53 protein-coding genes and 1 tRNA gene (1 of these 54 cut by a window edge) are annotated in these 55646 nt (G+C 64.7%); 37 read left to right on the top strand and 17 right to left on the bottom strand.

All coding sequences use genetic code 11. The features are described from left to right. Positions 1–48 carry the 3' portion of an amidase gene (locus JQ580_RS25470; protein WP_212282942.1) on the top strand. It extends 1197 nt beyond the left edge of the window, so 48 of the gene's 1245 nt are visible here — the last part of the coding sequence; its start codon lies off the left edge, out of view; it ends in the stop codon at positions 46–48. Here JQ580_RS25470 and JQ580_RS25465 read toward each other — a convergent pair. The 4 genes from JQ580_RS25465 to JQ580_RS25450 form a co-directional block, all read right to left on the bottom strand. Continuing rightward, on the bottom strand, positions 40–1206 hold the full coding sequence (locus tag JQ580_RS25465) for a patatin-like phospholipase family protein (RefSeq protein WP_212282941.1): 1167 nt from the start codon (positions 1204–1206) through the stop codon (positions 40–42). The genes JQ580_RS25470 and JQ580_RS25465 overlap by 9 nt on opposite strands. 171 nt (positions 1207–1377) lie before the next feature. Further along, positions 1378–1974: a glycerol-3-phosphate 1-O-acyltransferase PlsY gene (gene plsY / locus JQ580_RS25460; RefSeq protein ID WP_094977534.1), complete on the bottom strand. Its 597-nt coding sequence runs from the start codon at positions 1972–1974 to the stop codon at positions 1378–1380. Positions 1975–2021: 47 nt separating this feature from the next. Continuing rightward, entirely contained in the window at positions 2022–3323 is a 1302-nt protein-coding gene (locus JQ580_RS25455; RefSeq protein WP_212283009.1) for a dihydroorotase, read from the bottom strand. Between the two features lie 5 nt (positions 3324–3328). Next, a complete protein-coding gene (locus JQ580_RS25450) occupies positions 3329–4276 on the bottom strand; it encodes an aspartate carbamoyltransferase catalytic subunit (RefSeq protein WP_212282940.1) in 948 nt (315 codons plus the stop codon). Positions 4277–4438: 162 nt separating this feature from the next. Between JQ580_RS25450 and JQ580_RS25445 the strand changes: the two genes are divergently transcribed. The 4 genes from JQ580_RS25445 (at position 4439) to JQ580_RS25430 (ending at position 9196) form a co-directional block, all read left to right on the top strand. After that, complete coding sequence (locus JQ580_RS25445) at positions 4439–5842, top strand: NADase-type glycan-binding domain-containing protein (protein WP_212282939.1); 1404 nt, start codon at positions 4439–4441, stop codon at positions 5840–5842. A 20-nt stretch (positions 5843–5862) separates the two neighbouring features. Beyond that, complete coding sequence (locus JQ580_RS25440) at positions 5863–6624, top strand: M15 family metallopeptidase (RefSeq protein WP_212283008.1); 762 nt, start codon at positions 5863–5865, stop codon at positions 6622–6624. 20 nt (positions 6625–6644) lie between these two features. Further along, positions 6645–8288 carry an isovaleryl-CoA dehydrogenase gene (locus tag JQ580_RS25435; RefSeq protein ID WP_212282938.1) on the top strand — a complete coding sequence of 548 codons (1644 nt, stop codon included), beginning with the start codon at positions 6645–6647 and terminating at the stop codon, positions 8286–8288. Positions 8289–8431: 143 nt separating this feature from the next. Further along, the gene (locus tag JQ580_RS25430; protein WP_212282937.1) at positions 8432–9196 is read left to right on the top strand and encodes a CPBP family intramembrane glutamic endopeptidase; all 765 of its coding nucleotides are present in this window, start codon (positions 8432–8434) and stop codon (positions 9194–9196) included. A gap of 62 nt (positions 9197–9258) precedes the next feature. Here the strand turns inward: JQ580_RS25430 and JQ580_RS25425 are convergent, their stop codons facing one another. Beyond that, positions 9259–10185 (bottom strand): AEC family transporter, encoded by a 927-nt coding sequence (locus tag JQ580_RS25425; RefSeq protein ID WP_212282936.1) that lies wholly within the window; start codon positions 10183–10185, stop codon positions 9259–9261. A 3-nt stretch (positions 10186–10188) separates the two neighbouring features. Next, positions 10189–10674, bottom strand: coding sequence for a Holliday junction resolvase RuvX (gene ruvX, locus JQ580_RS25420; protein WP_212282935.1), 486 nt, complete (start codon positions 10672–10674; stop codon positions 10189–10191). A 45-nt stretch (positions 10675–10719) separates the two neighbouring features. On the opposite strand from ruvX, the gene JQ580_RS25415 reads away from it, so the two are divergent. Both JQ580_RS25415 and JQ580_RS25410 read left to right on the top strand, forming a co-directional pair. After that, positions 10720–10917: a hypothetical protein gene (locus JQ580_RS25415; protein ID WP_212282934.1), complete on the top strand. Its 198-nt coding sequence runs from the start codon at positions 10720–10722 to the stop codon at positions 10915–10917. Positions 10918–11340: 423 nt separating this feature from the next. Beyond that, positions 11341–13455 (top strand): DNA/RNA non-specific endonuclease, encoded by a 2115-nt coding sequence (locus JQ580_RS25410; protein ID WP_212282933.1) that lies wholly within the window; start codon positions 11341–11343, stop codon positions 13453–13455. Positions 13456–13485: 30 nt separating this feature from the next. Here the strand turns inward: JQ580_RS25410 and JQ580_RS25405 are convergent, their stop codons facing one another. Beyond that, positions 13486–14376, bottom strand: a complete 891-nt coding sequence (locus tag JQ580_RS25405) for a LysR family transcriptional regulator (RefSeq protein ID WP_212282932.1) — start codon at positions 14374–14376, stop codon at positions 13486–13488. Between the two features lie 97 nt (positions 14377–14473). Between JQ580_RS25405 and JQ580_RS25400 the strand changes: the two genes are divergently transcribed. From JQ580_RS25400 to JQ580_RS25360, 9 genes are all read left to right on the top strand, one after another. Continuing rightward, complete coding sequence (locus JQ580_RS25400) at positions 14474–15457, top strand: NAD(P)H-dependent flavin oxidoreductase (RefSeq protein WP_212282931.1); 984 nt, start codon at positions 14474–14476, stop codon at positions 15455–15457. 12 nt (positions 15458–15469) lie between these two features. Continuing rightward, a complete protein-coding gene (locus JQ580_RS25395) occupies positions 15470–16546 on the top strand; it encodes an NAD(P)H-dependent flavin oxidoreductase (RefSeq protein ID WP_212282930.1) in 1077 nt (358 codons plus the stop codon). Positions 16547–16623: 77 nt separating this feature from the next. After that, the gene (gatC, locus tag JQ580_RS25390) at positions 16624–16911 is read left to right on the top strand and encodes an Asp-tRNA(Asn)/Glu-tRNA(Gln) amidotransferase subunit GatC (RefSeq protein ID WP_212282929.1); all 288 of its coding nucleotides are present in this window, start codon (positions 16624–16626) and stop codon (positions 16909–16911) included. Between the two features lie 17 nt (positions 16912–16928). Then, positions 16929–17144, top strand: a complete 216-nt coding sequence (locus JQ580_RS25385) for a hypothetical protein (RefSeq protein ID WP_014494728.1) — start codon at positions 16929–16931, stop codon at positions 17142–17144. Next, on the top strand, positions 17141–18616 hold the full coding sequence (gene gatA, locus JQ580_RS25380) for an Asp-tRNA(Asn)/Glu-tRNA(Gln) amidotransferase subunit GatA (protein ID WP_212282928.1): 1476 nt from the start codon (positions 17141–17143) through the stop codon (positions 18614–18616). Before JQ580_RS25385 ends, gatA begins: the two co-directional genes overlap by 4 nt. Next, entirely contained in the window at positions 18607–18909 is a 303-nt protein-coding gene (locus JQ580_RS25375) for a hypothetical protein (protein ID WP_212282927.1), read from the top strand. The genes gatA and JQ580_RS25375 overlap by 10 nt, the downstream gene beginning before the upstream one ends. Then, positions 18906–20384 (top strand): Asp-tRNA(Asn)/Glu-tRNA(Gln) amidotransferase subunit GatB, encoded by a 1479-nt coding sequence (gene gatB, locus JQ580_RS25370; protein ID WP_212282926.1) that lies wholly within the window; start codon positions 18906–18908, stop codon positions 20382–20384. The genes JQ580_RS25375 and gatB overlap by 4 nt, the downstream gene beginning before the upstream one ends. Positions 20385–20486: 102 nt before the next feature. Next, positions 20487–20888, top strand: a complete 402-nt coding sequence (locus JQ580_RS25365) for a hypothetical protein (RefSeq protein ID WP_212282925.1) — start codon at positions 20487–20489, stop codon at positions 20886–20888. Positions 20889–21962: 1074 nt separating this feature from the next. Beyond that, positions 21963–22229, top strand: a complete 267-nt coding sequence (locus tag JQ580_RS25360) for a hypothetical protein (protein WP_212282924.1) — start codon at positions 21963–21965, stop codon at positions 22227–22229. Positions 22230–22642: 413 nt separating this feature from the next. Here the strand turns inward: JQ580_RS25360 and JQ580_RS25355 are convergent. Next, positions 22643–22735, bottom strand: a tRNA-Ser gene (locus JQ580_RS25355). An 802-nt stretch (positions 22736–23537) separates the two neighbouring features. Between JQ580_RS25355 and JQ580_RS25350 the strand changes: the two genes are divergently transcribed. Next, positions 23538–25112, top strand: a complete 1575-nt coding sequence (locus tag JQ580_RS25350; protein ID WP_212282923.1) for a porin — start codon at positions 23538–23540, stop codon at positions 25110–25112. Between the two features lie 505 nt (positions 25113–25617). On the opposite strand, the gene JQ580_RS25345 is transcribed toward JQ580_RS25350, so the two are convergent. Continuing rightward, positions 25618–28038, bottom strand: a complete 2421-nt coding sequence (locus tag JQ580_RS25345) for a lytic transglycosylase domain-containing protein (RefSeq protein ID WP_212283007.1) — start codon at positions 28036–28038, stop codon at positions 25618–25620. A gap of 295 nt (positions 28039–28333) precedes the next feature. Between JQ580_RS25345 and dapA the strand changes: the two genes are divergently transcribed. The 4 genes from dapA to JQ580_RS25325 are packed head-to-tail and all read left to right on the top strand — an operon-like array spanning position 28334 to position 30811. Beyond that, positions 28334–29224 carry a 4-hydroxy-tetrahydrodipicolinate synthase gene (gene dapA / locus JQ580_RS25340; RefSeq protein ID WP_212282922.1) on the top strand — a complete coding sequence of 297 codons (891 nt, stop codon included), beginning with the start codon at positions 28334–28336 and terminating at the stop codon, positions 29222–29224. Between the two features lie 54 nt (positions 29225–29278). After that, positions 29279–29692 (top strand): large conductance mechanosensitive channel protein MscL, encoded by a 414-nt coding sequence (gene mscL / locus JQ580_RS25335; protein ID WP_212283006.1) that lies wholly within the window; start codon positions 29279–29281, stop codon positions 29690–29692. Positions 29693–29751: 59 nt separating this feature from the next. Continuing rightward, the gene (gene smpB, locus JQ580_RS25330) at positions 29752–30225 is read left to right on the top strand and encodes an SsrA-binding protein SmpB (RefSeq protein WP_094891864.1); all 474 of its coding nucleotides are present in this window, start codon (positions 29752–29754) and stop codon (positions 30223–30225) included. Between the two features lie 4 nt (positions 30226–30229). After that, the gene (locus tag JQ580_RS25325) at positions 30230–30811 is read left to right on the top strand and encodes a peroxiredoxin (RefSeq protein ID WP_212282921.1); all 582 of its coding nucleotides are present in this window, start codon (positions 30230–30232) and stop codon (positions 30809–30811) included. Here the strand turns inward: JQ580_RS25325 and JQ580_RS25320 are convergent. Both JQ580_RS25320 and JQ580_RS25315 read right to left on the bottom strand, forming a co-directional pair. Further along, positions 30808–31482, bottom strand: a complete 675-nt coding sequence (locus JQ580_RS25320) for a uracil-DNA glycosylase (protein WP_212282920.1) — start codon at positions 31480–31482, stop codon at positions 30808–30810. The genes JQ580_RS25325 and JQ580_RS25320 overlap by 4 nt on opposite strands. After that, the gene (locus tag JQ580_RS25315) at positions 31463–32110 is read right to left on the bottom strand and encodes a LabA-like NYN domain-containing protein (protein WP_094977558.1); all 648 of its coding nucleotides are present in this window, start codon (positions 32108–32110) and stop codon (positions 31463–31465) included. The genes JQ580_RS25320 and JQ580_RS25315 overlap by 20 nt, the downstream gene beginning before the upstream one ends. Positions 32111–32439: 329 nt before the next feature. Between JQ580_RS25315 and rpoZ the strand changes: the two genes are divergently transcribed. From rpoZ to JQ580_RS25250, 13 genes are all read left to right on the top strand, one after another. Continuing rightward, positions 32440–32832, top strand: coding sequence for a DNA-directed RNA polymerase subunit omega (gene rpoZ / locus JQ580_RS25310; RefSeq protein WP_008133017.1), 393 nt, complete (start codon positions 32440–32442; stop codon positions 32830–32832). Between the two features lie 205 nt (positions 32833–33037). After that, positions 33038–35323 carry a RelA/SpoT family protein gene (locus tag JQ580_RS25305; RefSeq protein WP_212282919.1) on the top strand — a complete coding sequence of 762 codons (2286 nt, stop codon included), beginning with the start codon at positions 33038–33040 and terminating at the stop codon, positions 35321–35323. Between the two features lie 109 nt (positions 35324–35432). Beyond that, positions 35433–36185 (top strand): pyridoxine 5'-phosphate synthase, encoded by a 753-nt coding sequence (locus tag JQ580_RS25300; protein WP_212282918.1) that lies wholly within the window; start codon positions 35433–35435, stop codon positions 36183–36185. Then, the gene (gene acpS / locus JQ580_RS25295) at positions 36182–36601 is read left to right on the top strand and encodes a holo-ACP synthase (protein WP_212282917.1); all 420 of its coding nucleotides are present in this window, start codon (positions 36182–36184) and stop codon (positions 36599–36601) included. The genes JQ580_RS25300 and acpS overlap by 4 nt, the downstream gene beginning before the upstream one ends. Before the next feature lie 250 nt (positions 36602–36851). Then, positions 36852–37616, top strand: a complete 765-nt coding sequence (gene lepB / locus JQ580_RS25290) for a signal peptidase I (protein WP_212282916.1) — start codon at positions 36852–36854, stop codon at positions 37614–37616. Continuing rightward, on the top strand, positions 37613–38446 hold the full coding sequence (rnc, locus tag JQ580_RS25285) for a ribonuclease III (RefSeq protein WP_212282915.1): 834 nt from the start codon (positions 37613–37615) through the stop codon (positions 38444–38446). The genes lepB and rnc overlap by 4 nt, the downstream gene beginning before the upstream one ends. Then, complete coding sequence (era, locus tag JQ580_RS25280) at positions 38436–39362, top strand: GTPase Era (protein ID WP_212282914.1); 927 nt, start codon at positions 38436–38438, stop codon at positions 39360–39362. The genes rnc and era overlap by 11 nt, the downstream gene beginning before the upstream one ends. A gap of 21 nt (positions 39363–39383) precedes the next feature. Further along, positions 39384–39764: a hypothetical protein gene (locus tag JQ580_RS25275; RefSeq protein WP_212282913.1), complete on the top strand. Its 381-nt coding sequence runs from the start codon at positions 39384–39386 to the stop codon at positions 39762–39764. Positions 39765–39904: 140 nt separating this feature from the next. Then, a complete protein-coding gene (recO, locus tag JQ580_RS25270) occupies positions 39905–40657 on the top strand; it encodes a DNA repair protein RecO (protein ID WP_212282912.1) in 753 nt (250 codons plus the stop codon). 100 nt (positions 40658–40757) lie between these two features. Next, positions 40758–41045 (top strand): hypothetical protein, encoded by a 288-nt coding sequence (locus JQ580_RS25265; protein WP_212282911.1) that lies wholly within the window; start codon positions 40758–40760, stop codon positions 41043–41045. Positions 41046–41105: 60 nt separating this feature from the next. Further along, complete coding sequence (parC, locus tag JQ580_RS25260) at positions 41106–43364, top strand: DNA topoisomerase IV subunit A (protein ID WP_212282910.1); 2259 nt, start codon at positions 41106–41108, stop codon at positions 43362–43364. 321 nt (positions 43365–43685) lie between these two features. Then, positions 43686–45236 (top strand): ABC transporter substrate-binding protein, encoded by a 1551-nt coding sequence (locus JQ580_RS25255; protein WP_212282909.1) that lies wholly within the window; start codon positions 43686–43688, stop codon positions 45234–45236. A gap of 4 nt (positions 45237–45240) precedes the next feature. Beyond that, positions 45241–46785 (top strand): GMC family oxidoreductase, encoded by a 1545-nt coding sequence (locus tag JQ580_RS25250; RefSeq protein ID WP_212282908.1) that lies wholly within the window; start codon positions 45241–45243, stop codon positions 46783–46785. Between the two features lie 766 nt (positions 46786–47551). Here the strand turns inward: JQ580_RS25250 and JQ580_RS25245 are convergent. Next, positions 47552–47917: a hypothetical protein gene (locus JQ580_RS25245; RefSeq protein WP_212282907.1), complete on the bottom strand. Its 366-nt coding sequence runs from the start codon at positions 47915–47917 to the stop codon at positions 47552–47554. Between the two features lie 58 nt (positions 47918–47975). Here JQ580_RS25245 and JQ580_RS25240 point away from each other — a divergent pair, with 58 nt between their 5' ends. Next, positions 47976–48215 carry a helix-turn-helix transcriptional regulator gene (locus tag JQ580_RS25240; RefSeq protein ID WP_311982484.1) on the top strand — a complete coding sequence of 80 codons (240 nt, stop codon included), beginning with the start codon at positions 47976–47978 and terminating at the stop codon, positions 48213–48215. Between the two features lie 809 nt (positions 48216–49024). Here the strand turns inward: JQ580_RS25240 and JQ580_RS25235 are convergent. After that, positions 49025–49477: a hypothetical protein gene (locus JQ580_RS25235; RefSeq protein ID WP_212282906.1), complete on the bottom strand. Its 453-nt coding sequence runs from the start codon at positions 49475–49477 to the stop codon at positions 49025–49027. Between JQ580_RS25235 and JQ580_RS25230 the strand changes: the two genes are divergently transcribed. Next, positions 49476–50666 carry an HWE histidine kinase domain-containing protein gene (locus tag JQ580_RS25230; RefSeq protein ID WP_212282905.1) on the top strand — a complete coding sequence of 397 codons (1191 nt, stop codon included), beginning with the start codon at positions 49476–49478 and terminating at the stop codon, positions 50664–50666. The genes JQ580_RS25235 and JQ580_RS25230 overlap by 2 nt on opposite strands. 130 nt (positions 50667–50796) lie before the next feature. On the opposite strand, the gene chrA is transcribed toward JQ580_RS25230, so the two are convergent. After that, positions 50797–52182 carry a chromate efflux transporter gene (chrA, locus tag JQ580_RS25225; RefSeq protein ID WP_212282904.1) on the bottom strand — a complete coding sequence of 462 codons (1386 nt, stop codon included), beginning with the start codon at positions 52180–52182 and terminating at the stop codon, positions 50797–50799. After that, a complete protein-coding gene (locus JQ580_RS25220; RefSeq protein WP_212282903.1) occupies positions 52182–53000 on the bottom strand; it encodes a chromate resistance protein ChrB domain-containing protein in 819 nt (272 codons plus the stop codon). The genes chrA and JQ580_RS25220 overlap by 1 nt, the downstream gene beginning before the upstream one ends. A 192-nt stretch (positions 53001–53192) precedes the next feature. Between JQ580_RS25220 and dmeF the strand changes: the two genes are divergently transcribed. Continuing rightward, positions 53193–54170, top strand: a complete 978-nt coding sequence (dmeF, locus tag JQ580_RS25215) for a CDF family Co(II)/Ni(II) efflux transporter DmeF (protein ID WP_212282902.1) — start codon at positions 53193–53195, stop codon at positions 54168–54170. A 31-nt stretch (positions 54171–54201) separates the two neighbouring features. Here dmeF and JQ580_RS25210 read toward each other — a convergent pair whose 3' ends face one another. Continuing rightward, a complete protein-coding gene (locus JQ580_RS25210) occupies positions 54202–54393 on the bottom strand; it encodes a hypothetical protein (protein ID WP_212282901.1) in 192 nt (63 codons plus the stop codon). A gap of 31 nt (positions 54394–54424) precedes the next feature. Continuing rightward, positions 54425–55582 carry an MFS transporter gene (locus JQ580_RS25205; RefSeq protein ID WP_212282900.1) on the bottom strand — a complete coding sequence of 386 codons (1158 nt, stop codon included), beginning with the start codon at positions 55580–55582 and terminating at the stop codon, positions 54425–54427. Positions 55583–55646: the final 64 nt, after the last annotated feature.

Raw genomic sequence — 55646 nt, 5'->3', positions numbered from 1 at the left:
CTCGCGACGGCGTGGTTCCTGGAAAAAGCGCTGGCGAATTCAGGCTAGCGCGGGTTCGCATGCGACAGCTGTAGGCGCGGCAAGCGTCGCGTCTGCTTTTGCATCTTGCCCGAGCCAGCGCTCGGCGGCTGCGCGACCGCTCCGGTGCAGCAGGCGGATGAAGCCGCGGCCGAGATCGGTCGATGAACGTTGCGCCAGGCCGTCAACGGAATCTTCCGCCGCGATCCTGGTGAGGCGCAGCGAGGGCGCGGCATGCGCCTGCGCCCATTCGATCGCGGCGATCTCGGCATTGAGGGCGGCGTTGGCCGCGATCTGGTCGAGCCTGCGGTCGATCGCGGCGAGCGTGATCGGTACGTAGCTGTCACGCGCCGGCGTGACCTGGACGAGCAGCACGTCGGCCGTCGAACTCTCCTGCGCCAGCCGCAGCAGGGGCGGATTGCCGCCGAAGCCGCCGTCCCAATAGGCTTCGCCCTCGATCTCGACGGCGCAGTGCACCAGCGGCGGACAGGTCGAGGCCAGCGCGACGTCGGCGGTGATGGCGTCGTTGCGGAAGATCTGCTGCTGGCCGTCGCGGATCCGTGTCGCCGCGATCAGCAGCTTCGGGCAACGCGCGTTGCGTACGACGGAAAAGTCGATGTCGCGCGACAGCGCCAGCCGCAGCGGATCGAGATCGATCGGATCGAATCGGCCGGAGCGCAAGGTCGGACCGAATGCGACCGAGCTTCCCGCCGGCGAAAAGCCACCGATCAGCATCAGCGAGCGGAACGAGGCCTCGTGCATCAGGCGGAGCCAGAATCGGCTCAGCCGGAGCCGCGCAGCTTCGCGGCCGCCTTCGGCAAGGCCGGAGGCGAGCAGCAGCGCATTGATGGCGCCGGCACTGGCGCCGCTGATGGTGTCGATCTCGATCGGCTCTTCCAGCAGCCGCTCCAGCACGCCCCAGGTGAAGGCGGCAAAGGTGCCGCCACCCTGCAGCGCCAGTGACAGGCGACGCGGCGGCCACGCATTGGAACGAGCCCGCTCAACCGGAGCAGCCGCCGTGACGGCCTCGACCGGCGCAGGTGCGGCGGGCGCGGGCGGCGAAACGGTCGTGGGCACTGGAGGCGGTGCGGCGGCATCGGACCAGATGCAAGTCGTCGACAGCAGTCGGCTCGCCGCAGTGCCCTGCAAGCCGGCGTGGTCATCGGTGCCGTCAATCTTTTCGCCCATTCAGAGCAACCGCGTCACGTCATTTCCACTGTCAGGATGACAGGCATGGAACCTGTTCGCTACTCCGGCCGCGAGGAGGCCGGCAGTTGCGAACAGGATTTGACATATAATGCGGAGAGCAGCCTCGGTATCCGTAGATGCCCTGGCTTCGGAGACTTTGCGTCGACGCGGCTACGCTTTCTCGCCGATCCGACTCTCCTTGCCGGTCTGCAAGCGCTTGATGTTCTCGCGGTGCGCATAGAAGGTCAGCAGCGTCAGCAGCGCCGTCAGCGCGGCCAATGCGAGATGCCCGAACCACCACAGGAACATCGGCGTGACGAACGCTGCCACCAGCGCGGAGAGCGAGGAGTAGCGGGTGGTGAAGGCGGTCGCCAGCCAGATCAGGCAGAACACCACCATGCCGGGCCAGAACAGGCCGAGCAGGATGCCGATATAGACGGCGACGCCTTTGCCGCCTTTGAATTTGAGCCAGACCGGGAAGAGGTGGCCGAGGAAGGCGCCGAGGCCGGCGACCATGGCGGCATTGGGTCCTGCAATGTAGCCGGCGATCACCACGGCCGCGGTGCCCTTGAGCGCGTCGAGCAACAGCGTGCCCGCGGCAAGGGCCTTGCTCCCCGTGCGCAGCACGTTGGTGGCGCCGATGCTGCCGGAGCCGATCGAACGGATATCCTGGGTGCCGGCAAGCCTGGTCAGAACCAGCCCGAAGGGGATCGAGCCGAGGAGGTAGCCGATGACGAACGCCACCGGCAAAAATGCTTCAAGCCCCATGGCTGCCTCTCTAAAGTCCCGACTTCCAAACCGAACGATTGCGCACGTCAGACATGCTCATACACCGTTCGACCGCCGACAATGGTGCGCACCACGCGGCCTGTAAAGCGGGCCTCGTCGAACGGGGTGTTCTTGCAGGGCGATTTGAGGTCGGCAGGATCGCACACCCAGGGCACATCGGGATCGATCACGATGACGTCGGCCGGACTGCCTGCGCGCAGGGTTCCGCCGGGAAGGCCGAGCAACTCGGCCGGGCGGGTGGACATCGCGCGGATCAGCGTCTTCAGGTCCAGCTCGCCATTGTGCACGAGGCGAAGGCCGGCGGGCAGCATGGTTTCCAGACCGACGGCGCCGGGAGCGGCTTCCGCGAACGGCAGGCGCTTGACCTCGACGTCCTGCGGATTGTGGTCGGACATGATGACGTCGAGCAGCCCGGAGGCGATTGCGGCAACCAGCGCACGGCGGTCGTCCTCGGTGCGCAGCGGCGGTGACAGTTTCAGGAAGGAACGATAGGGGCCGATGTCGTTCTCGTTCAGCGCCAGATGGTTGATCGAGACCGAGGCGCTGACGGCGAGGCCGGCCTCGCGGGCGCGCTGGAGGACCTCGAGCGAGTCGACGCAGGTCAGCGAAGCCGCGTGATAGCGGCCGCCGGTGAGCGCGACGAGGCGCATGTCGCGCTCCAGCATCACCGCCTCGGCGGCGTTCGGGATGCCCATGAGGCCGAGCCGCGATGCGAACTCGCCCTCGTTCATGACGCCTTCGCCGACGAGATCGGGGTCCTCGGTGTAGTGCACGATCAGCGCGTCGAAGTCGCGGGCGTAGGTCAGCGCACGGCGCATCACCTGCGCATTGGTGACGCTTCTGACGCCGTCGCTGAAGGCCACAGCACCGGCCGCCTTGAGCAGACCGAACTCGGTCATCTCGTCGCCATGCATGCCCTTGGTGAGGGCTGCCATCGGCTGGATGTTGACGATCGCGGTGTCGCGGGCGCGGCGCATCACGAAGTCGACGGTCGCCGAATTGTCGATCACCGGGGAGGTGTCGGGCTGGCAGATGATGGTGGTGATGCCGCCGGTCGCGGCTGCCTGGCTCGCGGTGGCGAAGGTCTCGCGATGGCTGAAGCCGGGCTCGCCGACGAAGGCGCGCATGTCGATCAGGCCGGGCGCGACGACCTTGCCGGCGCAGTTGACGATGTCGGTGCCTTCGGGGACGCCGGCAGCTCCAATGCCGCGGCGGGTCTCGCGGATGGCGCCGTCGGCGATCAGGACGTCGCCGATGCCGTCGAAATCTCTGGAGGGATCGACGACGCGGGCATTGGCGAGCAGGATGGGGCGGCGATCGGTCAACATCGGCATCACGCGTTCGGCAGGTTACGGGCGAGCGCTTCCAGCACCGCCATGCGCACGGCGACGCCCATCTCCACCTGTTCGCGGATCAGGGACTGGGCGCCGTCGGCCACGATCGAGTCGATCTCGACGCCGCGGTTCATGGGTCCGGGATGCATCACGAGTGCGTCGGGCTTGGCGTAGGCGAGCTTCTTCTGGTCGAGCCCGAAATAGTGGAAATATTCCGAGGTCGACGGCACGAAGGAGCCGTTCATGCGCTCGCGCTGCAGCCGCAGCATCATGACGATGTCGGCGCCGTTCAGCCCCTCGCGCATGTCGCGCGCAACCTCGACGCCCATTCGCTCAATGCCCGGCGGGAGCAGCGTGGTGGGGCCGACCACGCGGACGCGGGCGCCCATCGTGTTGAGCAGGATGATGTTGGAGCGGGCGACACGCGAATGCAGCACGTCGCCGCAGATCGCGACCACGAGGCCTTCGATCCGGCCCTTGTTGCGGCGGATCGTCAGCGCGTCGAGCAGGGCTTGCGTGGGGTGCTCATGGGCGCCGTCGCCGGCATTGATCACGGAACCGTCAACCTTGCGCGCCAGCAGTTCCACCGCGCCGGAGGCGTGGTGACGCATCACCAGGATGTCCGGGTGCATGGCGTTCAGCGTCATCGCGGTGTCGATCAGCGTCTCGCCCTTCTTGATGGACGAGGACGCGACCGACATGTTCATGACGTCGGCGCCGAGTCGCTTTCCCGCGAGCTCGAACGAGGACTGGGTCCGGGTCGAGGCCTCGAAGAAGAGGTTTATCTGCGTCCGTCCCCGCAGGACGGTTCGCTTCTTGTCAACCTGGCGGTTGAGCTCGACATATTCTTCGGACAGGTCGAGCAGGCCGGTGATGTCGGCCGCGGAAAGGCCCTCGATGCCCAGCAAATGCCGGTGGCCGAGGACGAAGGTCGATTTCGATGTCATTAAAGCGAGAGCTATAGGCGCGGATGGCTGGGGGGGCAAGGGCCAATGCCGGGGCGGAGAGTTATCCACGACGCTTTGCGGTTGGGAGGGCACCTGCGGCCTGTGTTCGGGGCTGCCGCTTTGCGCTAAACTCCTGCCATTCGTTGCGTCACGAGCCGGATCATGGCGAGCATGCGGTATTTTAGTCGACTGGCGCGCAATGTTGCTGCGCTGGCAGCTGCTTGCCTTGCCAGCCTTGCGACGCCGGCGCTGGCCGAGAAGCGCGTTGCGCTCGTCGTCGGAAATGACCTCTACCCGAATCTACCGGCTGACCGGCAATTGAAGAAGGCGGCCAATGACGCAACCACCATCGCGGACGCGCTGAGATCACTCGGGTTTGAGATCGTGCTTGGGACTAATCTCGGCCGCCAAGGGATGATCGACCGGCTCGCGGACTTCACGGCGCGGCTCGAGCCGGGCGACACTGCAGCCGTGTTCTATGCGGGGCATGGCGTGGCGATCGCAGGCGTGAACTATCTCGTGCCGAGCGACGTCCCCGCCGTCGTCGAGGGCGCCGAAGCGCGGGTCCGCGGTGCCTCGATCGCCGAGCCCGATGTGATCGCCGAACTGCAGGCGAAGTCGGTGCGCGTGGCTTTCGTCGTCATCGACGCCTGCCGTGACAATCCGTTCCCGCGCGCCGCCGGCCGCTCGATCGGGAACACGCGGGGACTTGCCGACGCGAAGCCGGCGCGCGGGATCTTCACGCTCTATTCGGCGGGGATCGGCCAGACCGCGCTCGACCAGCTCGGCAGCAACGACACGGCGCACAATTCGGTCTTCACGCGGATCTTCGTCGAGCAGCTGAAGCGGCCCGAGCTGCATCTCGGCGACCTCGCGGTCGAGGTGCGCGAGCGCGTCGCGGCGCTGGCGCTGACGGCTAGCGATGGTGGCGGACAACCAGCGCCGCACGAGCAGACGCCGGCCTATTACGACCAGACCCTCGGCGGACGCATCTATCTCTGGGCGCCGCTGTCGTCGGAGCGACCGGTGGCGGGCATGCCGCTGAAGCCGCCGGCAAAGCCTGCGGTCGCGGAGCGCGCGACCATGCGTCCAGCGCGTCCGTCCGTTGCGGGGGAAAGTTGCGCCCGCAGCGGCTTTGAGACTTATTGCGTCAGCTCAATGCTGAAGCCGCAGTTCGGCAATTCATACGGTGCGGCGAACCTGTTTGACGCTTCGACAGGGACGGCCTGGGTCGAGGGCGCCGCAGGCAACGGCGTTGGCGAATGGATCACGGTCGAATTCGAAACCCTGCGGCGCGTCAAGTCGATCCATGTCCAGAACGGCTACCAGAAGAGCCCCGACATCTTTGCCAAGAACAACAGGGTTCGTCAGATCCGCGTGCTGTTTTCCGGCGGCGAGTCGCAGATATTCATCCTCGACGACAAGCTGTCGGCGCAGCTGCTGACATTGCGGCCGCAGGTCTTGGCCTATTGGATGCAATTCATCATCGACGACGTCTGGGCCGGCAACAAATATACCGATACAGCGATCACGAAGCTGCTGGTCAACTCGGATCCCGTGCAATGATCGCAAGAACAGGGATCGCGATGCGCTCCGCGCTTGTTGTGCTGCTCGCAATATCGGTTCTCGTCCCGGCGCCGGCGCCGGCGTCGGCGCAGGGCCTGCCTGGCGACTTCGTCTATCTGCGCGACGTCGATCCCACCATCGTTCAGGACATCCGCTACGCCACCGCGAACAATTTCGTCGGCCGTCCGCTCGCTGGCTACAATGCCGGTGAATGCGTGGTGAAGCGCGAGGTCGGGCTGCGGCTGAAGGCGGTTCAAGCGGAACTGTCGGCGCAAAATCTCTCACTGAAGATGTTCGACTGCTACCGGCCGGCGCGGGCCTCGCTCGATATGGTCAAGTGGTCGCAGAACGGTCATGAAACAGCGGCCGAGCGGCGCTACAATCCGAAGATTCCCAAGACCGAGCTGTTCCGCCTTGGCTACATCGCGAGCCGTTCGCAGCACTCGACGGGCGCCGCGCTCGATCTCACTTTAGTCGATCTCAAAGCCGACAATTCGGGCAAGTACGACCCGTCAAAGAGCTATGCCGATTGCACCGCGCCGGTCGAAGCGCGGGCACCCGAAGGCAGTGTGGACATGGGGACCGGCTACGACTGTACTGATACGAAGGGCCATACTGCGGCACCGGCGGTCACGCCGGAGCAGCGCGCCTGGCGCAAGCGGCTGGTGGCTGCGATGGCCAGGCAAGGCTTTGTGAACTATGCGAAGGAGTGGTGGCATTTTTCCCTGCCGGGGGCCGGTGACGCGGCCTATGATTTTCCGATCCAGCCGCGGCGGAACTGATTCCGCCCCGAGGAAACCCGATGAGCCAGCCGAGCTTTGCGACCCACGAGGTCTTCAACCAGTCGCCGCCGTTCGAGGACGTCGATCTGTTCACTGTCGATCGACCGCTGGTCGATGCGGTGAAGGCCAACGGTGGTGCGGCGGCGGAACGCGAGCTGTCCGAGTTCGGCAAGCAATGGGGCTCGGCCGCGATGGCCGATCGCGGGCGCGTCGCGAACGAGAATACGCCGAAGCTGCGGAGCTTCGACGCAAAAGGCAATCGCCGCGACCAGGTCGAGTTTCATCCGGCCTATCACGAGCTGATGGCGCACAGCGCCCATGCCGGCGTGCACAATTCGACGTGGACTGCGGACGGCAAACCGGCGGGCGATGCCGCCGAAGTGATCCGAGCGGCAAAATTCTACATGGCGGCCCAGGTCGAGACCGGTCATCTCTGTCCGATCACGATGACGCGCGCCTCGGTCGGTGCGCTGGCGATGCAGCCGGATCTGCTCGGCAAGGTGATGCCGGTTCTGTCGACAAGGAGCTACGACCCGAGCTTTGGTCCGTGGTGGCAGAAGCGCGGCATGACGCTCGGCATGGGCATGACCGAGAAGCAGGGCGGCACCGACGTGCGGGCCAACATGACGCGTGCCGTACGTGACGGCGAAGCCTATCGCATCACCGGCCACAAATGGTTCATGTCGGCGCCGATGTGCGATGCGTTCCTGGTGCTGGCGCAGGCCGAGCAGGGCCTGTCGTGTTTCTTCATGCCGCGCTTCGCGCCGGATGGTTCCGTGAATGCGATCCAGTTCCAGCGGTTGAAGGACAAGCTCGGCAATCGCTCCAACGCCTCGTCGGAGGTCGAATTCACAGGTGCGTACGCCGAACGGGTCGGCGAGGAAGGCAAGGGCATCCGCACCATTATCCAGATGGTGCAGCTGACACGGCAGGATTGCGCGATCGCCTCGGTCGGCCTGATGCGCTCCGGGCTCGCGCATGCACTGCATCACGCCCGTCACCGCAGCGTGTTCCAGAAGCATCTGGCCGACCAGCCCCTGATGGAGGCAGTGCTGTCGGACATGGCGCTGCATGTCGAGGCGAGCACGGCCCTGGTGATGCGGCTCTGCCGCGCCTTCGACCGCACGCCGCATGATGCGGCGGAGGCCGCCTATATGCGGCTGCTGACGCCTGCGATCAAATACTGGACCTGCAAGAGTGCGCCGCCTTTCCTGTATGAAGCCATGGAGTGCCTCGGCGGCAATGGCTATGTCGAGGACGGCATTTTGGCGCGCCATTACCGGGAGGCGCCGGTCAACGCGATCTGGGAAGGCTCCGGCAACGTGATGTGTCTCGACGTGCTCCGCGCGCTTGCGCGCGAGCCGGAGGCGGGGACGGCCGTGTTGCAGGCGCTGGCGGCCGAGACCAAGGGTTTGCCCGGGGCAGGTGAGGCGGCCAGCTTCATCGGCAAGACTTTTCGGCGCGCCGATGGCGAGCGCGTCGCGCGCCTCGCCGTCGAGAAGCTGGCGCTGCTGGCCGCTACGGCGGCGCTGAACAGCGTGTCGCCGCGCAATGCCGAACTGTTCGCAAGCACGCGCCTTGCGGCCAATCACGCCAGCATGTACGGCGCGGTCGAGTTCGACAGCGGCGAGGCCCGCGGGCTGCTGGAGCGGGCGCTGCCGTGAGTGGGGCACATTCCATCCACATCGTCATGGCCGGGCTTGGACCGGGCCATCCCGGTCTTGAGCTCCGGCGCGAAGAACGTGGATGCCCGGGACAGCCCGGGCATGACGATCTCTAGCTTGCGCTAACCTACGAAAGCCCATTGATGGATTCCCTCAATCCCGACAATCCGCCGCTGACCGTGACGCCTGCGCCGCCGCGCGTCTGGCTGTTCTGGGGCACCGCGCTGTGGGGCCTCTTCATCTTCGTCGCGATGTTCGTTGGGCAGATCGGCGCCGTCGTCCTGCTGGCGGCGCTGCGTGGTCTTCCCATGGATCTTGCCTCGGTCCAGGGGATCGGCCACGAGCCGCAGGCGCTCGCGCTCTCGGTGATCATGGGCCTGCCGGCAACGCTTCTGGCGGTGTGGCTCGCCATTGCCATCAAGAAGGCCTCCTTCGTCGATTATCTCGCGCTGCATTGGCCGTCCTGGAAGCAACTGCTGTTCGGTGCGGTCGGCCTCATCCTGATCGTCGTGGTCTGGGAGACGATGTCACGCGCGCTCGGCCGCGAGGCGACGCCGGGCTTCATGACCGATCTGTTGAAATCGGGCCGCGACAAGGGTGCGGCGCTATTGCTGCTGTTCGCCTTCAGCGTGGCCGCGCCGATGTCGGAGGAGATCCTGGCGCGCGGCTTCCTCTTTCGCGGCTGGTCGGCGAGCTTTTTGCGCGTTCCAGGCGCGATCCTGCTGTCGTCGCTGGTCTGGACGGTCGTGCACCTGCAATACGACATCTACTTCCTCGCCGAGGTCTTCACCATCGGACTGTGGTTCGGCTACATGCGCCATCGCGCGAATTCGCTCTGGCTCACTATCGCGCTGCACGCGATGAACAATCTGACCGCTGTGGTTCTGACGATGTGGCTGGGGAGCTGAGGCTGGCCGTTGCTTCTCGTTCGCAATGACAGGCGAGGGAAGTACGCTTTCAATGAAGCGCTCTAGTAGGCCACCAGCGCGATTGCGATCGGCATCGTGATCGCCGCCAGAATCGTCTGCAGAGTGATGATCTGCGCAAGCAGCGGCGCGTCGCCGCCCATCTGGCGTGCCAGCACATAGGCACTCGGCGAGGTCGGCACCGCCGCGCAGATCGCGACGATGGCGAGGCTGTCGCCGGCGAGGCCGAACCAGCCGGCAAGAGCCAGCGCGAGGATTGGCATCAGGACGAGCTTGAACGCCACGCCGAGGGTTGCGCTCACGCTGGGGCGGAACAGCCCCTTCAGTTGCAGGCCCGCGCCGGTGACGAGCAGGCCGATCGCGAGCGAGGAGCGGCCGAGCGCGTCGGCCACCTCGTGCCAGATCTTCGGCAGTGGCAGCTGCATGACGTTGATGGCGAGGCCGATGACACAGGCCCAGATCAGGGGATTGCGGATCACCGTCATGACGATGGTCCGTACTGACTGCCTCTCGGGCGCTGCGTAATGTGCGAGCACCGCGACGCTGAAGACGTTGACCAGCGGAATGATCGCGACCATCGCCACCGACGCCAGCGCCAGCCCGATATCGCCATACAGGTTGGCGGAGACCGACAGTGCCACATAGGTCTGCCAGCGTGTCGCGCCCTGGAAGATCGAGGTGAAGGCGGGGCCGTCGATACCGAGCCGCGCCAGGGCCGGGCGCAGCGCGAGGCAGAGCAGCGACATCGCCAGCGCCGACAGCAGCAGCGCGCCGCCGACTCCGGCGACCGGCACCTTGGAGAGGTCGGCCTTCACCAGCGTCTGGATCAACAGCATCGGAAACAGCACGAAATAGGTCAGCCGCTCCAGCCCGTGCCATTGCGTGTCGAGCCGCATCAAGCTGCGCTTCAGGACGACCCCGAGCACGATGAGGATGAAGACCGGCAGCAGCGCCGCAATCACGACCGCCATCGGTCAGGCGGCCCCTGGACGGAGATTGGCGAGGCGGTCGAGCGCGCCCTGCAAAATGAAGATCGCGGCGTGCTCGTCGATCACTTCGGCGCGCTTGGCGCGGCTCACGTCCATGCCGATCAGCTCGCGCTCGACCGCTGCAGTCGAGAGGCGCTCGTCCCACAGGCCGATGGGAAAGGCTGTGAGCCCGGCAAAATTGCGGGCGAAGGCGCGGGTGGATTGCGCGCGCGGCCCCTCGCTGCCGTCCATGTTGATGGGCAGGCCGAGCACGAAGCCGACCACCCGGCGCTCGGCCGCGATCGCGAGCAACCGGGCCGCGTCCTGCTTGAACTGCTTGCGCTGGATGGTCTCGACGCCGGTTGCAAGCCGCCGGTCCGGATCGGATACGGCTACGCCGATGGTCTTGGTGCCGAGGTCGAGCCCGACCAGCGCGCCGCGCGCGGGCCAGTGGGTTGCAGCATCGACGAGGGGCAGGATAAGAGCAGGCATGACGTAGCGCATATCACGCGTCGCGCCGCGGAGTGAACCCGGAACATGGATGCACTGACATTATTCGGCCTGTTCGCCGTGACCGCGATGCTGATTAGTTACGCCCTGGAAGATCGGAGCCATTGGTTCGTGCTGCTGTTCGCCGCGTCCTGCGCGCTCGGTTCGGCTTACGGCTTTCTTCAGGGCGCCTGGCCGTTCGGTCTGGTCGAAGCGATCTGGGCCGTCGTGGCGCTGCGGCGGTAGCAGCTGAAACGGTAGATCGTCCGACGGCAGCAAGAAGCGTGTGAAATCGTGCCGCACATTTGCATCGGCGATTTGTGGCAAATCTCACACGAGTGACGGCGCAGGCCATGTCATGATGCCGCGGCTTCGGTTGCTTGCATCGATTGACGCTTTGGTTGTGTCACGTTAGATTTATGCTCTAAAGTAGTGTGGGGCGCGTGCCCCGATTTCCAGAACGATCGGCAGCGGACGGCAATTCCGGCTTGCGCTGCAACTTGGCGCAAATTTTTAGGGCGCCCCGACCACGTCCCATATTGTCCAGACATTTGAGAGGTCACAATGCTCATCAAGCCAAGCCTGATCGCGGGCTCAGAAAGGCGATTCAAGCAAGCCGAGTTCTCACCCGAAGCCTTGAACCGGAAATTGGGCGACGGTCCGATCGAGATGACCGTCGAAAAGATGCGCGTGCGCCAGCGCCAGCTGCTGGCCGAGACACAGGACGTGGAGAAGGCCGAGATCGGCCTGGAGCGGATCCTTCAGGGCAATGATCTCGACAGCATCAACTATCTCGCCAAGGGGACGGGCGCCTCGCGCTCGGTCTGCCGCATTCAGCTCAGGGATCTCAAGTCGAACCTGCTCGGCTACGGCTCGGGCTTTCTGATCGGACCGGGCCTGCTGCTGACGAACCATCATGTCTTCGGCAAGCCGGCCGACGCCGCCAATTCGATTGCCGACTTCAACTACGAGCTCGACATCGCGGGACAGGAGCGCGTGCCGGTGCGGTTTGGCTTCGAGCCTGGCAAGTTCTTCTACACCAACGACAGGCTGGATTTCTCGATCGTCGCGGTGGCGCCGACCTCGCTGTCCGGCGCGGAGAAGCTCGAGGACTTCGGATGGTTGCCGCTCAGCGGCGCGCCCGGCAAGGCAGATCCCGGCGAGTACCTCACCATCGTCCAACATCCCAGCGGGCAGATGAAGCAGGTCTGCGTGCGCGAGAACAAGCTGCTCAAATATGTCGGTGACTTCCTCTGGTACAACACCGACACGACGGCGGGTTCGTCGGGATCGCCGGCATTCAACCGCTTCTGGCAGGTGGTCGCGCTGCATCACAGCGGCGTGCCCCGCAAGGATGCGCAGGGCCGCACCCTGACCAAGGACGGCAAGGTTTGGAAAGCGTCGATGGACGAATCGCTGATCGACTGGATCGCCAATGAAGGCATCCGGATCAGCGCGATCGTCGCCGATCTCAAGGTTGCCGTCGGCTCCCATCCCCTGATCCAGCCGGTGCTGGACGAGGAAGAGCCACCGCTCCGGCTCGAGGTCGAGAAAGCCCGGCCGCCGGTCGCCGCGCCTGCTTTCGGCACCAATTTCTGGGTGGAGCAGTCCCTCGACGGGACCTCGCTGGTGGTGCCGATCCGCGTGCCTTTGCCGACGTTCAGGAAGGACATTCCGTTCGCGCCGCCGGCACCCCTGCCGGGTCCCGCGGGGGGCAACGGCGGAGGCCTCAACGGCGGCATGCAGAACGGCGGCAAGCCGTTGCTCGTCCCGCCGTCCCGCCTTCCGCCAAACCTCAGTGCAAACGGCCTGCCGATGGAGGCCGTACATATCGATCAGAGCACGCTGAAATCGCGCCCCGGATACAAGGCGAATTTTCTCGGCACCGGGAAATTCTCGGTGCCCTTGCCGAAGATACCAACCGCTCTCAAATCCGAGATCGCGACGCTCAAGGGGAATGCCAGGCAATCCGAGCTGAAATACTTCAATTACAGCGTCGTCATGAACAAGGCACGCCGGCTCGCCTTCTTCAGCTGCGTCAATATCGACGGCGGCAAACAGCAGGACGTCGGCAAGCGCGAGGGTGATTCCTGGCTGCGGGATCCGCGCATCGACGACGATGCGCAGATCGGTGACGAGTTCTACCGCAAGCAGGCGACCCTCGAGGCGGACCGCAGCAAGAATCCTTTCGACCGCGGTCACCTCGTGCGCCGGCTCGATGCGACCTGGGGCGACACCGTCGCTGCAGCGAAGCAGCATGGCGACGATTCCTTCCACTTCACCAATTGCTCGCCGCAGTTCTTCTCGTTCAACCAGGGCAAGCAGCTCTGGGCGGGCCTGGAGGATTATACGCGCGATGTCCTGCTCGAGGGCGAGGAGAAGGGCATCGTCATGAACGGTCCGGTGTTCGACGGGCCGGATGCCGACGGCTCCGATCTGCCCAATCCGGCCGGGCAGCCGCGCAAGGATCCGAGCTTCGGCGGCGTTCAAATCCCGAAATATTTCTGGAAGATCCTGATCCGACGCAACGAGGACGACGACGCGCTCAAGGCGGCGGCTTTCCTGATGAGCCAGCGAAAGCTGATCATGGACATCGATCGCATCCAGGAGGTGGATCTGCGCGAGAAGATGTCGGAGGAGGATGTCAGCGTCTTCCAGGTCTCGATCGCGGACCTCGCGAAACTGACCAGGCTCGACTTCGGCAATCTCACGGACGCGGATTCGCACGAGGCGACCTCGGTCGGTCCACGGCGGATCGAGTCCTATGAGGACATTCGACTTTAGAACAGCGCGGCCTGACGCGGTGTCACCGCGTCAGGCCGCGATGACGTCTTCGTCGGTTTTCAGGCAAGCTGCAAAGCCGGCCAGTGCGCTGGACTGATGTCCGGCGCGACGCTGGATGAAGAGTGTCTCGACGCGCGCATGCGAGGCGCCCAGGGTGTGGATCGAGACGGTGCCATTCATTGCGCTGCGGTCGACGACCGCGCGCGGCAGCAGCGTCACGCCCATGTCGGCGGCGACGCAGCCGATCATGCCGTCGAGGGTGCCGAGCTCGAACCGCGCGGCGGACGGCCAACCGAACTCGACGAAAATCTGCTCGAGGCGCTGGCGATAGGTGCAGCCGGTGCGGAACACCAGCGCGGTCGGGCCGGACTCCGGCGTGCCGGCGCGCAGCTCGGCAAGCGAAGCCCAGCGGCGCGCGCTGACCAGCACCAGCTCCTCGCGGAAGGCGCCCGTCGCAATGAGGTCGTCATGCGCGATCGGTCCTGCGACAAAGGCACCATCGAGCGCGCCTTCGAGCACGCTTGCGACGAGGTCGGCGGTCGGTGCGGTCCGCAAGGACAGGCGCACGGCGGGGCAACGGCGGTGGAAATCGGCGAGCAGCGGCGGCAGGCGCACCGCCGCGGTCGTCTCCATCGAGCCGATCGCAAGCGGTCCCTTCGGCTCGCCATCGTCGCGCGCGGCCAGCACGGCCTCGCGCGAGAGCGCGGCCATCCGTTGTGCGTAAGGCAAAAGGCGCTTGCCGGCGCCGGTCAGCGTCATGCCGCGGCTGTGGCGTTCGAACAGCGGCGTGCCGATCTCCGCCTCCAGCGCCTTGACGCGCTGGGTGACGTTGGACTGCACGGTGTTCAGCTCTTCCGCAGCGCGGGTGATGCCACCGGTGCGGGCGACTGCGGCAAAGGTCTTGAGGTCGCCGAGTTCCATGGCGTCGTTTCTCTTTTCAGATGGCAACGTTCGCTACAATTCATTTTCCGAGAATGCTAGTCGGGCTTAGTCTCGCTGTCCAGATCAGGAAAAAGTCATGCCGATCACGACATCGCTGACCACGCTGCTTGAGGTCCGCCATCCCGTCCTGCTGGCGCCGATGGATGTCATTGCGGGCAGCCGTCTGGTCGCGGCGGTGAGTCGTGCCGGAGGTTTTGGCATTCTGGGCGGGGGTTATGGCGAGAGGATTTGGCTGGAGCAGCAAACGGCGAAGCTCGCCTCCCTGACCGCACCGTTCGGGATCGGCTTCATCACATGGAGCCTTGCCAAGCGGCCCGAGCTTCTCGACATCGCGCTGGCGGCAAAGCCCTCGGCCATCGTGTTGTCGTTTGGCGATCCAGCGCCGTTCGCAGCCAGGATCAAGTCAGCCGGCGCGCGTCTGATCTGCCAGGTTCAGGACGAAGCGATGGCGCGGCAGGCGCTCGATGCCGGCGCCGATGTCTTGGTCGCGCAGGGGACGGAAGCGGGCGGTCACGGCGCCTCCCGCACCACGGTCGATCTCGTGCCGGCGATCGTCGACCTTGCCCCTGGGGTGCCGGTGGTCGCTGCCGGCGGCATTGCCGACGGGCGCGGGCTCGCGGCCATGATGATGCTGGGCGCGAGCGGCGTGCTGCTTGGCACGCGCTTCTATGCGAGCGTGGAGGCCGACGGTGCGGAGGAGGCCAAGCGGCGCATCTGCGCGGCGAACAGCGGCTCGACCGTGCGTGGCATCATCTTCGACCTCTCCCGCAACAATGTGTGGCCGGCACCGTTCACCGGCCGTTGCCTGGTCAATGATCACGCCCGGCGCTGGATCGGCCGCGAAGTCGAACTGATGCAGAATGTCGCCGCTGTCGCGGCGGAATATACGGCGGCAAAAGCCGCCGGAAATTTCGACGTCGCGGCCGTCATCGCGGGCGAGGCGGTCGGACTGATCCATGATATTCCACCGGCGGCCGAGCTCGTCGAGCGGATTACGGTTGAAGCGGAGCAGCTTTTGGCCGGCCGCCGCAACTCCATCGCGCCCGTCGCCCGAATCTAGAGAGAACAAACCATGTGGCCTGACCGTCGACTGATCGACCTCTTCAAGACCGAATTTCCGATCGTGCTGGCGCCGATGGCCGGCGTGATGGATGCGGAGCTGGTGATCGCCGTGTCAGAGGGCGGTGGGCTCGGTTCGCTGCCGAGCGCGATGCTGTCGCCGGAGAAAGCGCGCGAGCAGGTCAACATCATTCGCCAGCGCGTGAAGGCTCCGGTCAACATGAACTTCTTCTGCCATACGCCGGTCGACCTTTCGACCGAGGCTGAGGCACGCTGGAAACAGCGGCTCACGGGCTATTACACCGAGCATGGTCTCGATCCCGCAGCGCCGATCTCCGCGGCGAACCGCGCGCCGTTCGATGCGGCCTTCTGTGAGGTCGTCGAGGAGCTGAAGCCCGAAATCGTCAGCTTCCATTTCGGCCTGCCGGAGCAGGCGCTGCTCAAGCGCGTCAAGGCGGCCGGCTGCCTTGTCATCTCGTCGGCGACGACGGTGAAGGAAGCCGTCTGGCTCGAACAGCACGGCGTCGATGCCGTCATTGCGCAAGGCGCCGAAGCCGGCGGCCATCGCGGCATGTTCCTGACCGACAAGATCTCCGAGCAGCCCGGCACGTTTGCGCTGGTGCCGCAGGTCGCCGATGCCGTGAAGGTACCGGTGATCGCGGCCGGTGGCATCGCGGACGGGCGCGGCATCGCCGCCGCCTTCGCGCTCGGCGCCTCCGGCGTACAGATCGGCAGCGCTTACTTGCGCTGTCCGGAATCCAAGGTCTCGCCGGGAGGCCGCAAGGCGCTGGCTGAGGCGCGGGACGATTCCACCGTGATCACCAATGTCATGACCGGGCGCCCGGCGCGCGGCGTCCAGAACCGCCTGATGCGCGAGGCCGGTCCGATCTCGCCGGACGCGCCGCCGTTCCCCCATGCCGCGACCGCGCTGGTGCCGCTGAAAGCGGCTGCCGAAAAGCAGGGCAGGGTGGATTTCACCAATCTCTGGGCCGGCCAGGCCGTGGCGCTGGGCCGCGAGGTCCCCGCGGCCGAATTGACGCGGGATTTTGCCAAATCGGCGCTCGCTCGCATGAAAGCGCTGGCTGGCTGAGGCCAGCCACCCGGTTGCGGCGCAAAACCGGCCTCTGCTATACGGCACATAGGTTTTGCCGTGAGAGGCCATATATAATGTCCGTCGACGCCGCTACCGTCCGCCGCATCGCGCATCTGGCGCGCATTGCGGTTTCCGAGGACGAGGTTCCGCATCTGCAGGGCGAGCTCAACGCCATGCTCGCCTTTGTCGAGCAGTTGTCGGAGGTCAATGTCGAGGGCGTGGAGCCCATGACCTCGGTCACCCCGATGCAGATGAAGAAGCGACAGGACGTGGTCGATGACGGCGGGATCGCCGACGATATCGTGCGGAATGCGCCCGCGACCGAAGGCCACTTCTTCGTGGTGCCGAAGGTCGTCGAGTAGTTTTTAGGACCTCTGCCATGTGCATGCTTTGCGACGACGAGAAGGCCTATCAGGCCTACATGAACTATCTCGACAAGATGGAGCGGCAGGGCAAGGCTGCCGATCCCAACGTCGCCGTCAATGCCGTGCTCGACGAGATCGAGGCCGCCGCGAACGCCGCCGCCAAGAAAAAAGACGACCCGGCCAACGACAAGACCTTGTCTCCGTTCTTCTGCAGCCCGATCAATAAATGACCGATTTGACATCGCTGACGCTCGCCGAGGCCCGCAAGGGTCTCGCGGCCAAGACTTTCACGTCCCTCGAGCTGACGGACGCGCATTTGAGCGCGATCGAAGCCGCGCGGGTGCTCAATGCCTTCGTGATGGAGACGCCGGACCAGGCCCGCGACATGGCGAAGGCCGTGGACGCAAAGATCGCCAAGGGCGATGCCGGCCCGCTCGCGGGCATCCCGCTCGGCATCAAGGATCTGTTCGCGACAAAGGGCGTGCGCACCACGGCGTGCTCTAAGATTCTGGGCAATTTCGTGCCGACCTACGAGTCCACCATCACTTCGCAGCTGTGGCGCGACGGCGCGGTGATGCTCGGCAAGCTCAACAATGACGAGTTCGCGATGGGCTCGGCCAACGAAACCTCGTGCTTCGGTCCGGTCGGCAATCCCTGGCGGCGCGAGGGAAGCAACACGACGCTGGTCCCGGGCGGCTCGTCCGGCGGCTCGGCCTCGGCTGTGGCGGCGCTGCTCTGCATGGGTGCGACCGCGACCGATACCGGCGGCTCGATCCGTCAGCCCGCGGCATTCACCGCGACCGTCGGCATCAAGCCGACCTATGGCCGCTGCTCGCGCTGGGGCATCGTCGCCTTTGCCTCCTCGCTCGACCAGGCCGGTCCGATCGCACGCAGCGTCCGCGACAGCGCGATGCTGCTGCGCTCGATGGCCGGGCACGATCCGAAGGACACGACCTCGGTCGACATCCCCGTGCCGGATTACGAGGCCGCGATCGGCAAGTCCGTGAAGGGCATGAAGATCGGCATCCCCCGCGAATATCGTCTCGACGGCATGCCGGCCGAGATCGAAAAACTCTGGAGCGAGGGCGCGGCCTGGCTGAAGGCGGCCGGCGCCGAACTCGTCGAGGTGTCGCTGCCGCACACCAAATACGCGCTGCCGGCCTATTACATCGTGGCGCCGGCGGAGGCGTCCTCCAACCTCGCGCGGTATGACGGCGTCCGCTATGGCCTGCGCGAGAAGGGCGGGAACATCAACGAGCTCTACGAGAACACCCGCGCCGAGGGGTTCGGTGCGGAGGTTCGCCGCCGCGTCATGATCGGCACCTATGTGCTCTCGGCCGGCTATTACGATGCCTATTATCTGCGCGCGCAAAAGGTGCGCACGCTGATCAAGAAGGATTTCGAGGATTGCTTCGCGCGGGGGGTCGACGCGATCCTGACCCCAGCGACGCCATCAGCGGCCTTCGGCATCGGCGAGAAGGGCGGCGCGGATCCGGTCGAGATGTATCTCAACGACATCTTCACGGTGACCGTCAACATGGCGGGCCTGCCCGGCATCGCCGTGCCCGCGGGCAAGGACGCGCAGGGCCTGCCGCTCGGCCTGCAACTGATTGGCCGCCCGTTCGAGGAGGAGACTCTGTTCTCGCTCGGCGAGGTGATCGAGCAGGCGGCCGGCCGCTTCACGCCCGCGAGGTGGTGGTGAATGCCGCCGCGTTCATCGCAAGCCTCGACGGCGCGGCGCCCGCGCCTAGGCTGAGCGCGCCGCTCAGCGGTCTATGGTGGGCCGCCAAGGGCGACTGGGAGCAGGCGCACAGAATCGTCCAGGACGACAACAGCCGTGACGCCGCCTGGGTGCACGCCTATCTGCACCGCGTCGAAGGCGATTTCGGCAATGCCGGCTACTGGTACCGCCAGGCCGGCCAGCCAGCTGCAACGGATTCATTGGAAGCGGAGTGGGAGCGGATCGCTGCCACGCTGCTCGGGAGCACGACATGAGCACGGCCACGCACAAGCTTCTCAAGGGCGCCACCGGTGACTGGGAGGTCGTCATCGGCATGGAGATCCATGCCCAGGTGACGTCGAAGTCGAAATTGTTCTCCGGCGCGTCCACCGCCTTCGGCGGCGAGCCGAACTCGCAGGTGTCGCTGGTCGACGCCGCGATGCCGGGCATGCTCCCCGTGATCAACGAGGAATGCGTCAGGCAGGCTGTCCGGACCGGGCTCGGTCTCAACGCGCAGATCAACCTGCGCTCGGTGTTCGATCGCAAGAACTATTTCTATCCGGACCTGCCGCAGGGCTACCAGATCAGCCAGTACAAATCGCCCGTCGTGGGCGAAGGCGAGGTGATCGTCGATCTCGACGGCGGCCGTACTGTCTCCATCGGCATCGAGCGGCTGCATCTGGAGCAGGATCCCGGCAAGATGCTGCACGATCGGTCGCCGTCGCTGTCCTACATCGATTTCAACCGCTGTGGCGTGGCACTGATGGAGATCGTCTCGAAGCCGGACATCCGCGACGCCGAGCAGGCCAAGGCCTATGTCACCAAGCTGCGCTCGATCATGCGCTACCTCGGCACCTGCGACGGCGACATGGAGAAGGGATCCTTGCGCGCCGACGTCAATGTGTCCGTGCGCAAGCCCGGCGCGCCGCTCGGTACCCGCTGCGAAATCAAGAACATGAACTCGATCACGTTCATCGGCCAGGCGATCGAGTATGAAGCGCGGCGCCAGATCGAGATCCTGGAGGACGGCGGTCAGATCGAGCAGGAGACCCGCCGGTTCGAGCCCAACAAGGGCGAAACGCGTTCGATGCGGTCCAAGGAAGAGGCGCACGACTATCGCTACTTCCCCGATCCCGACCTGCTGCCGCTCGAATTCAGCCAGCAATTCGTCGACGAGCTGAAGGCGAAGCTGCCGGAGCTGCCGGACCAGAAGAAGGCGCGCTTCGTCGCCGATCTCGGTCTCTCGGCCTATGATGCGAGCGTGCTGGTCGCCGAGCGCGAGAGCGCAGTGTTCTACGAGACGGTGCTCGACAAGCTCGGTAACCGCGCGCGCGATGGCAAGATGGCGGCGAATTGGGTGATCAACGAGCTGTTCGGCCGCCTCAACAAGGAAGGCCGGGACATTACGGACTCGCCGGTGAGCGCCGAGCAGCTCTCGGGCATCGTCGATCTGATCGGCGAGGGCACGATCTCCGGCAAGATCGCCAAGGATCTGTTCGAGATCGTCTGGCAGGAGGGTGGCGATCCCCGCGCGCTGGTCGAAAGCCGCGGAATGAAGCAGGTCACCGATCTTTCGGCGATCGAAAAGGTCGTCGACGACATCATCGCCGCCAATCCCGACAAGGCCGCGCAGGTCAAGGACAAGCCGCAGTCGCTCGGCTGGTTCGTCGGGCAGGTGATGAAGGCATCAGGCGGCAAGGCCAACCCGCAGAGCGTCAACGACCTGCTCAAGTCGAAGCTCGGCATCTGATCTCGCACGTTCGAACGAGGTGACGGATAAGTTCGTCACCTCGTTTTCGTTCCTCGGCTGCGACGCTCGCGCGCATCCTGTCCGGTAAACTTCATCCCATCGATGGCGACGCGGCGACCGAATCGCCGTCACGCGATTCGCGCAAAACGGCGGCTCGCAGACGCTCCGGCGAGCGCTCGCGCCATTAATCATGAAAATATTTTCGTTGCCAAAAATCGCGACTCAGAGTCCGCGAAACGCCTCTGCAAGGTGAGCTCGACCATCACGATGCGCATCACCGGGTCGATCGTGCGCGATGCGCGTGTGCAGAAAAATACTTGCTGCATAGAGTTTTCTGAAATCGCATCTCTCGCAGACATCGACGATGCGGGCACTCTGCGCGATCGTGCAAACGCGTCGTGCAGCGTGCTTGCATCGCGCTCGCCAAGCGCACGCGCCTTGCGTCGTCAACACTTCTTTAAGCGAGACGCTGTTTTTTTCGTTGTGTTGGTGTATTCGGGATGAGTGTGCACTCGATCCCCGAATGCATGCAGCGATTAAGCCATCTCACACATCGGAGGGCAACATGGCCAAGAAAGCTAAGAAGGCAAAGAAGGCGAAGAAGGCGAAGAGCGCAGTGAAGAAGACTGCGAAGAAGACCCGCAAGGTCGCCAAGAAGAAGTAACTTCGCTTCTGAAGTTGCCGGCTCCTCGAGAGCCGGCACGTCATCAGCGCCTCCTGGAGGTTCTGGTCGACGATAGAGGGTGTCGGCGAGACATCAGGTCAACGGTCGGACCGTTCTGTTTGCGGTCCGGCAGAAGAAACAAGTTTTCTTCGTTCGGTGCGGGGTCGGTTCTCCGGTTCTGCAATTTCACGAGTAGCCTTGCGGTCAAAGTGGAATCTGGTCCTGACGTGTTCGCCGACGCCCTCGTTCTCCTGAGGCCGGGGTATTGCCGGCATTCCTTTTCCCCACATTGCTGATCCGACCACGGCGTGATCGTTGCGCCGGGCGCTCCACCCCGGGCTGGTGAGGACTGCGGCCGATTGCGTACTGCTCGCACGCCGCTTCCGCCATTCGCGCTGTCATCGCCGGGCCTCGACCGGGCGATCGAGTCCACTGCGGCTTCTCGCGCGACACGGCTGTCTCGGAAATGCCGGATCATCCGCCTGCCGCCTTCGCTTGAGTTTGGGCGCTCCCAGACCATGGGCCCGACGAAAGCCTGTAAGTGGCCGGCGCGGGTGCCGACAGCGCGCGAGGACGCCAAGAATGCGTCCCACCGCGCGCGATGGTTATCGATGTCCCAAAATCCCAGGGTAAACCGAATCTGACGAAACGCAGAAGTGCCTGCAAATCAGGGACTTTTTGAATTCTGCGGGCCGGACCCGCGCGCTCGCGTTTACGTCTGCTTCATCGCGATACTTAAACTGCCATTCAAATTTGCCCGCCATCATCACCTCCAACAAGCCGGCAAACGGCCTTGAGCAAGAAGACTAAGGGAAGAGTTGAACAGTGCACGGTCCCAGAAGGGGTCATGCACATCAGAGTTGGACGGGAGCCGCGCTCGGGGGAGCAAGGCAAAAGAAAAAAGGGGATGCGTTATGTTTCAGGGTACTTTCGATCTGGAGACGGCAACGCCGATCGACGCGACCGCGTTGTCGGACGTCTTGTTCGAGCGCGGGATCTATTGGGCGAGCGGCCGTTCCGGGCTCGTCGATCTCGTCGCCGCGCACAAATGGTTCAACCTCGCCGCCCTGAAGGGCCGCAAGGACGCCGTGACGCTGCGTCAGGAAATCGCCTCGCAGATGTCGGAGGCCGAGATCTCGGCCGCGCAGCGGGAGGCGAGGGCGTGGGTCGCCACGCACTGAACCGGGCATCGCATCCGCACCCGTGGGCGCACGGGTGGGCCTGATCGCCGCCACACAAGATGCATGCGGTATGAGCGAGCCCGACGCCGTCGAACGATGGCCGCCGACTCAGATCGCCCCCGATGAGTGCGATCTGGAATTCGGACGTCCTCACAAGGCGGGGATTCTGCCCTTCGTCTCCGTGCCGACGCAGGGGCAGGCGTCTGGTACAATGTCCGGGCCGGCGAGGCGGTGCTCATTTCGCCCTCGCATCTGCGGTTCGCGCGGTTCCACCGCTAGTCTTAGCCCCACGCACACACCCACACATATAAGGTGTTGCGAATCGACCAGAACTTGCCGCGCCGGGCTTTCGCGCCCTCACGACCGCCTTCAGGTGAAAGACCGCACCAAGCTTGATTGATTCTGCTGCGGGGTGGCGGAGAGGGAGGGATTCGAACCCTCGATACAGCTTGAGACCGTATGACGCTTTAGCAAAGCGTTGCCTTCAGCCACTCGGCCACCTCTCCGGTGCGAGCCTTATGCATCTAATTGCTTGGGCTGGTCAATTTGGAAGCGTGTGTTTTCGTTCGAATATCCCAGCGATTTTCCCAACAAGGCAGTTTGCTCCCGAGAGCGTGACCGTAACGCCGTCAGAACGGGTGCTCGACTGGCGCGTCCAGGGGCGGTTTCGCCCATGACAGCCGTTTCGCTCCCATAAGAGGCTTAGTCCGACGGAAGAATCGAAGGATCGGAGGGCGGGCGGTCGAAAGTGCGAATCGGGCCGTCTCCGCCGGCCTGCCAGTAACCCCGCTATCCACAGACCGTGCGTATCGCGCACCTCAAGGCAGCGCCTGCGTTGCGCCGGGAAGGCCTGGAGCAGGACAGTGCCTCCTCTTTGAGTCTGCGCGTGATTCCACGATTCGAGTGCGTCAAAGCCTCTCGCCGCCAGGATCTCGTCCGTGGCGTCCGAAGCAGGGAACTTTGTCGGCAGATGGAACCGGCTTAAAAACGCTAGTAAAAACAATGTGTTGCGAAGGTCGATTGATCACATCTGCGTGTTATTTGTGCAACACCCGCCGGAAAACAAGCTGTGCGGGCCCGTTTCGGAGCGTTCTCTTGTTGTGTGTGCAAGGACGTTCGGTAATTGTGACTGAGCGACGGAGGGGGGCATCCCGAGGTCGTCCCGTTTAGGTCATTTCGCTTAAGTCCCTCGCGTTCATGCGGGTGTGTCCGAAGACGCGAAGGAGCCCGAAGCGGTGATTTGAAGGGGGTTGGGGAATTGGCCGTCCGGTCAGTGACCTTCCCTGAAGAGCAACTTGGAGGTTTAACATGAAGTTGGTTAAGAGCCTTTTGCTCGGCTCAGCGGCGGGTCTGATCGCCGTGGGCGGAGCTCAAGCAGCCGATCTGCCCGTGAAGGCCAAGGCGGTCGAATACGTGAAGATCTGCTCGCTGTACGGCGCGGGCTTCTACTACATCCCGGGCACCGACACCTGCATCAAGCTGGGTGGTTATCTGCGCGCTGAAGTCGCGCTGAACACCAACTCGGACTTCAGCGGCCAGCTCACCGGCAACAACGGTGCGCGCAATCGTCTGACGAACTACTACACCATGCGCGCTCGTGAAGATCTCAACATCGACACGCGCACCGCGACTGAGTACGGCGTCGTCCGTACCTTCTTCGACGGCGTGTTCTCCTGGACCACCGGCAACTACGCCGGCACGGGCAGCGCGACCGGCGCGACCGCCTACAGCGGCACGCTGGCTCTCAACACCTCCGGCGCCACCCCGGCGCTCGTTGGTTCGTCGATCAACGGCACCGACGGCAACACCTCGGGCGGTTCGCTCGGCGTGTACTACGCCTTCATCCAGTTCGCCGGCTTCACCATGGGTAAGGCCGTGTCGCAGTTCGACGCGCCCTGGACCAACTATCCCGGCAACAACTTCGACAGCCTCGTCGGCGGTTCCGGCACGGTCACTGGTGTCAACCAGTTCACCTACACCGCTGACTTCGGTCAGGGCGTGACGGCGTCGTTCTCGGCGGAAGACGCGACGGCTTACTACCAGGCCGGCAACATCAACCTGGCGGGCGCTTCGGTCACGGGCATCACGGGCGGCGCTTATGGCTCCAACGCCATCGGCGGCTCGCGCTCTCCGAACCTCGTCGGTATGGTCCGCGTTGACCAGGCTTGGGGTCTCTTCCAGGCGTCGGTTGCCGCTCACGACAACCACGTTGCCTACTACGGCGCCACCGAGCCGACTGGCCACCCCGACGACAAGTGGGGTTGGGCTGTTCAGCTCGCTTTGTCGATCAAGAACATCCCGACTGGTGCGGGTGACGTGATCAACATTTCGGGCGTCTACACCGACGGTGCGACCCGCTACAACTTCCAGAACCTGGCGGGCGGCAGCTACTCGATGTTCAGCGGCACGAATGTCGCCGGTGCCTACCAGAGCGTTGGCTTCGCCTATGCTCCGGACACCGTGTTCACCTCGGCGGCCGGTGGCTCGTCGCAGGAGACCGTGAAGACCTGGGGCTTCCGTGGTGCTTACACCCACAACTGGGATCCCTACTGGAACACCGCGCTGTACGGTGCCTACGCTCAGGCACAGTTCGGCTCGCTCGCCAAGAACAGCCTGTGCGGTGTCGGTGGCACCTTCGCTGTTGCTGGCGTGACCTCGTGCAACCCCGACTTCGCCGTTGGCCAGGTTGGTATCATCACCCGCTGGACCCCGGTCAAGAACCTCACGTTCTCGGCTGACCTCAACTGGACCCATCTGGACCAGAAGTATGCGGGCACCTTCGCTTACGCCGGTTCCGGCACGACGGCCAAGCCGGCTGCCGTGTACGAGCTGAAGGATCAGGACACCATCACCCTGCTCCTCCGCGCTCAGCGCAACTGGTAAGTTCGGTCTAACGACCTGACAGAGAGCCTCGGCGGGAAACCGCCGGGGCTTTTCTTGTTGTCGCGGTGCTGTTTTTGCCGCGGCGCTTGCCTTTGCCGCGGCGCTTGCCTTTGCCGCGGCGCTTGCCTTTCTCGCTTCGCGCAACGGGCAAGTTGGCGCGTCGCGGTCCATTGAGCGGTCTCGGTTGGGATCTGATGGAAGATGGGAGAGGGGGCTCCTCGTCTCATCCTGACAGTGGGGCAAAGGCGGAGGATCGCCGGTGGCCGGCGTGCCTGCGCAAAGCCAGGCTGATGATCTGCCTTCAGCGGTGGACAGGCGCCTCCATTTGCACGCGAGGCAATGGCGAGCTTGCCGATCTGACCGCTGCCTGTGGCAGCGTTCAAGCAACGCGTCGAGGAAGTTCGCCGCAGGATCGTCTTGGATCTCAAGATGTACTTGGCGGCTCAGGTCCTGCCGACACAGCGCTCGCCACCCCGGACGAAGCTGCGAACCGAAGAGCGGATCGCTATTGCACGCTGCCGGCGCCGCGGCGCAGATCGGCTTCGATCTGCAGGCGCGTGCCGCCGCCGAAGCGGGCGCGGTAGACCTGCAGGTTCTCCATGATCCGCTGCACGTAATTGCGAGTCTCGGAGAACGGAATCAGCTCGACCCAGTCGACCGCATCGACCTTGGGGTCGCGCGGGTCGCCGTAGCGCTCGACCCACTTCTTCACGCTGCCGCGGCCGGCATTGTAGGCGGCAAAGGTCATGATGTAGGAGCCGCGGTAATCCTCGAGCAGGCCGCCGAGTTCGGCCGAGCCGAGCGTGGCGTTGTAGACCGAATCGTTCTTCAGCCGCCCCAGATCGTAAGTCGCGCCGTGCCGCTTGCAGACATAGCGCGCGGCGTCGGGCGTCACCTGCATCAGGCCATACGCCTGCGCCGGCGACACCACTGACGGATTGAATGCGCTCTCCTGCCGGGCAATCGCATAGATGATGCTGCGCTCGACTTCGGGACCGATCGGCGTGAACTGCGGAATGCCGTTGACGGGGTAGGCGTAGAAGTCGAACGGCAGGCCGCGATTGAGTGCGGCCTTGCCGAGCAGCAGCATGCCGCGCGCATCGTTGTAGCGCTGGGTCAGTTCGCCGAGACCAGCAAGCGCTTCGGGATCGCCGTTCTCGCCCATGTCGGCCAGCAGCGGTATCGCCATCTCGCGCTCGTCGAGCTCGTAGAGCAATTGCGCGGCGCGCACGATCTCCAGCCGCTCGGCGCCACGCCCGCGCGGCTGGCTGTTGAGTTCGATCTGCGGCAGGCCGAGCTTGGCCCGGGCGAGCTGGCCGTAATAGCTGGTGGACTGTTCGGCGGCGCGGGCATAGGCGTTGCGCGCCTCCTGCTGCCGCCCAGCGGCTTCCGCGGCGCGGCCCTGCCAATAGCCGGCACGCGCCAGCGCGGTCGGGTTGACGCTGCCGACGCCGATGCGGGCAAAATGCTGGGTGGCGGCTGCGGGGTCGTTGAGGAAGCGCAGCGCGATCCACCCGGCCGTGAACTCCTGCTCGGTCTTGTAGATGTCGCGCGAGGGCAGCGCGGCGTCGCGGGCGATCAGATAGGCGCTGCGGAAATCTTCGGTGTCGATCATCTTGCGCGCCAGCAGGCGCCGCTCGATCCACCATTCGTCGAGATTGTGGAGACGACCCGGATCCTTCGGCGCCGACAGCATGAGCTGCGCTGCCTCGGCGAACTTCTCCTCGCGGCGCAGCAGCTGGATCTTGCTGAAGATGAAGCCGGGGTCGTTGTGCAGCTCGCGGGGGACGGCGTCGAGCAGCGCGCGCGCGTTCGGCGCCTTCTTGACCGCAGCGATGCGGGCCTTGGCGAGCGCGACATAGCCTGCGCCGAGGCGCTTTGCGGCGCGCAGCGCGGCCTCGTTCTCGCTGCCATAGAGCAGGGTGTCCATCCGCGCCTTCTGATCGCCCGGCGTCAGCAGAGCGCCGAACTGGTCGAGCGCGTTGTTCTCGGTCTCCTCGGACATCGGATCGCTGCGCCAGGCGTCGCGCACCAGCCGCTCGGCATTGGCGCGGTCGCCGCGCGCCAGCATCGCCTTGGCGAGCGTGAAACGGCCCTTGGCGGACACAGGAGATTCGTTCTCGAACCACGACCAGCCGACGGACTCATCGCGCCTGTCGTCCCACATCGCGGCCTCGAGGCGGCGGCGGAGGAAGGTCTGCGACGGCCAGCTCGGATTGGCGGAGAGGAAGGCGCGGTAGCGCTCCACGGTCGCGCCATTGTCCTCGCTGCGCAGGATGATCCATTCCGCGAGTTTTCGCGCGACCGGATCGGAGATGCCTGCCGCGACGTTGCTGGCATCACCCGCCTTGCGCTTGCGCACGAGCTCGATGACGCTTTCGAGGGCATCCTTGTCACCCTGCGGCGTTGACGATGTCGCAGCGACCGCGGCCGGTATCACCGGCTTGCGCGGCGCGGCGTGCTGGCGGGTCGCCGGAGCCAGCACGGGCGCTGCGGCCGGCCTTGCGGCGGGGGCGGAAGGTCTGACCGTGGCCGTCACGGCTGGCGCGGGTGCGGTTTTCGGCGGAGAGGCGCTGGCGGCCGGATGCGCTTTCGGCGGAGCTGCCGTTACGGCAGGCTTGGGCTTGTCCTTTGCCGGCTCTTTTCCGGCGCTCTTGCCGGCCTCCTTGCCAGGCTCCTTGGCCGGTTTCTTCGCGGCGTCCTTGGCAGGAGCGCCGGCGGCACCCTTGCTCCCGCCCGTGTTCGCTGCGGGGCTGGCTCCTTTGGCCGCGTCTTTTGCAGTTTCCTTGCCGGTTCCCCTGGATGCGCCCTTCGCGCCGTCCTTGGCGGTGTTCTTGGCTGCCGGCTTCGCGGTATCCTTGCCCGCTTCCGCGGGCGTCTCATTGGACTTGGCTAAAGCGGCGCAGCCGACCGTCAGCCCTGTCATCACGCAGAGGATCAGGCCGGTGGATCGCCAAACGGCACGAGGGAATGAGGTCACGGCGTTTCGTCGCCCCGAATCAGTCAACTGGCCCAAGACCTGTCTCTACAAGATCTAGCTGTATTTGATTGAATATGCGGACAAAATACCAACAGCCGCTTACCTCGGCCCGGTTTGCACCACCACCGCGGCAAAATCGCGGCCTAAACGGTGCGTCACACGGCAGCGGGTCTTTTACCGGCGGGATAGACCCGATATGAAAGGGGCTTGCTCAAGAGATAGCCGCGTACGGAGGAAGTCCATGGCAGCCAAGACGAAATTCCGGGGGTCCTTCACCGCCTTGGTCACGCCGTTCAAGAACGGCTCGGTGGACGAGGCGGCATTCCGATCCCTGGTCAACTGGCAGATTTCGGAGGGGACCAACGGTCTGGTCCCGGTCGGGACCACCGGCGAGAGCCCGACGCTCAGCCATGACGAGCACAAGAAGGTGGTCGAATGGTGCATCGCTGAGGCCAAGGGCCGCGTCCCCGTGATCGCGGGCGCCGGCTCCAACTCCACCAAGGAGGCGATCGAGCTTGCGCAGCACGCCGAACAGGCGGGCGCGGACGCCGTGCTGGTGGTGACGCCTTACTACAACAAGCCGACCCAGGAAGGCATGTACCAGCACTTCAAGGCCATCAACGACGCGATCGGCATTCCGATCATCATCTACAACATCCCGCCGCGCTCGGTGATCGACATGTCGGTCGACACCATGGCGCGGCTGTGGGAGCTGAAGAACATCGCCGGCGTCAAGGACGCCACCGCCAGCATGGTGCGCGTGTCGCAGCAGCGTGCGGCGATGGGCGAGGATTTCAACCAGCTCTCGGGCGAGGACGCCACCATCATCGGCTACATGGCGCATGGCGGCCACGGCTGCATCTCGGTGACGTCGAACGTTGCGCCGCGCCTTTGCTCGGAGTTCCAGGCGGCCTGGGCCAGGGGCGACCATGCCACCGCGCTGAAGATCCACGACAAGCTGATGCCGCTGCACAACAACCTCTTCATCGAGAGCAACCCGGCGCCGATCAAGTACGCGATGTCGCTGCTCGGCAAGCTCGACCAGACGCTGCGCCTGCCGATGGTGCCGGTCTCCGAGCCGACCCGCGTTGCCGTGCGAAGTGCCATGGTGCACGCTGGCCTGATCAACTGATGGATTGACCCAACCGGGAGGCGGTTCATGAGCGTCGACGACAAGAGCAGGCGGATGCTCACGGAGTTCCGCGAATTCGCCATGAAGGGCAATGTCGTCGATCTCGCCGTCGGCGTCATCATCGGTGCGGCCTTCGGCGCGATCGTCACGTCCCTGGTCGGTGACATCATCATGCCGATCATCGGTGCGGCGACCGGCGGCCTCGACTTCTCGAACTACTTCGTCCCCTTGTCGAAAGCGGTGACCGCCACCAACTTAGCGGATGCGAAAAAGCAAGGCGCCGTACTTGCTTACGGTAGCTTCCTGACGCTGACGATCAACTTCATCATCGTCGCCTTCGTGCTGTTCCTGGTGATCCGCGCCATGAACACGCTGAAGCGGAAGGAAGAGACCAAATCCGCGGAGCCCCCGAAGCCGTCGGCGGAGGTCGTGCTCCTCACCGAGATCCGCGATCTCCTCAAGAAGTGACGCGCGCGCTTCATCCAAACTGTTAGCATCGCAGCGCATCGCGCTCAGGTCCCATCGCCATGGCCGACAAGAACGAACGTCCGATCAAGGTCATGGCGGAAAATCGCAAGGCCCGCTTCAACTATGCGATCGAGGATACGATCGAGGCGGGTATTGCGCTGACCGGCACCGAGGTCAAGTCGATCCGCAACGGCAAGAGCACGATCGCGGAGTCTTATGCCGATTCCAAGGACGGCGAGATCTGGCTGATCAACGCCACCATCCCCGAATATCTGCAGGGCAACCGCTTCAATCACGAGCCCAAGCGGCCGCGAAAGCTGCTACTGCATCGCAAGCAGATCAACAAGCTGATGGGCGCCGTCGACCGCGAGGGCATGACGCTGATCCCGCTCAAGCTCTACTTCAACGAGCGTGGCCGCGCCAAATTGCAGCTGGCGGTTGCAAAGGGCAAGAAGCTGCACGACAAGCGCGAGACCGAGAAGAAGCGCGACTGGAGCCGCGAGAAGGGCCGCCTGATGCGGGCGAGGGGATAGCGAGATGAATCAGCGCAACCTGCTCGAGGTCGATTGGAGCCGGATTCCCGCACCTGAAGACGACGGCGCCGCCGCTCATCTGACGGGCATGACGCTGCCGCCGATCGGCCTGCTTGCGACCGACGATACCTCGGTGACGCTGTCGGCGATGCGTGGCCGGACGGTGGTGTTCGCCTATCCCCGCACCGGCGAACCCGGCAAGATTGCGTTGGTCGACGATTGGGACATGATTCCCGGCGCGCGCGGTTGCACACCGCAGACTTGCGCGTTTCGCGATCTGTTCGCGGAGCTGAAGGCCGCCGGCGCCTCCCACGTGTTCGGCCTCTCGACGCAAAGCAACGCATACCAGACCGAGATGGCCTCACGGCTGCATCTGCCGTTCCCCGTGCTGTCGGACGAGAAGCTGGCGCTGACGCGTGCCCTGAATTTGCCGACGATGGAGGTCGCAGGCCTGACGCTGATCAAGCGTCTCGCACTGATCGTCGACGACGACCGTATCACGCAGGTGTTCTATCCGGTGTTTCCGCCGGACCGGAACGCCGGCGACGTGCTCGACTGGCTGAAGGCCAATCCGGTCCGCGCCTAGTCCAGATCCGCCTTCACCTTCGCGAACACCGAGCGGAACATGTCCGGCGTCAGCACGCGGGTGTTCGTGTTGTAGCGCGAGCAGTGATAGCTGTCGTAGAGCCTGAACGCGCCGGCCTGATGCACGGCGCCGTGGCCGAAGGGGGCCTGTGAGGCCTTCAGGTTCAGCGGCTTGAGCACGCTGTCATGCGCAATCCGCCCGAGCGCGATGATCGCGCGCAGTTTCGGCATCGTCGCGAGATTTGCCACCAGAAATTGCCGGCAGGTGTTGATCTCGGCCGGCAGCGGCTTGTTCTGCGGCGGGACGCAATGCACGGCGTTGGCGATCCGGCAGTCGACCAGCTTCAGGCCGTCATCGGGGCGCGCCTGATAGGTGCCCTTGGCAAAACCATATTCGAGCAGCGTGGAGTAGAGCAGGTCACCGGCGTAATCGCCTGTGAACGGCCGCCCCGTGCGGTTGGCGCCCTGCATCCCCGGCGCGAGGCCGACGATCAACAGGCGGGCCGTGACGTCGCCGAAAGGCGCAACGGGCGCATTGTGCCATAACGGCTCGCGCGCCCGGTTTGCCTCGCGAAAGGCGACCAGGCGCGGACATAGCGGACAATCGCGGTCGGGAACGACGGTGGGAGATCGGCGGCTGGACCGTGCCGCCTCACTCCTCGAAGTCGTCATCGCCCCTCGGCGCCATCGTGGTTGCGCGCTGGAGGAATTGCGGGGCGTGGTGGCGTCCCTCACCACGCTCGCCGCGGTCACGCGGGGCGGGGCGTTCGGACGGATCGCGGCCGAGCTTGGATTGCAGCTCGACGAGATCGGTGAAGACGTCGGCCTGGCGGCGTAGCTCGTCGGCGATCATCGGCGGTTGGCTGGCGATGGTGGAGATCACCGTGACCCGCACGCCGCGGCGCTGTACGGCCTCGACCAGGGAGCGGAAGTCGCCGTCACCGGAGAACAGCACCATCTGGTCGATGTGCTCGGCGAGCTCCATGGCGTCCACGGCGAGTTCGATGTCCATGTTGCCCTTGACCTTGCGGCGGCCGGAGGCGTCGATGAATTCCTTGGTCGCCTTGGTCACAACAGTGTAGCCGTTGTAGTCCAGCCAGTCGATCAGCGGGCGGATCGAGGAGTATTCCTGATCCTCGATGATCGCGGTGTAGTAGAACGCCCGAAGCAGCGTCCCGCGGCTCTGAAACTCCTTCAGCAGGCGCTTGTAATCGATGTCGAAGCCCAGAGTTTTCGCCGTCGCGTAGAGATTGGCTCCATCGATGAAGAGCGCGATCTTGTCGGTAGAGGAAGGTGACATTCAGTTTGCTCGCGTAGTGTTCGTGATTGATGTTTTATTGTTGGCGCGGCGACCGCAGGCCGCGCATTTCTAATGTGCCGCTGAGCCCCGTCGAAACCGCACATCCGGAGAAGTCGGGGCAATCAAGGTATAGTTATGACGGACTTGCATACACCCGGCGCCGCCCTCGATGGCAGCCCGGGACACCACCCATCCCAGCCCCAATGTGGGGGTAGCAGAGCCGTTTGGCGAGGCCAAATCACAAATTGGCCTTGCGAAACCGGCCCGGTCCCTATAACTAGCCCCAATCATCCACATATTTCGTCCCACCCACAACGGAGCGACAGTTCATGGCTCGCGTCACCGTAGAAGATTGTATCGACAAGGTCGACAACCGGTTTGACCTGGTCCTGCTGGCCGCCCACCGTGCCCGCATGATTTCGTCAGGTTCACAACTAACGGTTGACCGCGATAACGACAAGAACCCTGTTGTGTCTTTGCGCGAAATTGCTGACACGACGATTTCGCCCGAGGACCTCCGCGAGGAGCTGGTGCACTCGCTTCAGAAGTTCGTCGAGGTCGACGAGCCCGAGCCGGATACGGTGCCGCTGATCGGTTCCGCGGGCGCGAGCGTCGATGCGGACGATACCGAAGTCGCCGTCGAGCGCATGACCGAAGAGGAGCTCCTGAAGGGCCTCGAAGGCTTGGCGCCGCCCGAGGAGCAGCCCGAGGAAGACGAGTAAATCGTCCATCGCGATCGTCGATGTCTTGTGATCTTATCAAAGGCCCGAACCATTGTTCGGGCCTTTGCTTTTGTTGACGTTTTCGTGGTTACCATCACGTCGGGGTTGGCGATGCGTCCTGTCACTGAATTGATCGGACACAGGCGCGATCGGAGCTAAGATGTACGCTACGGGCAGGCCCAGGCCCGTTTGAAGGCAGGACGGCATGGTATATCGGCGCCGCAGATCCACGCAGATGCAGGCCGCAACCGATTCGGTTGCCGTGGCCCCGACTGCGCCGGTCACGCGCCCGGCCAAGCCCCGCGCGCGGATGATGCGTCAATATGACCTTGTCGAGCGCGTCAGGTCCTACAATCCCAACACCAACGAAGACCTGCTGAACCGCGCCTACGTCTACGCCATGAAGGCGCATGGCTCGCAGACCCGCGCCTCGGGCGATCCGTATTTCTCGCACCCGCTCGAAGTGGCGGCGATTCTCACCGACCTGAAGCTCGACGACGCCACCATCGTGGCCGCGCTGCTCCACGACACCATCGAGGACACCGAAGCGACGCGGGCCGAGATCGACCAGATCTTCGGGCCGGAGATCGGTGCGCTGGTCGAGGGCCTGACCAAGCTGAAGCGGCTCGAACTGGTGTCGCGGGAGGCCAAGCAGGCCGAGAACCTGCGCAAATTGTTGCTGGCCATTGCCGACGATGTCCGTGTGCTTCTGGTCAAGCTCGCCGACCGCCTGCACAACATGCGCACGCTCGACTTCGTGCCGACGGAATCGCGCAGGCGCATTGCCGAGGAGACGCTCGACATCTATGCGCCGCTGGCGGGCCGCATGGGCATGCAGGAAATGCGCGAGGAGCTGGAGGATCTGTCCTTCCGCACCCTCGATCCCGAAGCCTATTCGGTGGTGATGCAGCGCCTCGACGCGCTCGCCGAACGCAACCGCAACCTGATCGGCGAGATCGAGGACCAGCTCTCCAACAATCTGCGCCACCGGGGCCTGGGGGCGCGAGTCTATGGCCGCCGCAAGAAGCCGTTCTCGATCTGGACCAAGATGGAGCGCAAGTCGGTCGGCTTCGAGCAATTGTCCGACATCTTCGGCTTTCGTCTCGTCGTCAACGACATCGAGGCCTGCTACCGCGCGCTCGGCATCGTGCACACCACCTGGCCGGTCGTGCCGGGACGCTTCAAGGACTACATCTCGACGCCAAAGCAGAACGACTATCGCTCGATCCACACCACGGTGATCGGCCCCGGCAACCAGCGCGTCGAGCTGCAGATCCGCACCGAGGCGATGGACCAGATCGCCGAGCGCGGCATCGCCGCGCACGTGTTCTACAAGGAGGGCGTGGGGTCGCCGACCGAATTTCTCAAGCGCGAATCCAATGCGTTCGCCTGGCTGCGCCACACCATCGGCATCCTCTCGGAGAGCGCCAACCCGGAGGAATTCCTCGAGCACACCAAGCTGGAGCTGTTCCACGACCAGGTGTTCTGCTTCACTCCGAAGGGCAAGCTGATCGCGCTGCCGCGCCATGCCAACGTGATCGACTTCGCCTATGCCGTGCATACCGACGTCGGCAACAGCGCGGTCGGCTGCAAGATCAATGGCCAGTTCGCGCCGCTGTCCTCGGAGCTGCAGAACGGCGACGAGGTCGAGGTGCTGACCTCGGAAGCGCAATCGGCGCCGCCCTCGGCCTGGGAAACGCTTGCGGTCACCGGCAAGGCGCGCGCCGCGATCCGCCGTGCCACCCGCACCGCGGTGCGTGATCAATATGCCGGTCTCGGCCGGCGCATCGTCGAGCGCCTGTTCGAGCGCGCCAAGATCGAATACGCCGACGACAAGCTGAAGGGCGCGCTGCCGCGGCTGGCACGGACCTCGATCGAGGACGTCATGGCGGCGGTGGGGCGCGGCGAGATCAAGGCCTCCCACGTCGCGCGTGCGATGTACCCCGACTACAAGGAGGAGCGCATCGCGCGCTACGGCGTGAAGAAGGGGCTCGCCGCCAAGCTCAAGGAGAAGTCGTCGGAGCCGCCGCGCAGCCCGGTCGCCATTCCGATCCGCGGCATCAATTCCGACCTGCCGATCAAGTTCGCGCCGAACGGCGGCGCCGTGCCGGGTGATCGCATCGTCGGCATCGTCACGCCGGGCGAGGGCATCACCATCTATCCGATCCAGGCGCCGGCGCTGAAGGACTTCGAGGAGGAGCCGGAGCGCTGGCTCGACGTCCGCTGGGACATCGAGGACTCCGCGCCACAGCGCTTCCCCGCCCGCATCCGGGTCGAGAACGTCAATGAGCCCGGCGCGCTGGCGCAGATCGCGACGGTGATCGCCGAGCACGACGGCAACATCGACAACATCAGCATGCAGCGCCGCTCGCCGGATTTCACGGAAACGACGATCGATCTCGAAGTCTACGATCTCAAGCATCTCAGCGCGATCCTGGCCCAGCTGCGCGCCAAGGCGGTCGTCGCCAAAGTCGAACGTGTTAATGGATGAGTTCTGTCGTTGCCGGCTTGACCCGGCAACCCATCTCTTCAAAGAAGATGGATGCGCGGGTTGAGCCCGCGCATGACGATTTGAGACATGTCACTTCATGAGTCCTGAAATGCCCGCTTCGAAGCTTCGCCTCGGCGTCAATATCGATCACGTTGCAACCGTGCGTAACGCGCGCGGCGGCCGCCATCCCGATCCGGTGCGTGCGGCGCTGCTCGCGATCGAAGCCGGCGCCGACGGCATTACCGCGCATCTGCGCGAGGATCGCCGCCATATCCGCGATGAGGACATGGCGCGGCTGAAGGCCGAGATCTCCAAGCCGCTCAATTTCGAGATGGCGGCGACCGACGACATGATGCGCATCTCGCTCGCCACCAAGCCGCACGCGGTGTGCCTTGTCCCCGAGCGCCGCCAGGAGGTGACCACCGAGGGCGGCTTGGATGTGGTCGGCCAGCACAATGCGCTGGCGCCCTACATCGCGCGGTTGAGCGATGCCGGCATCCGGGTCTCGCTGTTCATCGCTGCCGATCCCGCCCAGATCGAAATGGCGGCGCGGCTACGCGCGCCGGTGATCGAGATCCACACCGGCGCCTGGTGCGACGCCGTGGTCGACGGTCACACCGAAAAGGCCGAGGCCGAATGGCAGCGGATCGTGGCGGGCGTGAAACTGGCCAAGGCCGCCGGGCTTGAGGTCCATGCCGGCCACGGGCTCGACTATGGGACGGCGGAGACGATCGCGGCGCTGCCCGACATCATGGAGCTCAACATCGGCTATTACATGATCGGCGAAGCGCTGTTCGTCGGTCTCGCCGAGACGGTGCGCCGCATGCGCGCGGCGATGGACCGAGGCCGGAGCCGGGCATGATCATCGGCATCGGCTCCGACCTGATCGACATCACCCGCGTGGCGAAGGTCATCGAGCGCCATGGCGAGCGTTTCCTCGACCGCATTTTCACCGCGGCCGAGCGGGCCAAGGCGGAGCGGCGGGCCAAGAACGAGAAGATGGTAGTCGCGACCTACGCCAAGCGCTTCGCCGCCAAGGAGGCCTGCTCGAAGGCGCTCGGCACCGGGATCCGGCGCGGCGTCTGGTGGCGCGACATGGGAGTGGTCAACCTGCCGGGCGGGCGGCCGACCATGCAGCTGACCGGCGGGGCGCTGGCGCGGCTGCAGGCCCTGACCCCGGAGGGCTTCGAGGCGCAGATCGACCTGTCGATCACCGACGACTGGCCGCTGGCGCAGGCCTTCGTCATCATTTCCGCCGTCCCGCTGCCGAAACTCTGACAGGGCTCCCTTCGGTTTTATGATTTGTGTTATAAATCAGTGCCTTATGCAGTTTTGATGCGATCCTTGATTGCGTGGCCTCCGACAACCGTCTAAAAGTCCGCGGACGCAAATCAGCCTGGGCCAATTCGGCTTTACGCCGGAATTGGCCCTCACTATCAGAATCAGGACAATCTCCTTGCGCCGCGAACCGATGGGCCGTTCGCGGGAGGAGGGCGCTCTGTGATCGCCGGCCGGAATTGAGAGAGCAATGAGCGCGACTTCGGGAACGAAAACTGAGAGCGGCATCGGCGAGACGATCCGGGTCGTGATCCACGCTCTCCTGATCGCGCTGGTGATCCGCACCTTTTTGTTCCAGCCCTTCAACATCCCGTCCGGTTCGATGAAGGCAACGCTGCTGGTCGGCGACTATCTGTTCGTCTCGAAATATTCCTACGGCTACAGCCACTATTCGATTCCGTTCTCGCCGCCGCTGTTTTCCGGGCGGATCTGGGGCTCGGACCCCGCCCGCGGCGACATCGTCGTGTTTCGGCTGCCGAAGGACGATTCCACCGATTACATCAAGCGCGTGATCGGCCTGCCCGGCGACCGCATCCAGATGCGCGACGGGCTGCTTTACATCAACGACACGCCGGTCGAGCGGCAGCGGATGAGCGAATATGTCGGCGAGGAGCCCTGCGGCTCCGAAGGTGGCGGCATTTCCCGGGTGAAGCGCTGGAAGGAAACGCTGCCGAACGGCGTGTCCTACGAGACGCTCGACTGTGCCGACAACGGTTACGTCGACAACACCAACGTCTACACCGTGCCATCGGGCCATTTCTTCATGATGGGCGACAACCGCGACAACTCCACCGACAGCCGCTTCCTCGGCCAGGTCGGCTATGTGCCGCAGGAGAATCTGATCGGCCGTGCACAGATGATCTTCTTCTCCATCGGTGAAGGCGAGCATGCCTGGATGTTCTGGCGCTGGCCGTGGTCGGTGCGCTGGAATCGCTTCTTCAAAATCGTCCGATGAAAGACGAAGCCAAGGACATCGCGGCTGAACCGATCGAGGCACAAGCGGGCCTCGACGGCGAGGCTGCGACCAAGGCTGCTGCAGGCAAGGCGCCCGCGAAGAAGAAGCGGACGCGGAGCAAGGCGAAGGGCACCGATGCCAACGCGGCGCTCGAAGCGCGCATCGGCCACAGCTTCGCCGACCCCAACATGCTGATGCAAGCGATCACGCATGTCTCGGCGCTGAAGTCCGGACGCAAGCGCGGCGACAGCTATCAGCGCCTGGAATTCCTCGGCGACCACGTGCTCGGGCTCGTCGTCTCCGACATGCTCTATCATGCGTTTCCGAACGCCGATGAGGGCGAGCTCTCCAAGCGTCTTGCCGAACTCGTGCGCAAGGAAAGCTGCGCCGACGTCGCCAAGTCGCTCGGACTGCTCGACGACATCAAGCTCGGCTCGGTCGGCTCCAGCGCCGACGCGCGCCTGCGCAAATCCATCCTCGGCGACATCTGCGAGGCTGTGATCGGCGCCGTCTTCCTCGATGGCGGCTACGCAGCGGCGTCCGATTTCGTCAAACGCAACTGGACCGAGCGCATGCACAAGCCGCGCCGTCCCCTGCGCGATCCCAAGACCGTGCTGCAGGAATGGGCGCAGGGCAAGGGACTGCCGACGCCGGTTTACCGCGAGGTCGAGCGCACCGGCCCGCATCACGATCCGCAATTCCGCGTCGCAGTGGACCTGCCGGGACTCGCCCCGGCCGAAGGCATCGGCGGCAGCAAGCGCGCGGCAGAGAAGGTGGCAGCTTCAGTGATGATCGAACGAGAAGGTGTTGGCGGCAGCAATGACGGCTGAAGCGAGCGGCGAGACGCCCACTGCGACGCGCTGCGGTTTCGTTGCGCTGATCGGCGCGCCGAATGTCGGCAAGTCCACGCTGGTCAATGCGCTGGTCGGGGCCAAGGTCACGATCGTCTCGCGCAAGGTGCAGACCACGCGCGCGCTGATCCGCGGTATTGTCATCGAGAACAACGCACAGATCATTCTGGTCGACACGCCCGGCATCTTCCTGCCGAAGCGAAGGCTCGACCGCGCCATGGTCTCGACCGCCTGGAGCGGGGCGCATGACGCCGATCTCGTCTGCGTGCTGCTCGACGCCAAGACCGGAATCGACGAGGAGGCCGAGGCGATCCTCACCAAGGCGGCCAGCGTCAACCACGAGAAAATCCTCGTCATCAACAAGGTCGATCTGGTCCAGCGCGAGAAGCTGCTGGCGCTGGCGCAGGCCGCGAACGAGCGCATGAAGTTCGCGCGGACCTTCATGATCGCGGCGATCTCGGGCGACGGTGTCGACGACCTCCGCAGGACGCTGTCCGAGATGGTGCCGGCGGGGCCGTTCCTCTATCCTGAGGACCAGATGTCGGACGCGCCGATGCGGCAGCTTGCGGCCGAGATCACGCGCGAAAAAATCTATCAGAAGCTGCACCAGGAATTGCCCTACCAGTCCACGGTCGAGACCGAGAAGTGGGAGGAGCGCAAGGACAAGTCGGTGCGGATCGAGCAGACGATCTTTGTCGAGCGCGAAAGCCAGCGCAAGATCGTGCTCGGCAAGGGCGGCGCCACCATCAAGTCGATCGGCGCGGACTCGCGCAAGGAACTGATGCAGATCCTGGACGTGCCGGTCCACCTGTTCCTGTTCGTCAAGGTGCGCGAGAACTGGGGCGACGATCCCGATCGCTACCGCGAGATGGGCCTGGACTTTCCGAGAGAATAACCAAGAACAGATCGGTATCCGATGAGCGTGCCCAGCAACGTCCGGCGCTTCGAAGCGCTGCTTTATGCATCGTTGATGCTGGACGCCTTGTCCGTTGCGGTTCAGGACCGCACGCCCACTGCCGAGGTGACCGAGCAGATGATCATGACGGGGACCTTGCTCGCCGGAGGCATGATCCTGCTGTTGGTCTACTTCGTGCGGCTCGCCGCGCACGGGCGCAAGAACTGGCCGCGCTGGGTGCTGGCGGCCGCGCTGGTGCTGTCGGTGATCTCGCTCGGCCAGATCATCGGGGAGAAGGGCATGGAGCTCGACAGCGCCATCGAGATCGTTTCCTGCGCGCTGACGACGGTGGGATTGTATTTCTCGTTCACCGGCGACGCCCAGGGTTGGTTCGACGCGTGACGTTTTGCGCGGTGCCGTAGGGTGGACAAAGGCGCGCCCTTGCGCGCCGTGCCCACCATCTAACCGCGGTCGCAAAATTGAGTGGGCACGCTTCGCTTTGCACAGCCTACGACAGCTCGAAATGCGATAAGAGTCCTCCCATGGAATGGACCGACGAGGGCATTGTGCTGGGGGTGCGGCGGCATGGCGAATCCAGCGCCATCGTCGAGCTCCTGACGCGCGGGCACGGCCGGCATCTCGGCCTCGTGCGCGGCGGCGCCGGCTCGCGGATGCGGCCACTTCTGCAGCCGGGGAACAGCGTCAGCGTCGTCTGGCGGGCACGGCTTGACGAGCATCTCGGCACCTATGCGATCGAGGGCTTGAAGCTGCGCGCGGCCACGTTGCTGGGATCGTCCCACGGCGTCTACGGCGTCACCCATCTGGCCTCGATTGCGCGCCTCCTGCCGGAGCGCGATCCGCATGAGGAGATCTTCACGCAGCTCGAGCATTCGCTCGACGATTTCGACGACATCGGCAGCGCCGCCGTGCACGTCATCCATTTCGAGCTGGCGATGCTCGCCGAACTCGGCTTCGGACTGGCCCTGGAGAACTGTGCGGTCACCGGCGAGACCACGGACCTGATCTACGTCTCGCCGAAATCCGGTGGCGCGGTGTCGCGCGGCGCGGGCGAGCCCTGGCGCGACCGCCTGTTGCGCCTGCCGCCTTTTCTACGCCAGGGCGAGGTGCAGGGTTGGCTGACCGACGAGGATCTGCAGGACGGCTTTCGACTCACCGGGTTGTTCCTGCTGCGCCACGTGCTGGAGCCGCGCGGGCAGGTCCACTCCGACGCGCGGGCCGGCTTCATCAACGCGCTGACGCGACAGCAGGCCCGGGCCGCAAACCCTGCGCCATGAGCCCAGCGGGACGCTCCCTTGTCCGTCGACATGGAGTTCCCTGGAACGAAATCGGGTTCAGTGGACTTTGCCCCCAGGTTCCATCACGGGGATAGCCCAAATGTTGATCAGGGGATTCGCCTTCTCTGCGGCGCTGCTCGCGTTTGCGCCCGATGCCATCGCCGGCGAGCCGCAACCCGGCGTGTTTCGTCGGGCATCCTGTACGGTCGTCCGATACTATGTAGCCAAATATTCCGCTGCGGCCGCAGAGACATGGGCGCGTTCGAAGGGCGCGACGGAGGCCGAGATCGAGGCCGCCCGGCGCTGCCTGACCAACGCTCCGGCCGCCACACAGGCCCAAAAGGCCCATCCCGTCCCGCCTGTGACAGCCGGCTGGGCCGGGCAGTAGGCGCCCACAGGGAACCAATCCATCCTTGCCCGATTCGCTTCCACGGTTTAACCGGGCGACATGGGAAAACGAATCGTTCCGCCGGAAGAACCGGCCGAAATTCACGAGGTGCCGCTGCGTGAAGCGCTCGAGGAGCGCTATCTCGCCTATGCGCTCTCCACCATCATGCACCGCGCGCTGCCCGACGCGCGCGACGGCCTGAAACCGGTCCATCGCCGCATCCTCTACGGCATGCGCCTGCTCAGGCTCGACCCCGGCACTGCCTTCAAGAAGTCCGCCAAGATCGTCGGCGACGTGATGGGCTCGTTCCATCCGCACGGCGACCAGGCGATCTACGACGCCATGGTCCGCCTCGCGCAGGACTTCTCCTCGCGCTATCCGCTGGTCGACGGCCAGGGCAATTTCGGCAATATCGACGGCGATAATCCGGCTGCCTACCGCTACACCGAAGCGCGCATGACCGACGTCGCGCGGCTTCTGCTCGAAGGCATCGACGAGGACGGCGTCGAGTTCCGTCCCAATTACGACGGCCAGTCGAGGGAGCCGGTCGTGCTGCCCGGCGGCTTCCCGAACCTGCTCGCCAACGGCGCGCAGGGCATCGCGGTCGGTATGGCGACCTCGATCCCGCCGCACAACGCGGCCGAGCTCTGTGAAGCCGCGCTGCACCTGATCGAGAAGCCCGACGCCAAGTCCAAGGCGCTGATGAGGTGGGTCAAGGGCCCCGATTTCCCGACCGGCGGCATCTGCGTCGATTCCAAGCAGTCCATTGCCGAGGCCTACACCACCGGCCGCGGCTCGTTCCGCGTCCGCGCGCGGTGGGAGCAGGAGGAGGGCGCGCGTGGCGCCTGGGTCGTCGTCGTCACCGAGATTCCCTTCTTGGTGCAGAAGTCGCGGCTGATCGAGAAGGTCGCCGAACTGCTCGACCAGAAGAAATTGCCGCTGGTCGGCGACATCAGGGACGAGTCGGCCGAAGACGTCCGCATCGTGATCGAGCCGAAGTCGAAGAACGTCGACGCCGCCTTGATGATGGAGTCGCTGTTCCGGCTCACAGAGCTCGAAAACAAGATTCCGCTGAACCTCAACGTCCTGATCAAGGGCCGCGTCCCCAAGGTCGTGGGTCTGACCGAGTGCCTGCGCGAATGGCTCGACCATCTGCGCGACGTCCTGATCCGCCGCACCAATCATCGTAAGGCCGAGATCGAGCGCCGAGTCGAAATTCTGGGCGGCCTGTTGATCGCCTATCTCAACATCGACGAGGTGATCCGGATCATCCGCAACGAGGACGAGCCGAAGCCGGCCTTGATCAAGGCATTCAAGCTCTCCGAGGTGCAGGCCGAAGCCATCCTCAACATGCGGCTGCGCTCTTTGCGCAAGCTCGAGGAAATGGAGATCCGCACCGAGGACAAGGATCTGCGCAAGGAGCTGAAGGGCCTCGAGTTGCTGCTGGCCTCCGAGCCCGAGCAATGGAAGAAGGTCGGCGAGCAGGTCGGCAAGGTCCGCGACATGTTCGGCCCGAAGACGCCACTCGGCAAGCGCCGCACCACTTTTGCCGACGCGCCCGAGCACGATCTCGCCGCGATCGAGGAGGCCTTCGTCGAACGCGAGCCGGTGACGGTCGTGGTCTCCGACAAGGGCTGGATCCGGACCATGAAGGGCCATGTCGAGGATCTCTCGGGGCTGGCCTTCAAGCAGGACGACAAGCTCGGCTTCGCCTTCTTCGCCGAGACGACCTCGAAGCTGCTGCTGTTCGCCACCAACGGCAAGTTCTACTCGCTCGATGTCGCCAAGTTGCCGGGCGGCCGCGGTCACGGCGAGCCGATCCGCCTGTTCATCGATCTCGAACAGGAGACGGCGCCCGTCGCGCTGTTCGTCAACAAGGGTGGACGCAAATTCCTGGTCGCGAGCCACGAGGGCCAGGGTTTTGTGGTCAACGAGGACGATTGCGTCGGCACCACCAAGAAGGGCAAGCAGGTCCTCAACGTCGACATGCCGAACGAGGCGTGCGTGGTCACCGAAGTGCTTGGTGATACCGTCGCGGTCATCGGCGAGAATCGCAAGATGCTGATTTTCCCGCTCGACCAGGTGCCGGAGATGGCGCGGGGCCGCGGCGTTCGCTTGCAGAAATACAAGGATGGCGGTCTCTCCGACATTGCCGTGTTCGAGGCGAAGGCCGGCCTGACCTGGAAGGATTCCGCCGGCCGCGAGTTCTCCGCGACCATGAAGGAACTAGCAGAGTGGAAGGGCAACCGCGCTGACGCCGGCCGCCTGCCGCCGAAGGGTTTCCCGAAGTCGAACAAGTTCGGCAAGGTGATCGGGTAGGACGGTCTCTTGTCCCGGACGTGCGGCAGCGTGCATCGCGGCTGCGCAAGCCGGGACACAGGTGAGCTTGTCGTGCGTCCCTCCTTCCACCGCGTCATTGCGAGCCTAGCAAAGCAATCCAAGCTGTTCCGGAGGGACTCTGGATTGCTTTGCTAGGCTCGCAATGACGAGAGGTAGCAGGCTCGCTCCCAATTCGCACCTCTTGGCGCGTAAACGCGTGGCAGACAGCCGTGAGCGCATACGTGCTTTGGCCGCGTGGGCACGAACATTGCTTTTTCCTGGCGACTGCGAACGTTTCAGTCAAAAGGCAAAACCACACCAATGTTCAAATTGAAGGCTTTCATTCCGGCGTTGCTCGGGTTCGCGATCGCTGCGGCACCTGCGCATGCCGCGGGCAATCTCGTTGCGGTACTGGAGGCGGAGATCGTCACGCTCGATCCGCATTTCTCCACGGCCTACATTTCGCGCACGTTTGGCTACATGGTGTTCGACACGCTGTTTGCGAAGGATTCCAAGGGCGAGATCAAGCCGCAGATGGTGCAGGACTGGAAGGTCTCCGCGGATGGATTGACCTATACGTTCACGCTACGTGACGGCCTGAAATGGCATGACGGTCAGCCGGTTACCGCGGCCGATTGCGTGGCGTCGTTGCGCCGCTGGGGCACCCGCAGCGCGCTTGGCCGCCGCATCTTTGCGATCACGGCCTCGCTCGAGCCGACCGATGCGAAAACCTTCGTGCTGACGTTGAAGGAGCCCTCCGGCCTCGTCATCGACGCGCTCGGCAATCCCGTCAGCCCCGTTGCCTTCATGATGCCCGAGCGCATCGCGAAAACACCCGGCGACCAGCGCATCACCGAGATCGTCGGCTCCGGCCCGTTCGTCTACAGCAAGGCCGATCACCGCACCGGCGATCGCATGATCCTGAAGAAGTTCGCCGACTATGTGCCGCGTCCCGAGCCGGCCGACTTCCTCGCTGGCGGCAAGCGCGTCAACGTCGACGCGTTGGAGATCCGCGTCATTCCCGACGGTGCGACCGCGGCCTCCGCGCTGCAGGCCGGCGAGATCGACTTCATGCAATATGCGCCGTTCGACCTGTTGCCGCAGTTGGAGAAAAACTCTCGCGTCAAGCTGGTCAATTTCACCGGCGGCAACATGTTCGCCGGCGCCTATCGCCTCAACGCCGCGTCAAAACCGTTCGACGATCCCGCCATCCGCCGCGTGCTGTGGAAGCTGGTCGACCAGCGCGAAGTGCTGGATGCGCTCGGCCTCGATGCCAAATACGCGACGCCTTGCGCCACCTTCTTCACCTGCGGCACGACCTATGAGAGCAAGGCCGGCACGGAAGCCGCCGCCAAGCCCTCGATCGAGGCGGCGAAGGCTGCGCTGAAGGCGACCAAATATGCCGGCGAGCCCGTCGTCGTGATGGAGGCCAACGATCTCGAAGCGCCTCGCGTCTCGGCGCAGGTGCTGGCGGAGCGGCTGAAGGCCGCCGGCTTCAACGTCGATCTCCAGGTGATGGACTGGGCCAGCGTGCTGGCGCGCCGCGCCAAGAAGGAGGGCTGGAGCGTCTATGGCGTTCACGCCGGCGGTTTCGATCTCGGCTCGCCCTTGACCAATGTCATGGTCGCCTTCAACTGTGCCGACTTCACCGGCTGGCAGTGCGACCAGCGCATCACGCCGTTGATGGAAGCCTTCGCCAAGGCGCCGGCGGAGGAGGACCGCAAGAAGATCGCCGGGGAGATCCAGAGCGTCATGTACGACCAGGCCCCTGCGATCCCGTGGGGACAATTTGCGCAGCCGGCGGCCTATCGCGCCACCCTGCGTGGTCTGATACCGTCCGCCATCCCGGTGTTCTGGAACGTTGAGAAGTAACGCGATGTACGATGTCATTGTTGTCGGCGGCGGCTCTGCCGGCGCCGCTGTTGCGGCACGGCTCTCCGAGGATCCTGCACGACGTGTCCTGCTGCTTGAAGCGGGGCTGGACTGGCGCGCCGACCAGGCGCCCTGGGAGGTCAGGACGCCCAATCCGATCCCGATCATCCACAAGCGCGAGTACCAGGAGAAATGGCAGTGGCCCGATCTGTTGTCGCGCCGGGTGGCCGGGCAGGAGCCGCGCTTCTACTGGCGCGGCAAGGGGCTCGGCGGAAGCTCGATGATGAACGGGCAGATCGCCATTCGCGGCGTTGCCGATGCGTTCGACGAATGGGCGGCCAATGGTTGCACCGGCTGGTCGGCGAAGGACGTGATGCCGTTGTTCTCCGTCATCGAGGACGACTTTGAGTTCGGCGACGCCGAGGGCCATGGCCGCGGTGGACCGCTGCCGGTCTATCGCGCGCCGCCGGAGACATGGGGCCCGATCGATCGCGGCCTGCGCGATGCGGCGCTGGCGAGTGGCTATCCCTGGTGCGCCGATCTCAACGGCCCCGACGGCGAGGGCGTTGCCTGCTATCCCATCAACAGCCGCGATTTGCGCCGCATCAGCACCAATGAGGGTTATCTGGAGCCGGCGCGCGGGCGCGCCAATCTGGAGATCCGTGGCCATACGCTGGTCGATCGCGTGCTGATCAGCGACGGCCGAGCAACCGGCGTCCGCGTTCATGTCGAAGGGCAGGGCACCCAGGAGATCAGTGCGCGCCAGATCGTGCTCTGCGCCGGCGCCATCCACAGCCCGGCGATCCTGCTGCGCTCGGGCATCGGTCCGGCGGAGGAATTGAAGGCGATGGGAATTGGCGTCGTGCGCGACCTGCCGGTCGGCCGCCACTATTTCGACCATCCGCTGTTTCGCGCCACGATCCAGCTCCGCGACAATCTGCGGCCGACCGATCCGGACACCCGGCACACCAATTGCTGCGTGACCTATTCCTCGGGCCTTGCCGACGGCGGCAAGCGCGACATGATCCTGATTGCCTTCAATCATCGCGGCATCGGCGTGCCGGGCGCGATCGGCGCAGGCCTGTTCAACGCCTATTCGCGCGGCACGCTCAAGCTCGCCTCGGCCGACCCCACGATCGATCCCGTCGTCGAGGAGAACATGCTGGCCGATCCGCGCGACATGCTGCGCATGATCGACGCGGTGAGGCGGCTCGCCGTGATCACGTCACAGCCGGCGCTCGCTGGCATCGCCGATTGGATCAGGCTCGCCGACACCGACCTGACCTTGCCGCAGGCCGCCGCGCTGCCGGATCACGAACTCGATGCGGTGCTGCGCCGTGAGACCGGCGACATCCAGCACGCCGCCGGCAGCTGCCGCATGACGGGCCTCAACGATGCCGACGGCGTGGTCAATCCGGATGGCACCGTGAAGGGGATAAGCGGCCTGCGCGTCGCCGACGCCTCGATCATGCCGTCCGACTGCCGCGCCAACACGCATTTCACCACGGTGGTGATCGGCGAAGCGATCGCGCGGATGATGATGCGATAGCGCAACGACGACTGTGTTATGGCCCGGCTTGACCCGGGGCATCAAGTGAGCGCGGTCCGTCGCAATGACGAGCCAGGCGGCGAGCTCATTGCTCTCCAATTCACGTCTCAAACAGCGGACGAGAGTTTGCCTTCTCGCGGCGCGTTTCGCCCGAGTTTTGCTTCACGGCGCGCCCTCGAGAAAGACGAGGGCGCAGGGAAGGCCGGGCGCCGGCTGGCACCCGAGATCCGTGCGCGATAGAAATGCACACGGGTTGGACCACAGGTGTTGCCGGTCGCCCGGCCTTCCCTGCGCGAATGGTTTTAACGGTGTCCTTCGTGCTCTCCTCGGGGAGCGTTGCACTATTGCCCCCGTCGCCTTGCGGGAATGCTGATGCGCGCGCCGGTTGGCCGCTACATCACCGCAAGACTTGGCGCCAGAACCCCGGGCGTCGGGACCACACGACTTCTCCGTCCGCGCACGTCCTCGCTGGGAATCCGGGGGTGGCGTGTGCTCGCCCCCGAAGCCATGCGAAGACGCTGTCGGCGCCGTGTCGTGCGCGTAACAGCCATTGCTCACGGTTGCCCGCCCTGCAATGCCAATCACGCCCGACGCCGTCGCGTCCATCGCTGCCCAGCCCGCGGTTCGTGACGATCGCGATCCGCCCCTCGTCTCGGGCCAAGGTGTTTCGGATGTACGACAAAACCGAATTTCGGTAAAGTGGAATATTTGACGAGGCGGGGCTTGACAGGCGGCGTGGCGGAATTGGCCAGGTGTTTCGCGGGCTTCAAACCCATTCCTTGCGGACCTGCACGTTACCTTTTCCCGCCGACAGCCACGAGCAGATGGCGGCTGGAACTGCGCCCGCGAAGCCGACCAGCGGTGAGACCGACCCGGTGGCGTATTGAAACACGATGACGACCGCGAATGCCACCAACGAACTGGCGATGATGCGAATCCAGCCCTTGTCTGCCAGCAACCAGTCGACCACTCCGGCGATCGCCATGAGGCCGACAGCCAACGGAAACATGATCGGTGCCAGGCCCAGGAAGATCGGCCAGAACGCTTTTGGTGAATGCAAAGCGGGTGGTGCGCAGAGCAGGGCCACGCACAACACGGCGCCGAGCAACAAGAACAACAGAGCGCGTTTCATCCTCTAACTTCTCATCTGCCTCTTGATGTCAAACCGAAGCTAAAGGGGACGCCAACGCGTGACGCCGCGCTACATCCATATGCTGTTCGACGGTGAGGGCACGACCTTCTCCCAGCATGTGCTAATTGCCCGTCTCGCCTGCGCGCACCGCCTGCTTGTCGATCCGCGTCATGCCCACCAGTCGATCGCCGCGATCGCCTACGCCAGTGGGTTCGGCGACTTGTCGAATTTCAACCACGCCTTCCGCCGCCGCTATGGTGCCACGCCTTCCGAGGTGCGCCGCGAGCAGGCCCGATAGACGGCAACCCAGACCGCCGAACCGAGATACATGCAAAGACGCTGGCGGCGCCGCGTCGCGCGTGACACATCCGAACGTCGGCGAAGTGGGATGTTGTAAGACGCTCCAACGCGTGCCAAGCAGTCGCCCCGCGCGACGGCGGGAAGCTCTGCCCGATGAGAGTATTCTTTTCTTCGGAGGCGCCGGAAAGTTTCACTGAGGAAGCTGAGCCGAGCGGGCTCGCCTTCGCCTCGACGCGCCGCTTTCCCAACGGCGCTCAGTCGTCACTAGGTGCTCCGGCCAAAAGGCAGCCGCGCTGTTTTCGCCATCGGCAATCGGATCAGCGCGCAGGGAATGCAGTCAAACTCGCTCGTGCGACCTGGTCTCCTGCCGAATTTTGTATCTATTTCCGGTGAATGAGCGCCTGGTGGATTGATCATCGGCTCATCAGGACGCCTATCGGCGACTGAGAGCTCCGTGCTCCAGCCAAGTACGCGGAGCCATTCATGCTCAAGCCAATCACTTCCCCGAAGGGAACGCCGCACTCGAATGCCGAGTGTCGCTCGCAGCCGTCCAGAGACAGCGCCTCCCGGCCCCAAGCGAGAAGCTCTGCTGAAGGCCGCGCGACTTGGAAGGCTTTGGAAGCAAGATGGTGCATTTTCGCTCATCGTCGATCTTTCCTAGGCGGACATTCCTTCAAGGTGCCTGATTCAACCAATAAGCGAAAATATGGAACAATTTCTCGCTTTGATTGTTGTTTTGCAGATCCTCGAATATCGAGGAATCGAAGACCAAAAAGTCAGCAGTCTCAAATGATCAGATCCCTACTGTCACTCACGATTTTCATGGTCCTCGGAGCTTCGGTCATCGCGTTGCCGGGATTTGCCCCTCAGGTGCAAGCGGATGAACTCGCAGCCATGGCCAAAGGCGACCGGCTCGAGACGCGAGCCGTCGTTTCGAACTGCTCGACGCAGGTCTGGCCGAACTTTGCCTCTTCCTGTTTGCGACATGCCGGCTCTGGAGCGAAGCTTCAGGAAGCTCGGCTGGTGACTGCGCGTCGTTAGTTCCTTCTCCGAGCCTTGCCGCGAGGCGGCGAGCTTTTCGGCGTCCAGCCCGTCAGGACGCCGGTGATCGTGTCGAGATGCGTTGCTGCGCTTCGGACCGGCGCGCCATCGTTTTCCAAAGCGAAGCAGTGGGCAGCGTTTCCAGCCGATGGCCGACGGGCAATCAGGGCTCTCCGTCGGCACCGCGTCGGCCGCCATGAAATAGAGAGATATTGCCATGTCTACAAATCCTACTCAGGTGCCAAACGTTCTGGTCGTGGAAGACGAGATGATCCTGCGCATGCGTGCCGTCGATATCGTGGAAGACGCCGGCTTCTGCCCCGTCGAGGCCGTCAATGCCGACGAGGCGATCTCGGTCCTCGAATCCCGCTCGGATATTTCGTTGCTTCTCACCGACATACAAATGCCTGGCAGCATCGACGGCCTGAAGCTCGCTCATGCGGTGTGCGAACGCTGGCCATCGATCAAGATCATCTTGGTTTCCGGTCAAGTGAAGCCGTCCGAGGAAGAGAGGCCAGCCAACAGCCGCTTCTTCGGCAAGCCGCTTGGTGTCGAGCAAATGGTCACTGAGTTGCAGGCGATGATCGGTGCAGGGGCGCTGCAGATCATTCCGTCTGCTACCGATTGGATGGCCGGTGAGGCGGCTCAGCCGACGCAAATGGCCGATCCTTCAACCCGATCAACACACGAGACCATTCTGTCGGCCGAAAACGACAGTCTCCGCCTGCTGCTCGAACAGGCCGAGATAGACGCCCGGGCACTCATGGTCCAAGCCGGGATCGACGCCGAGCAGCGAACCGCGGCCGACAAACTGCAGAAGCTGATCCTGGGCGAGCTTCATCACCGCGTCAAGAATACGCTTGCCATGGTCAGCGCCATCGCGTCCCAAAGCTTCCGCGGAGCGCTGAGTATCGAGCACGGACAGAAGGCCATGGAGGGAAGGCTGCTCGCATTGGGGCGAGCCCACGATCTGTTGCTGCAGGTCAGTTGGGCGGATGCAAGCCTCACTCACACATTGAGCAGCGCGACGGAACCTTATGACAGCCATGGCGACCGTCGTTTTCATTTCAATGGACCAGACATCAGGATCAGCTCCGTAGCTGTCATCGCGCTTGCGATGACGATGAACGAGCTGTGCACGAACACGACCAAATTCGGAGCGCTGTCGGTCCCCACAGGCCGCGTGGAAGTGGCGTGGGGAGTCGACGACGCGAAGCAGAGACTTCGCCTTGTGTGGACGGAAAGGGGAGGTCCCACGGTCGCGCCGCCGGTGCGGCGGAGCTTCGGCACCCGGATGATGGGGGCTCTCGGACAGCAACTGGCAGGTCAGGTGGGGCTTGCCTACGAACCGAGCGGCTTCATTTATTCGCTGGACGTGCCGCTGAGCTCCGTTGTGGCAGCAGCCTGAACCATCGCGGCTGCCGCGATGATTGCTGACCGGCATAGGCAACGTCCGCGTCCTCTCAACCGCACTTTGCGCCAGCAAACGGGACGCGATCATCTTTCCGAAAAACCGCTGCGCTTTTCCAGACGATGCTTTAGATCAGCCCCGCCAGCCGCAGCGCCACGCCCGCCGCGCAGCTTGCCGCCAGCACCGTCAGCATGCCCAGCTTGAACCGGAAGATCGCAGTGGCCGCCGCGATCGCCAGCAGCATCGCCGGGACATCGACGCTTCCCGGCACCGGCCTGTCGAAGTTCAGCGGAAACGCGTGCACCGGCACGGTCTCGCGAAACAGCGTGTGCAGGGCGAACCAGATCGAGAGGTTGAGGATGACGCCGACGACCGCGGCGGTAATGGCGCTCAGCGCGCCGGCCAAACCAATGTTGCCGCGCAGGCGCTCGATATAGGGCGCGCCGACGAAGATCCAGAGGAAGCAGGGCGTGAAGGTGACCCAGGTCGCGAGCAGGCTGCCGAGGGTCGCCGCCAGCATCGGCGACAGGCCGCCGGGATCGCGGAACGCGGCCATGAAGCCGACGAACTGCAGCACCATGATCAGCGGACCGGGCGTGGTCTCGGCCATGCCGAGCCCGTCCAGCATCTCGTGCGGCTTCAGCCAGTGATAATGCTCGACCGCCTGCTGGGCGACATAGGCCAGCACGGCATAGGCGCCGCCGAAAGTTACCAGCGACATCTTCGAGAAGAACAGGGCGATCTGGCTGAACACGTTGCCCTGGCCGAGCGCGAGCAGCAACGCGGCGACCGGCACCAGCCAGAGCGCCAGCCACAATGCGGCGACGCGAATCGTCCGCGCGGTGTCGGGACGCACATGAGCGGGCACGGCGTCGCCGAGCATGCTGTCGACCACGGCGTTGCCGCCGCCATGGCCGTGACCGGCGGGTGCGAATTCCGGCCGGCCGCTTATGGCGCCGGCATAGCCGATGAGACCGGCGGCGATGATGATGATCGGGAAGGGGACCGCGAAGAAGAAAATCGCGACGAAGGCAATCGCGGCGAGCGCAATCATGACGCGGTTCTTGAGCGCGCGCTTGCCGACGCGGACCACGGCCTCGACGACGATGGCGAGCACGGCGGCCTTCAGCCCGAAGAACAGCGCCTCGACGAAGCTGACATTCCCGAAGGCGGCGTAGATATAGCTGAGGCCCATGATGGCGACGATGCCGGGGAGGATGAACAGCCCGCCCGCCATCAGTCCGCCGGCAGTGCGATGCATCAGCCAGCCGATATAGGTGGCGAGCTGTTGCGCCTCCGGTCCCGGCAGTAGCATGCAATAGTTCAGCGCATGCAGGAAACGGCCCTCAGAGATCCACTTCTTCTCCTCGACCAGGATGCGATGCATCACCGCGATCTGGCCCGCGGGCCCGCCGAAGCTCAGGCAGGCGACGCGAAGCCAGACGCGAAACGCTTCATTGAAGCTGATGCCGTGACCGGCATCAGCTCCCGTTTGATCGACGCGGGTATCCATCACGCCTTCACTTTGTTGGTCGGCCAGTTGTGGGTCTCGCCGGTGGCGTCGCGGCACCAGCGGTAGAAGGCGTCGTAGAGCAGCATGCCGGCTTCGAGCTGTTCGATGTCGTCGTCGTACATCCGCGACAGCCCGAGCGAGGCTGCGAGCAGGCCGGGCGCCTCCGGCGCGAGATCCGGCCGCGCGGTGTCGGCGCCGCGCACCAGCGTTGCCAGCCGCAGCAACGCCGGGGTCGCGATCCCGAACTCCTCGATCATGACGTCGAAGGTGCAGAGTTCGCCGCGGTGACTCCAGAACACGTTCTCGATGTCGAAGGGGGCCGCGCCGAACCGCTCGCCGACGGCGACCACCTCAGACGGCGCCACATACAGGAACACCGCGTTGGGATCGACGAAGCGGCGGATCAGCCAAGGGCAGGCGATACGGTCCACCTTCGGCCGCGCCCGCGTTACCCAGACGGTGCGGCCTTTGGCATCGCGCGGCGGCAGTTTCGATGCATCGACCAGCGGCAGCTTGGCATCCTTCCAGCCTTCGAAGCCGCCCTCCAGCGTCTCGGCCTGCACGCCGAGCTGCCGCAGCCAGGCCGCCGTGCCCTGCGCGAGCTTTGCGCCGCGAAGGCAGGCGACAATGGCGGAGCGGCCGGAAAGCTCGCTGCCCCAGCCGGAGACATTATTGTGGCTGAGCTTGATGGAGCCGGGGATCAGCCTGGGGTCGGCGGCAAAATCCTCGTCCGTGCGCACGTCGATCAGGACCGGGGCGTTCGCCGTGCCGATCAGCCGGGTCAGTTTGTCGGATGATATGGTCGTAAACGTTGACATGATGCGTCCTCGCATAAACGAAACGGGACGCGATACTTGGGCATGTCGCCTCGTGGGGAGATCGCTCAAATCCCCATGGCGCGATTACAGCGAAACTATCCGGAACTGTCAATCCATTACTCGATTGGGCCTTAGAAGTCCGTGCCTGCCGGCCTATATTGAGTTGCAGACCGAGATTCCGGAGACTTTGCGATGCATTCCCGTTCCATCGAGCAGTGGACCCATGACCACGCCTTCCTCGGCGACAAGCACGACGAGAACGAGCGGCGCACCTGGCTCGTGGTCGTCCTGACTCTGGTCATGATGGTCGGCGAGATCGTCGCCGGCTCGCTGTTCGGCTCGATGGCGCTGCTCGCCGACGGCTGGCACATGGGCACGCATGCGGCCGCGCTGGGCATCGCCGCCTTCGCCTACCGCTTCGCGCGGCGGCATCTGGGGAATGCGCATTTCACCTTCGGCACCGGCAAGTTCGGCGATCTCGCCGCCTTCGCCAGTGCGATCATCCTCGGGCTGATCGCGGTCGAGATCGCCTATGAGAGCGTGCTGCGGCTGTTCACGCCGGTGCCGATCGTGTACGGCGAGGCGATCGCGGTGGCGGTGCTCGGGCTCTGTGTCAATCTCGCCAGCGCGTGGCTGCTGCGCGACAGCCACGAGCACCATCATCACGGCCATGATCATGGCCACGGTCACGCGCACGCGCACGATGATGATGACGATCACGATCATCGCGGCCACCATCACGATCATCACGACAACAATCTTCGCGCCGCCTATGTCCACGTCATGGCGGATGCCGCGACATCGGTGCTCGCGATCGCGGCTCTGGCTGTGGCGATGTACTCCGGATGGGCCTGGGCCGATCCGGCCGTCGGCCTGATTGGCAGCGCGGTGATCGCGAGCTGGGCCTTCGGCCTGGTCAAGACATCGGGCGCGGTGCTGCTCGACGTGCGCGCCGACGAGAAGCTGGAGCGGGTGATCCGCGCACGCATGGAGGTCGGCGACGACCGCGTCACCGATCTGCATCTGTGGCGGGTCGGCCCCGGCCATTGCGCCGTGCTGCTCTCGGTGGTGTCGGACAAGCCGAAGCAGCCGGCGATCTACAAGCGGCGGCTCGCGGGATTGAAGGGCCTCAGCCATGTCACCGTCGAGGTCGAGACCTGCCCGCATTGACGGGGTTACGGGACCAGTGCCGGGGCGGAGTTCAGCTTTTCGGTGCCGCCACCGTGGCCGGGCTCGCGTCCGGCGTCTTCTTCGGCTTCAGCGTACCGGCGTAGAACGAGACCAGCCACACTAGGATGATGGCGAGGAGATAGACGCCCCAGGCCTGCGGCGGCGTGGTCGCCCAGCGCAGGAGTCCCTTGAATGTGCGGGGCGGGCTGTTGTCTTGGCTCATGACCCGCTTGTGCGCGAAAGCCGTCGCGCGGTCAATCGGGCCGGGCGCTCGTGCGGATCAGGAACAGGGCCGCCAGCGCCGAGAGGCTGAGCGCGGAGGAGACGATCAGCACCTTGGCGCCCATGACGTCGATCAGCAGGCCGAAGGCCAGCGGCGCCACCGCCTGCGCCATCCGTGCGGGGGCGCCGATGATGCCGAGACGGTAGCCGAAATCCTTCGGCCCGAAGATCGACAGCGGCAGCGTGCCGCGCGCGATCGTCAATATGCCGTTGCCCGAGCCGTGGAACAGCGCGAACGCGCTCGCCGCGGCACCGCCGAAGATTGCCACGATCACCGCGCCGATCGGGTGGGTGAGGCACGCGAGCCGGGTCGACCACAGCGGATGGAAGCGGCTGAGGAAGCCGGCCTCCAACATGCGGGCCCCGACTTGCGCCGGGCCGATCAAGGCACCGGCCGCGATGGCTTCGGCGGGCGTCGCCCCCGTCGTCTCCAGTATGCGCGGGAAATGCGCGGCCATGGCGCCGGTGACGGTCCAGACCGCCGCGAAGATGAAGGCCAGCAGGACCATGGTGCGGTCGAGCGGCAGATGCGGCTTCTCGGCCGTCGCCGCCGCCTGTTTGGCGCCCTTGATCGAGGGCAGCATGAAGAAGTTGAGCGGCAGGCCGATCAGGATGTTGGCGGCGGCCCACGCAAAGCAGGTCTCGCGCCAGCCGAGATGCGACAGGCCCCAGGCTGTGAGCGGCCAGCCGACGGTGGAAGCGAAGCCCGCCATCAGCGTGATGCCGGTGATGGGCCTGCGCGCCTCGGTGCCGTAGATGCGCCCCAGCGCAGCGAAGGCGGCGTCGTAGAGTCCCATCGCCATGCCGATGCCGAGCACGAACCAGGCGAACACCATCACTGGAACGGAATGCGCGAAGCCAAGCAGCGCGAGGCCGGCGGCGATCGTCAGGTTCGAGGCCGACAGCACCTGCCGGCCGCCGACGAGATCGATCTGCCGTCCGATGCGGGGGCCGAGCATCGCCGAGATCACCAGCGAGGCCGAAAACGCACCGAAGATCCAGTTGGAGGAGACGCCGAGGTCGCGCGCCATGGGATCGGCGATCAGCGCCGGCAGGTAATAGCTGGAGGCCCAGGCCAGCGTCTGCGTGGTGCCGAGCGCCAGGATGATCGGAAGCTGGCGCTGGCTCATATTGCCGTATTTCTAGTCGGCGATGTCATCGGTTCCCTTTGCAGCGGCAATGACAGCGCGTCAA

Source organism: Bradyrhizobium sp. SZCCT0148 (assembly GCF_018129985.1).
Lineage (GTDB): Bacteria > Pseudomonadota > Alphaproteobacteria > Rhizobiales > Xanthobacteraceae > Bradyrhizobium > Bradyrhizobium japonicum_H.
The sequence above is the reverse complement of the archived record's forward strand: the minus strand, read 5'-3'. Positions and strand labels throughout refer to the sequence as shown.

What these genes read in the sequence shown, in the direction of transcription:
- gatC (WP_212282929.1), top strand. Translation starts at nt 16,624, where the DNA reads ATGTCCGTCGACGCCGCTACCGTCCGCCGCATCGCGCATCTGGCGCGC.
- JQ580_RS25315 (WP_094977558.1), bottom strand. Translation starts at nt 32,110, where the DNA reads ATGTCACCTTCCTCTACCGACAAGATCGCGCTCTTCATCGATGGAGCC.
- JQ580_RS25365 (WP_212282925.1), top strand. Translation starts at nt 20,487, where the DNA reads ATGGCGACGCGGCGACCGAATCGCCGTCACGCGATTCGCGCAAAACGG.
- chrA (WP_212282904.1), bottom strand. Translation starts at nt 52,182, where the DNA reads ATGGATACCCGCGTCGATCAAACGGGAGCTGATGCCGGTCACGGCATC.
- acpS (WP_212282917.1), top strand. Translation starts at nt 36,182, where the DNA reads ATGATCATCGGCATCGGCTCCGACCTGATCGACATCACCCGCGTGGCG.
- smpB (WP_094891864.1), top strand. Translation starts at nt 29,752, where the DNA reads ATGGCCGACAAGAACGAACGTCCGATCAAGGTCATGGCGGAAAATCGC.
- JQ580_RS25435 (WP_212282938.1), top strand. Translation starts at nt 6,645, where the DNA reads ATGAGCCAGCCGAGCTTTGCGACCCACGAGGTCTTCAACCAGTCGCCG.
- JQ580_RS25245 (WP_212282907.1), bottom strand. Translation starts at nt 47,917, where the DNA reads ATGAAACGCGCTCTGTTGTTCTTGTTGCTCGGCGCCGTGTTGTGCGTG.
- JQ580_RS25465 (WP_212282941.1), bottom strand. Translation starts at nt 1,206, where the DNA reads ATGGGCGAAAAGATTGACGGCACCGATGACCACGCCGGCTTGCAGGGC.
- plsY (WP_094977534.1), bottom strand. Translation starts at nt 1,974, where the DNA reads ATGGGGCTTGAAGCATTTTTGCCGGTGGCGTTCGTCATCGGCTACCTC.
- JQ580_RS25320 (WP_212282920.1), bottom strand. Translation starts at nt 31,482, where the DNA reads ATGACGACTTCGAGGAGTGAGGCGGCACGGTCCAGCCGCCGATCTCCC.
- JQ580_RS25325 (WP_212282921.1), top strand. Translation starts at nt 30,230, where the DNA reads ATGAATCAGCGCAACCTGCTCGAGGTCGATTGGAGCCGGATTCCCGCA.
- JQ580_RS25415 (WP_212282934.1), top strand. Translation starts at nt 10,720, where the DNA reads ATGGATGCACTGACATTATTCGGCCTGTTCGCCGTGACCGCGATGCTG.
- gatA (WP_212282928.1), top strand. Translation starts at nt 17,141, where the DNA reads ATGACCGATTTGACATCGCTGACGCTCGCCGAGGCCCGCAAGGGTCTC.
- ruvX (WP_212282935.1), bottom strand. Translation starts at nt 10,674, where the DNA reads ATGCCTGCTCTTATCCTGCCCCTCGTCGATGCTGCAACCCACTGGCCC.
- era (WP_212282914.1), top strand. Translation starts at nt 38,436, where the DNA reads ATGACGGCTGAAGCGAGCGGCGAGACGCCCACTGCGACGCGCTGCGGT.
- JQ580_RS25210 (WP_212282901.1), bottom strand. Translation starts at nt 54,393, where the DNA reads ATGAGCCAAGACAACAGCCCGCCCCGCACATTCAAGGGACTCCTGCGC.
- JQ580_RS25345 (WP_212283007.1), bottom strand. Translation starts at nt 28,038, where the DNA reads ATGACAGGGCTGACGGTCGGCTGCGCCGCTTTAGCCAAGTCCAATGAG.
- JQ580_RS25305 (WP_212282919.1), top strand. Translation starts at nt 33,038, where the DNA reads ATGGTATATCGGCGCCGCAGATCCACGCAGATGCAGGCCGCAACCGAT.
- JQ580_RS25230 (WP_212282905.1), top strand. Translation starts at nt 49,476, where the DNA reads ATGTCTACAAATCCTACTCAGGTGCCAAACGTTCTGGTCGTGGAAGAC.
- JQ580_RS25450 (WP_212282940.1), bottom strand. Translation starts at nt 4,276, where the DNA reads ATGACATCGAAATCGACCTTCGTCCTCGGCCACCGGCATTTGCTGGGC.
- JQ580_RS25275 (WP_212282913.1), top strand. Translation starts at nt 39,384, where the DNA reads ATGAGCGTGCCCAGCAACGTCCGGCGCTTCGAAGCGCTGCTTTATGCA.
- lepB (WP_212282916.1), top strand. Translation starts at nt 36,852, where the DNA reads ATGAGCGCGACTTCGGGAACGAAAACTGAGAGCGGCATCGGCGAGACG.
- JQ580_RS25425 (WP_212282936.1), bottom strand. Translation starts at nt 10,185, where the DNA reads ATGGCGGTCGTGATTGCGGCGCTGCTGCCGGTCTTCATCCTCATCGTG.
- JQ580_RS25250 (WP_212282908.1), top strand. Translation starts at nt 45,241, where the DNA reads ATGTACGATGTCATTGTTGTCGGCGGCGGCTCTGCCGGCGCCGCTGTT.
- JQ580_RS25385 (WP_014494728.1), top strand. Translation starts at nt 16,929, where the DNA reads ATGTGCATGCTTTGCGACGACGAGAAGGCCTATCAGGCCTACATGAAC.
- gatB (WP_212282926.1), top strand. Translation starts at nt 18,906, where the DNA reads ATGAGCACGGCCACGCACAAGCTTCTCAAGGGCGCCACCGGTGACTGG.
- rpoZ (WP_008133017.1), top strand. Translation starts at nt 32,440, where the DNA reads ATGGCTCGCGTCACCGTAGAAGATTGTATCGACAAGGTCGACAACCGG.
- mscL (WP_212283006.1), top strand. Translation starts at nt 29,279, where the DNA reads ATGCTCACGGAGTTCCGCGAATTCGCCATGAAGGGCAATGTCGTCGAT.
- JQ580_RS25300 (WP_212282918.1), top strand. Translation starts at nt 35,433, where the DNA reads ATGCCCGCTTCGAAGCTTCGCCTCGGCGTCAATATCGATCACGTTGCA.
- JQ580_RS25405 (WP_212282932.1), bottom strand. Translation starts at nt 14,376, where the DNA reads ATGGAACTCGGCGACCTCAAGACCTTTGCCGCAGTCGCCCGCACCGGT.
- JQ580_RS25445 (WP_212282939.1), top strand. Translation starts at nt 4,439, where the DNA reads ATGGCGAGCATGCGGTATTTTAGTCGACTGGCGCGCAATGTTGCTGCG.
- JQ580_RS25430 (WP_212282937.1), top strand. Translation starts at nt 8,432, where the DNA reads ATGGATTCCCTCAATCCCGACAATCCGCCGCTGACCGTGACGCCTGCG.
- JQ580_RS25255 (WP_212282909.1), top strand. Translation starts at nt 43,686, where the DNA reads ATGTTCAAATTGAAGGCTTTCATTCCGGCGTTGCTCGGGTTCGCGATC.
- rnc (WP_212282915.1), top strand. Translation starts at nt 37,613, where the DNA reads ATGAAAGACGAAGCCAAGGACATCGCGGCTGAACCGATCGAGGCACAA.
- JQ580_RS25440 (WP_212283008.1), top strand. Translation starts at nt 5,863, where the DNA reads ATGCGCTCCGCGCTTGTTGTGCTGCTCGCAATATCGGTTCTCGTCCCG.
- JQ580_RS25360 (WP_212282924.1), top strand. Translation starts at nt 21,963, where the DNA reads ATGTTTCAGGGTACTTTCGATCTGGAGACGGCAACGCCGATCGACGCG.
- JQ580_RS25455 (WP_212283009.1), bottom strand. Translation starts at nt 3,323, where the DNA reads ATGTTGACCGATCGCCGCCCCATCCTGCTCGCCAATGCCCGCGTCGTC.
- JQ580_RS25205 (WP_212282900.1), bottom strand. Translation starts at nt 55,582, where the DNA reads ATGAGCCAGCGCCAGCTTCCGATCATCCTGGCGCTCGGCACCACGCAG.
- parC (WP_212282910.1), top strand. Translation starts at nt 41,106, where the DNA reads ATGGGAAAACGAATCGTTCCGCCGGAAGAACCGGCCGAAATTCACGAG.
- dapA (WP_212282922.1), top strand. Translation starts at nt 28,334, where the DNA reads ATGGCAGCCAAGACGAAATTCCGGGGGTCCTTCACCGCCTTGGTCACG.
- dmeF (WP_212282902.1), top strand. Translation starts at nt 53,193, where the DNA reads ATGCATTCCCGTTCCATCGAGCAGTGGACCCATGACCACGCCTTCCTC.
- recO (WP_212282912.1), top strand. Translation starts at nt 39,905, where the DNA reads ATGGAATGGACCGACGAGGGCATTGTGCTGGGGGTGCGGCGGCATGGC.
- JQ580_RS25400 (WP_212282931.1), top strand. Translation starts at nt 14,474, where the DNA reads ATGCCGATCACGACATCGCTGACCACGCTGCTTGAGGTCCGCCATCCC.
- JQ580_RS25220 (WP_212282903.1), bottom strand. Translation starts at nt 53,000, where the DNA reads ATGTCAACGTTTACGACCATATCATCCGACAAACTGACCCGGCTGATC.
- JQ580_RS25265 (WP_212282911.1), top strand. Translation starts at nt 40,758, where the DNA reads ATGTTGATCAGGGGATTCGCCTTCTCTGCGGCGCTGCTCGCGTTTGCG.
- JQ580_RS25410 (WP_212282933.1), top strand. Translation starts at nt 11,341, where the DNA reads ATGACCGTCGAAAAGATGCGCGTGCGCCAGCGCCAGCTGCTGGCCGAG.
- JQ580_RS25235 (WP_212282906.1), bottom strand. Translation starts at nt 49,477, where the DNA reads ATGGCAATATCTCTCTATTTCATGGCGGCCGACGCGGTGCCGACGGAG.
- JQ580_RS25350 (WP_212282923.1), top strand. Translation starts at nt 23,538, where the DNA reads ATGAAGTTGGTTAAGAGCCTTTTGCTCGGCTCAGCGGCGGGTCTGATC.
- JQ580_RS25395 (WP_212282930.1), top strand. Translation starts at nt 15,470, where the DNA reads ATGTGGCCTGACCGTCGACTGATCGACCTCTTCAAGACCGAATTTCCG.